Here is a 57671-nt window from a genome sequence, read left to right as displayed (position 1 = left end):
TCATTATTCTTCCAAATTGTTTCGCTAAAGTGAAATCAAGACAAAATAGACATACTCTTAGGAGTTTAAAAATGAAAATTAAATCAATTTTAATGAGTACCGTAATTGCAGCTTCAGCATTAACGATGACCACAACATATGCAGGTAATACAACCAATACCGCACTGACTTCTGCGTTGGGTGGTGTTGTCGGTGCCGCGATTGGTAACCAAATGGGTGGACAAACAGGCGCGATGATTGGTTCTGCCATTGGTGGTGGTGCAGGTGCAGCTGCTTCAGCCAACAAACGTGACCGTAATGGTGCAATCATTGGTGGAGCACTCGGTGGTGCTGGTGGTTATACCGTAGGTAAAAACATGGGCGGTACCAATGGTGGGTATATTGGTGCAGGTCTAGGTTCAGCGGGTGGCGCAGTTCTAGGTAAAAAAGTCTCTGAAGACCGTCGTTATGATGACGAATATGACCGCCGTTACGACGACCGTTATGATCGTCGTTATGACAGCCGTGGCTACCGTAATAGCAATTATAAATATAATGGTCGCAACTACCGTGGTGACAATGGCCGTCACTTGGGCTGGTACAAAAACGGGAAACGTTAAGCACCGCATAAAACATTTTCAAATAAAAGAGCACCTTCGGGTGCTTTTTATTTATTTGACAACTACACTCAAAAAAATACTACATTGTTATGCTAAATACAGTAATCCCCTTTTTTTGTTTTAAATGCATATGTGGCTAGTGCGGTTCAACGATGTTGAATAGATATTTAGTTTTATTTTTAAATCAGCATCTTATATAAAACAACCAGAATATCGAATAAAATCGATATACAAAATAACAGTTATATCGTATTATTTCGATATATAAAACAAAACTGAGAAGTAGAATGCGCACGTTGTCCGAGACTCAATTTTCTATTTTAGAATTAGCTCCTGTCCGTGAAGATCAAACTGTACAACTCACCTTACAGCATAGTTTAAAATTGGCCCAACAAGCTGAGCATTTAGGCTATAGCCGACTTTGGCTTGCAGAACATCATAATATGGATGGTATTGCCAGCTCTGCAACTGCGGTGCTACTCGGCTATTTACTCGCGAATACCTCAACTTTAAAAGTGGGCTCTGGCGGTATCATGCTCCCAAACCATGCCCCACTGATCGTAGCGGAGCAATTCGGTACACTTGCAACACTCTATCCAAACCGGATCGAATTAGGTTTAGGTCGAGCACCGGGTACAGACCAAGTGACCATGCGAGCACTTCGCCGTGGCCGTCAAGAAACTGAAGATCAGTTCCCACAAGATGTCTTAGAAATTCTGCATTACTTTAAAGACGCTGAGCCGAATCAGCGCATCATTGCAACTCCAGGGCAAGGGACACATGTGCCTGTATGGCTACTCGGTTCAAGTTTATTTAGTGCACAACTGGCTGCAAAACTCGGTCTTCCCTACTCTTTTGCATCACACTTTGCACCGCGTATGCTGAAACAAGCGATTCAGCTCTATCGTGAAAACTTTGAACCCTCCGAATACTTATCGAAACCTTATGTATCTATGGGTGTCCCGACGGTCGTTGCTGAAACCGATGCTGAAGCTGAATATCTAGCGACCAGTGCCTACCAACGTGTTTTAGGTCTCATGCGCGGTCAAAGTTTAAAGTTAAAAGCACCGATTGCCAGTATGGACGGTCTATGGTCACCTGCGGAAAAAATGTCAGTAGACAGTTTTTATGCCATGGCCCAAATCGGTTCCAATGGCACGGTGAAAGAAGGCTTAAAACAGCTTCTTTTAGAATATGATGTCGATGAATTTATTTTCACCTGTGACATCTATGACACGGACAAGCGTTTAGAAAACTTTGAACGTCTCATGCAGATCAAAAATAACTAAGTACAAATGAAGTGAATCGCCTTATGCGTATTAATGCATACCCATAAGGCGACGTGCATAAATGAATAACCAAAATCTTAGCCGATACTTAAAAAATCCTTAAAGCCCTGCAAAACTGCTGCTATGTCTAGACTAAAGTTAGCGTGACTGCTCAGACAATTTATCACTTTGCTTTTTTAGAGCAAAAGCACTAAAAATAATAAATTAAGGAAAGACGATAAAAAAAAATTAAGGATCAAGCATGGTCAATTTGCATTCAACTGACAACGTATCTGGTTTATTTCAAAACCATCCCGAATATTTTCAGCATTTTAAAGGGCAATTGATTACTGCTTCAGAAATTAAACAACATGCTTTTACTGAACAACGTGTCGCAATTATTGGTACCAACCAGCATACAGTAACTGCCCTTGAATCGATTTCTCAGGTCGCTCAATCGGTCTATGTTTTTCAAAATGCGCCACAATTTATCTTGCCAAAAACAGAGCGTGGAATTCAGCGCTTAATTCAACATCCACTGGTTATTAAGAACCGACGCCTATTTAACACACGTATCAAATGCCTACTGGCTTTACGCTTCTTAGAAACCCAAGTTCAAGACCCATGGCTTAGACACCAACTCAAACCTAACTCCGCTGCCGATAAACTTAAATTTTTTAAGTCCGATCATTATTATCATGCCTTACAGCGCGACAACTGTAAGCTAATCACTTGGCCGATCGTCAAAATTCGAGAACATGATATTCAAAGTTTAGATGGAGCTGAATATCCCGTCGATGTGATCATTACCACCTATAGCCATTAACCATATAGGGTAAGTTTCCCTACTTACCCGTTGTTTATTTCGTCACACCTGTATACCGATAGCCTGTATTTGAACGCTGATAACGTAAGTACTTTCCAGTCGGTCGACTGTTTTGATCCAATAAAGTGATATCAATCTTGTTTAAGTCTTTTGAAACACGAATATATGAACCGCGCTGCTCTTCGTCACAATGACAGTCATAATCTACTTCAATTGAACTTAACTGCTGTTTTTTGGTCTGAAAAACTGGTGTTGCTGTCAAAGCTTGGGCATGCATTTTAAAGGCTTGAATTTGATAGAGACCGTGACAACTATCGCCTTTGTAATAACTTTGAATCAGATAAATCGGCTGTGCACCCCATTTCGCTTGATCAATCTTTAAAATATAGCCTGTTTCTAAAGGCTGAAGTTTAGTGGACTTGCTCGATTTCATCTGCGCATAGGATGAAAATTTACCCATGGTACCGCCACCGCCTACATCAAAGGTATAGAATTTAAGCAGTTGGTCTGGTGAGGCATTAATCTTTAGTCTAAGATTTTCAGTCAATTTGGGGAAAGAATAAGCATAACTTTCTGCATTTTCACGGATTAAATCAACCACATCATTTTCGATCTGTTGATTCACCGCATAAAAATCTAGCGCTGCATATTTTTGATCAATGGCCTGCTCAGCCTGTTGAATTGATATATTTTGCGCATATAAAGCCATATTAAAATGAGCAAAACAAAATACACCTAATAGCCATTTTGATATTATTTTCATTTGATCTAATCTAAATTTTTATATTGATCGATATTATAAAGCATCATCAATATGACGCTTTATAATGTAATGACAATATCAACCAATACGACGTTTTAAGCCCGTCATTTGCAGTACACGGGTTGAAATTTCTTCAATCGACATTTCCGAGACATTTAAGTATTTAATCCCTTCAGAGATATAAATACCTTCAATTGCGCGAAGCTCCATTTGGCACTGGCTGAAGCTTGCATAACGGCTATTGGCTTTACGTTCAGAGCGAATAGCAACAAGACGTTCAGCATCAATCATCAAACCAAAAAGCTTCTGTTTATGCGCGCGAAGTACCGCAGGTAAACGGTTGTCATCCAAGTCTTCTTCAGTCAATGGATAGTTTGCAACACGAATACCAAACTGTAATGACAAATAAATTGACGTCGGTGTTTTACCCGAACGTGACACCCCAATCAGAATCAGATCGGCCTTGTCATAGTGGCGTGTACGTGCACCGTCATCGTTATCTAAAGCAAAATGCACCGCATCAATACGTGCTTTATAAGACTCCGAATCGGTCACCGCATGGGTCTGTCCGACTAAAGTTGTAGGCGGTGTTCCCAGCTCCTCAGACAATTTACTAATAAGCCCTTCAAATACATCAAGATTTATAGCATTTGCAGTATTAATAATGTCACGCACGTACGGGTCAACTAAAGTGTCAAAAACCAGTGGCTTTTGTCCGTCTTGTTGTGCCCTTAAATTGATCTCAGCAACCACATTTGTAGCAGCTTCTTCAGAGCTAATATAAGGAATAATATGAATGTCAAAGTCAACATTTGGAAACTGCGCCAATAGCGAGTGCCCAAGGGTTTCAGCGGTAATTGCAGTACCATCAGATACAAAAAAAACGCTCCGCTTAAATTGTTTACTTCCTGACATTAAAATTCTCCTCAAAAATTTGTCTTAGTGCTATATAATCTTTATAGTAAACCGATCTTACATGACTGTCGCTTAGTAAAATCAAAAAGCTAAGTAGATTTGTTATAATCTGATGCCAAGATAGTGATTAAATACTGCAAAAGTGGAGTAACAACTTTGGAAGCGCGCGTAATTGGTCTAGAAAAATTAGGGAAACACGACGTTGAACTTGTAGGTGGGAAAAACTCATCTTTAGGTGAAATGATCAGCCACCTATCAAATGCAGGTGTATCTGTACCAGGTGGCTTTGCTACTACAGCTCAAGCATATCGTGAATTTCTCGAGCAAAGTGGCCTAAACGCTAAAATCAATGCAGAGTTAAAAGTCCTCAATGTTGATGATGTAAATGCTCTTGCTGAAACAGGCGCGAAAATTCGCCAATGGATTGTAGATACTCCACTTACGGCAGAACTTGAACAAGAAGTTCGTAAAGCATTTGCAGAGCTTTCAAACGGCAACCCAGACATCGCGGTTGCCGTTCGTTCTTCTGCGACAGCAGAAGATTTACCAGATGCTTCTTTTGCAGGCCAACAAGAAACCTTCTTAAACATTCGCGGTATCGACAACGTATTAATCGCGATCAAAGAAGTATTTGCATCACTGTATAACGACCGTGCAATCTCTTACCGCGTACACCAAAACTTTGCGCATGATGTTGTGGCTTTATCTGCTGGTATTCAGCGTATGGTTCGCTCTGAAACTGGTGCAGCAGGTGTAATGTTTACACTCGACACTGAATCAGGTTTCCGTGACGTAGTTTTCATCACTGCATCTTATGGTTTGGGTGAAATGGTTGTTCAAGGTGCAGTAAACCCTGACGAATTCTACCTCTCTAAACCCCTTTTAAATGCAGGCAAGCACGCTGTCCTCCGTCGTAATCTGGGTTCTAAACACCAAAAAATGATTTATGGCGAAGAAGCTTCTGCAGGTAAATCAGTTGTTGTGGTTGATGTTGAAAAACAAGAGCGTCAACAATTCGCATTAAACGACCACGAACTACAAGAACTTGCAAAACAAGCGCTGATCATTGAAAACCATTATGGTTCTCCAATGGACATCGAGTGGGCAAAAGATGGCGATGACGGTCAAATTTATATCGTTCAAGCGCGCCCTGAAACAGTGAAGAGTCGTGAAAACGTCGGCACCATGGAACGCTACCTTTTAAAACAAAAAGGCACTGTGATTTGTGAAGGTCGTTCAATCGGTCAACGTATCGGTTCTGGTAAAGTACGTATTGTTACGTCTATTAAAGAAATGGACAAAGTACAAGACGGTGACGTGCTTGTATCTGACATGACTGACCCAGACTGGGAACCAGTAATGAAACGTGCGGCTGCAATTGTCACTAACCGTGGTGGTCGTACTTGTCACGCAGCGATTATTGCGCGTGAATTGGGTGTTCCAGCAATCGTCGGTTGTGGTAATGCAACTGAAGTTCTAGTAGACGGCCAAGAAGTAACTGTTTCATGTGCTGAAGGTGATACAGGTTTCATCTACGAAGGTTCTTTAGATTTCGAGATTCAAACCAATTCAATCGAATCTATGCCAGAGCTTCCGTTCAAAGTAATGATGAACGTCGGCAACCCTGACCGCGCATTTGACTTTGCACAAATTCCAAATGAAGGGATTGGCCTTGCACGTCTTGAGTTCATCATTAACCGTATGATCGGTGTTCACCCTAAAGCATTGTTGAACATTGACAGCTTGCCACGTGAAACACGTGCTGCGGTCATGGCGCGTACTGCGGGTTATGCATCTCCAATCGAATTCTATGTTGAAAAACTGGTTGAAGGTATTTCTACCCTTGCTGCAGCATTTGCAGACAAACCTGTGATCGTTCGTATGTCTGACTTTAAGTCAAATGAATATGCAAACTTGATCGGTGGTAAGTTATACGAGCCTGAAGAAGAAAACCCAATGTTGGGCTTCCGTGGTGCAAGCCGTTATGTGTCTGACAACTTCCGTGACTGCTTCGAATTAGAATGCCGCGCGTTGAAAAAAGCACGTGACGAAATGGGCTTAACCAATATTCAAATCATGATTCCTTTCGTACGTACTGTACATGAAGCAAAACGTGTAATTGAATTATTGGCGTTAAATGGTTTGAAGCGTGGTGAAAATGGTCTGAAAGTGATCATGATGTGTGAGTTACCAACAAACGCATTATTGGCTGAACAGTTCCTTGAACACTTCGATGGCTTCTCTATCGGTTCAAACGACTTAACTCAGTTAACGCTTGGTCTAGACCGTGACTCTGGTATTGTGTCTCACCTATTTGATGAGCGTGATCCAGCAGTAAAAGCGCTTCTTTCTATGGCAATTCATGCATGCCGTAAAGCAGGTAAATATGTGGGTATCTGTGGTCAAGGCCCATCAGATCACCCAGATCTTGCGCAATGGCTGATGGAACAAGGTATCGAATCTGTATCACTTAACCCTGACTCAGTATTAGACACTTGGTTCTTCCTTGCAGAAGAAAAAGTTCAAAAAGCTTAACTTTTTGATCCGATAAAAAAGACCCTTTCAAGGGTCTTTTTTATTTCCACTCTTTCAACGTATCCGCACTAAAACAAGCATATTGATACAAAAACTTAAACTAAGTTTGGCACTCATGCAGCAACATTTTGATTGAGAAGAAATCGCATTGCGATAAAGCTAGAAGAAGCAGCATAATCCTTGCTACACTGTCCTGCATTTTGTGTAGTTTTGGTTAATTTCAGCTTGAAATTCTCTAGACTATCCGCATGTTTTATCATAGATTTTTTATTTGTTTTTCATCTGAAACAAATACATTTATTATTTGAATATCCCAATTTATATTTTGAGATTAAGTTTATATGCAGATTTACTTGGCACGAAATAATCAACAAGCCGGTCCATATACCTTAGAGCAGTTGAATCAGATGCTCGCAAGCCAACAAGTTTTATTGACGGATTTAGTTTGGCATCAGGGTATGCCTGAATGGAAAGCTTTAGGTGAACTCACCCAAGGAAAACTGGCGTATGAACCTGTAGGTTATCAGCCTCAGCCCCCTATTCCTGAGCCAATGCATACGCCAAATCAATTTTCAAAACCAAACCGCACTGCGGCGAAAGTTGCTCAACCTGAATTGGCATCAATAGGCACACGCGTCTTAGCCAAAGTCATTGATTTACTTCTTTGGCTCCCTGCCGCTGCGATTCCCTCGTTCTTTTTACAAGCAGATAAATTTGGTGAACTCACTGAAATTCAGCAAAAAATGCAAGCTGCCACCACAGCAACACAGGCCAGTGAACTGCAAGCACAACTGTTCAGTTTGATTCCAACTGAAGCATGGACCACCATGGGCATTTACCTGCTGATTATGCTCGGTATACAGGCCTTTTTCTTAGCAAAAAATGGTCAAAGTATTGGTAAAAAAATCACCAAAATTAAAATTGTAGACGTTGAAACCAACGAAAAAGTCAGCCTTTTACGTGTATTCACATTACGCAGTGTTGTCTTTATTGTACTCAATATGCTGTTCATGCCGTTTATTACCATCGCCGATCACGTCTTTGGTTTAACTGCAAAGCGTCAAACTTTGCACGATAAGCTGGCGAAAACTAAGGTCATTAAGCACTAATTTGAGCATATTTAAGCTGAGGTTTGGCTCACCTCAGTTTTCTGCAGTTTATTGATATTCAAAATAAATCCCTAAATAATTTATAAAATTCCGAGTGAAAAAATCGGTTTTTATAACAGTTATTTAAAGCACCTTTACGTATAGCTTAGTTTGTCGATATGAGGCATAATGCCCTACAACGTAGCGGTGTCTTATGATTGAGAAGTGTTTTAGACTTAAAAAGAAACTTTTCAACCATGCGACACTTTAATCGCTATCCCAATTTTATTAGGGAATGGGACTCTTCACCGAGGTTGTAAAATGAGACAAACGATTTTAGCTGTATTGTCTTTATCTGCGATCGCCGCGCTCTTAACTGGGTGTGGTGGTGATATGGTACTTCTAAACTCAAAAGGTCCAGTTGCACAAGGTCAATCTGACTTAATGATGACTGCGATCTATTTAATGCTATTGGTGGTTATTCCATCAGTCGTAATGGCATTATGGTTTGGTTGGAAATATCGCGCGTCGAATAAAGATGCAGACTATAAACCTACATGGGCACACTCTACTGCAATTGAAATTGTAGTTTGGGGTATTCCTGTCATTATTATTGGTATTCTGGCTTGGTTAACTTGGTGGGGTTCACACAAGTATGACCCTTACCGCCCACTCGAATCTGATAAAGCACCTGTAAATATTCAAGTCATTGCAGAACAGTTTAAATGGATCTTCATTTACCCTGATCTTAACATTGCGACGGTTAACGAAATTCGTTTCCCTGAAAAAACTCCAGTTGCACTTAAAATTACCTCTAACTTCACGATGAACTCTTTCTTCATCCCTGCGTTAGGTGGTCAAATTTATGCAATGGCAGGCATGCAAACGCACTTGAATTTGTTAGCAGATGGAACTAGCCCAGCTGAAGGCTACCGCGGTTTCTCTTCGAACTATTCAGGTTACGGCTTCTCGCAAATGCGCTTCCGTGCTCACTCTGTAACTGACGCTCAATTCGCTGAATGGGTTGCTGCAGTTAAAGCAGGTAACGGTACAAGCATTAATCCTAAAGCTGTACAAAAAACAATTTTAGATCAAGCTGAATTTGAGTCTTTACGTGACGGTAACCGTGGTAAACACCAAATTGAAGTTTTGATTTCAAAAGCAAAAACTCCTGAAGAGAAGGCTGCTGCTGAGGCAATGAAGCCTTATCCAACTAAGCCACACCCTGTGACTTACTACTCTTCTGTAGAGGAAGGCTTGTTTAAGTCAGTCATCAGCAAATATATGAGCAACTATCACGGTGCTGATCACTCAGCGACTGCGGGTGCTCACGGGGCTGCTTCATCTGAAGCACATGCCGCTGTTGAACCTGCTTCATCAGTTGTAGGGGAATAAGACATGAGCTTCTTAGGTAAGTTAGGTCCGGACGCTATTCCGCACGATCCAATTGTACTGGTCACAGTTGCAATGATGATCTTAGGTGGTATCGCAGTTGTTGCTGGTATTACCTACTTTAAAAAGTGGGGCTACTTGTGGAACGAATGGTTCACAACAGTCGACCATAAAAAAATTGGTATCATGTATCTTTTCGTATCGATCATCATGCTTTTGCGTGGTTTCGCCGATGCGATTATGATGCGTCTTCAACTGTTCCTTGCAAAAGGTGGCGGTGAAGGTTATTTACACCCAGAACACTACGATCAGATCTTCACCGCACACGGTGTAATCATGATCTTCTTCGTAGCAATGGGTCTAGTTGTTGGTTTAATGAACATCTCTGTACCACTTCAAATTGGTGCACGTGACGTTGCCTTCCCATTATTAAACTCTCTAAGCTTCTGGTTATTTGCTGGTGCTGCAGGCTTAATGATGGCATCTCTTGCAATTGGTGAATTCGCTGCGACAGGTTGGATGGCTTATCCTCCTCTTTCAGGCATCGAATACTCTCCAGGCGTGGGTGTGGACTACTATATCTGGGCACTTCAGATTTCAGGTTTAGGTACGCTATTAACGGGTGTTAACTTCTTCGTTACCATCATTAAAATGCGCGCACCTGGTATGTCACTTATGGACATGCCGATCTTTACTTGGACATCTTTGTGTACTGCGGTATTGATCATTGCGTCATTCCCAGTGTTAACAGCAACAATTGCGATGTTAACGCTTGACCGTTACTTCGGTTTCCACTTCTTTACAAATGACATGGGTGGTAGCCCAATGTTGTATGTAAACTTGATTTGGACATGGGGTCACCCAGAAGTTTACATCTTAGTATTACCAGCATTTGGTATTTACTCTGAAGTTGTTTCAACGTTCTCTCGTAAAACGTTGTTCGGTTATAAATCAATGGTGTATGCAACAATTGCGATCACAGTACTTGCGTTCGTAGTATGGCTTCACCACTTCTTCACCATGGGTGCTGGTGCGAACGTGAATGCGTTCTTCGGTATCATGACCATGGTTATTGCGATTCCTACTGGTGTGAAAATCTTCTCTTGGTTATTCACGATGTATAAGGGTCGTATCACCTTCACTACTCCTATGTTATGGACGCTTGGCTTCCTTGTAACATTCGGTATTGGTGGTTTAACTGGTGTATTAATGGCTGTTCCACCTGCGGACTTCCTTGTACACAACTCATTGTTCTTGATTGCTCACTTCCACAATGTAATTATCGGTGGTGTGGTGTTTGGTATGTTTGCCGGCATCATTTTCTACTGGCCGAAAATGTTTGGTTGGAAGCTCAATGAAGCATGGGGTAAAGCTGCGTTCTGGTTCTGGTTCTTCGGTTTCTACTTTGCATTCATGCCACTTTATATCCTTGGTTTCATGGGTATGACTCGTCGTTTGAATACATATGACAACCCTGAATGGGATCCGTACATTGCTATTGCATTCTTCGGTTCTGTGTTAGTCGCGATTGGTATTGCATGTTTCGTTATGCAGATTGTTGTTGGTTACTTACAACGCAACGACAACCTCGACCTTACAGGCGATCCATGGGATGGTCGTACACTTGAATGGGCGACTTCGTCTCCTGCTCCGTTCTACAACTTTGCTCACCTTCCAACAATCAATGGTATTGATACGTTCTGGAATGACAAAGAGAATGGCGTAGCATATGCGAAACCTACTTCATACGAAGACATTCATATGCCAACGAATCGTGCTGCTGGTGTTGTGATTGCCATGTTCATTACTGTTATGGGCTTTGGTTTAATCTGGCATATCTGGTGGTTAGTTGTTGTAATGTTCATCGCTGCTATTATCAGCTTCATCGCGTCTTCGTTTACGAAGAAAGTGGACTACTATGTTCCTGCTGCTGAAGTTGAGCGTATTGAAAATGAACGTTACGCGATTCTTGAAAAACATTTGAAGAAGGACTAAGACAATGGCTGACGTACTTCATCACGGAAACCACGGACACGATGAGCATCATCACCACGATGATACTGACATCACCGTCTTTGGTTTTTGGACTTATTTGATGAGTGACTTGATTCTATTCGGTACACTCTTCATTGCATTCGCTGTTTTAAGTAGCCATGTGCCTATGGGCACACCAAGTGCAAAAGAATTATTCGGTGAGTCTTTAGGTTTCGTTTTAACTGAAACTTTCGCTCTCTTGATCTCTTCTGTAACTTTTGGTTTTGCGGTTCTTGCTGCATACAAAAAGAACGTCAACCAAGTTTTAACTTGGTTAGCGATCACTTGGTTATTCGGTGCTTCATTCATCGGCATGGAACTATATGAGTTTAATCACTTAGTTCATGCTGGCCACGGTCCAAGCGTAAGTGCGTTTTTATCGTCGTTCTTTACTTTAGTAGGTACGCACGGTATTCACGTAACTTCAGGTTTGGTATGGATGATCATTTTGATGATTCAGATCAAGAAAAATGGTTTGACTCTTCCAAACACACGTCGTCTTGCTTGCCTAAGCTTGTTCTGGCACTTCCTTGACATCGTTTGGATCTGTGTATTCAGCGTAGTTTACTTGATGGGAGTTCTATAATGAGTCACGATCATAACTCAGCTGGTGCTTCACACGGTAACACCAAGCAATACACGATCGGCTTTATCCTTTCAGTTATCCTAACCGTAATTCCATTCGGTATGGTAATGGCTGGTGGTTTTGGTCGCGGTATTGTTATGGCGGTTATCGCAATTACAGCGGTTGCTCAGGTTCTAGTTCAATTAGTTTACTTCTTGCACATGAACTCATCTTCAGAGCAACGTTGGAACGTGATTGCATTTATCTATACAGTACTTTGTATTGCTGTACTTCTAGTCGGCTCTGTATGGATTATGAACTACTTACACTACAACATGATGATCTAAACTGATCGTCATGTTGAAAAAGTATTTATTCCTGACTAAACCAGGAATTCTCTTTGGTAACTTCGTTACCACTCTGGGCGGCTTCTTTTTAGCCGCTCAGGGGTCTGTAGATTTCCTCCTTCTTCTCATCACTCTACTCGGTACAACACTGGTTGTTGCTTCTGGCTGTGTCGTCAATAACGTCATTGATCAAGATATTGATCAAAAGATGGAACGGACGATGAACCGTGCATTAGTTAAAAAAACCATCAGTCCTTCCGTAGCTTTGGCATTTTCTGCTGCGCTTGGAATATTAGGTTTCGCCCTACTCTGGTTCTTTGTTAATGCTTATGCCTTTGGCTTTGCTGTACTTGGTTTTGTGGTTTATGTGGTTTTTTATAGTCTATGGAGCAAACGCACATCCATTCACCAAACCGTGATTGGAAGTATTTCTGGTGCTAGTCCACCAGTGATCGGCTATACAGCTGTGACCAATGAATTTGATGTTGCCGCATTGTTGCTTTTCTTAGCATATGCACTTTGGCAAATGCCTCATTCATGGGGAATTGCGGTATACCGCTTTGATGACTATAAAAATGCAGGCATTCCAATTTTACCTGTAGCACGTTCAATTTTCCGCACGAAAGTTGAAAGCTTGATTTATGTCTTGCTGTTTGCTGCGGTGTTAAATGGTTTGTATTGTTTTGGCTATACCAACATGTTTTTTCTTATCACCTTTAACGCACTCTGTGCTTATTGGGTATATTTATCAATCATTGGTTTTAAAGCTGAAAATGATCAGGTTTGGGCAAAACGCTATTTCTTATATTCAGTGATTTTAATTACTGCATTAAGTTTTAGTTTTAGTTTTAGCTATGTCTCACCTGCTCCACATTTGCCGCTGTTTTAAAAAAGATAGAGTTCTCTCTATCTTTTTTATTTCAACTTATTCAATATTTAAGTCTAGTCTTTAAATTGTTACCATAGCAGACACAACAATAACTCATGCTCTGCAATGAAAATACCATCACAATTTTTTAAAAAATCTATTTTTATTAGTCTGTTCCCTATCACTCTTGCTTATAGCACGCACAGTTTTTCTGGTTTCGATGTTTCTTGCTACCCATCGACCAACATTCAAACCAATGTCTATACAGCCTGTGACAATTTGCCTGCGCTCACGCCCGCCAATGACAACCAAACTAATATGCTTTTACTCCTGAGCGACATGGGTTTGGCCAAATTGAATTTTAATCAGCCAAATAATCCGCTTTGGGAAACTGAATATAGCAACGTACCATTTGCGGCTAAAACATTGTTTGAAAGCGTAACCAATAAACAACCGAATGCCCGATTAAAACCAAGCAATGTAAAGACACCCTACCAAGAACATTGCAGTAGTCTAGACAATGGTGCGGATCAATTTACCCAGCAGGTGAAAGCCGACAAAAATCTCAGCAAAGCGGAAAAAGATTTACTGATTCAAGAAAGACAAAATATCTCAGCCTGTGACCGTGATCTTGCCCTCATCCAAGTCAATCCGAACTGGTCTATACAAGCACGTCAATATGCGTCTTATTTAAATGCAACCATTGCCTTTTACAAAAGTAACTTTTCCATAGCTACTAAAATTTACTCAGTATTAACTACGGTTGATCAGCCTTGGATCAAAGAAACATCGCAATATATGTTGATTCGTAGCAGCCTCAATGAAAGCTATCAGTCAGGTGTCGGTAAATATGGCGACTTAAAAATCGATAAAGTAGATCAGACTTTACTCAAAAACACCTATGAGCATATCACTACCTACTTCAAACGCTTTCCTGAGGGAAAATATGCGGCAAGTGCACGCGGCTTACTACGTCGTTGTTATTGGCTGAGTGGAAATACCGAACTCCTGACCAACGAACTCGCATGGCAAATCAATCATCCTGATTCCAAATACTATAATTTAGAGCTCGATAATCTAGCCTTCGAAATGGATCGCCATGTTTTTCAAAGCCGCTCATTCAATGCAAAAAATCTAAAAGATCCCTTCTTTCTGACCATTTCAGATTTAATGCAAATGCGTCAGGCAACCTCAGCAGAAGATAAAGTCTTAAGTTGGTCTGAACTCAACAACCAAAAAACACTATTTAAAAGTCAACCAGAACTGTTCCAATACCTACAAGCCAATCACTTATTCTTTGTGCAGAACAAACCAGCCGAAGCTTTAAAATATTTGCCAGAACATTCCTCTAATTCAATTAATAGTTACCTTCAACTCAGTCAAATATTATTAAAAGGTCGTATTTTAGAAAAACTCGGACAAACTCAAAATGCGCAGCAGTATTGGGAAGGTTGGCTGAGTCGATCAAAGTCCATCGAACAACGTGGCTTATTTGAGCTGATGTTATATCCACATTATGCCCAACAGCAAAGTGCGAACCTATTCATCGGTTCAGATGCTAAAATCAAGCAAGCTTCATTGCAAAAAAGCTTTATTGAAAATGTAGCCAATGAAAAAAGCTTAATGCAAATTGTCCAGAGCAAAGCATCAAGTACAGATCAAAAAAATTTAGCTTTATATAAAACTTTGCAAAAATCATTGGTACACCAAAACTTTAAACTGTTTAATCAAGCCTTTGTACTGCTACCACAAGACGCCGCGAAGTATAAATATGACTCAGAAACATATAAAAATTATAAAAACCAACCGCTTTTCAGTGATTTCATCTGGGCTGGAACAAAAATCACGCCACAAATTCAATGCCCTGATTTATTCAGCCTGACTCAAAAACTTGAAAATTCACCTCAAGATTTAAAGCTCCGACTTTGTTTGGGAGAATATGCACGCTCGACTCAAGGCTACAACATAAGCTATGTCACCGCTTTAGAAAAAGAAACTTCTAGCTTCCAAGGTGCAATTTTTGCCCGTGGTCAAGTGTATAAAGACATCATCAAATCCAGTTCGGTACCTGATTTAAAAGCTTATGCGCTTTATCGTTCAATCATGTGTTACTCACCAAGCGGGATGAATGACTGTCAGGATGCAGAGGTTGAAAAATCCACTCGTAAACAATGGTTCGACCACATTAAACGCGACTATCCAAGTACCTCTTGGGCACAATCTTTAAAGTATTACTGGTAAGACGTATATGTTAAAGCAGATTTTTTCAGTTGTTATGACGCTGATCTGTATGCTGAGCATCATGGCTTGTCAGCCGAGTCAGTCAGCTTCAACATCTGGTCAGGTAAATGCCGAAGACTATGATGCATTTTGGATTTGGGGCAATATTTCATCTACCCCTTACCTCAAAGCCGCTAAAGAACTTTATATTTTACAAGGTGAAATCCGTTTAGATTCCCAAACACATCACTCTAGCCTCATACCGCAAGGCATAAGAGTCTTAACAATTCCTCAGCAAAAGGTGTGGCTGGTTTTTCGTAATTATCATTTAGCCTGGCAAGGCCAAGAGCTTACACATATTTTAAAACGCGTTCAGCAATGGGAAAATGCAGGGAATCATATTCAAGGCATACAAATTGATTTCGATGCCAAAACCAAACACATTCACCAATATGCCCTATTTTTAAGTCAATTAAGAAAACAATTGCCTCAACACTATCAACTCAGTATCACGGGCTTAATGGACTGGACCAATGTCACAAATCAGGAGACTTTAAACCTCCTGAATAACACCATCGACGAGTTGGTCATTCAAACTTATCAAGGTTCAACCACCATACCCAACTATGCAGCTTATCTAAAAAAAGTTTCAGCACTGAAACTGCCTTATAAAATTGGCATCGTTCAATACGGTGAGTGGCATAGACCGCCAAAGCTTGAAAATGATACGAACTTTAAAGGCTATGTTGTCTTCCTTTTACGCTCAAAACCTCAAAATAATTAGGGCTTTTTAAGAGAAGTTCTTGAATTTGGCGAGCAAAGTCTCTAAAATTCCCCCTTCGCATCTAATGCGACACAACCTAGGTTGTGACTCCTTGCTTCTAACAACTTTTTGTTAGGGGCTGTTTAAACCGTAAGGAGCTGACAATGCGTCATTACGAAATCGTACTTTTAGTACACCCTGATCAAAGCGATCAAGTCGTTGGTATGGTAGAACGCTACCTAACTCACATCAAAGAAGCTGAAGGTCAAATTCACCGTCTTGAAGACTGGGGCCGTCGTCAATTGGCTTACCCAATCAACAAGATCCACAAAGCTCACTACATTCTTATGAATGTTGAGTGTGGTCAAACTACTCTTGATGAGTTAGAAGAATTGTTCCGTTACAACGATGCAATTATTCGTAGCCTTATCATCCGTCGTGAGAACGCTATCACTGAAGAGTCACTATTGGCTAAGAGTGCTGAAGAAAAACGTGCGCGTAAAGCTCAACGTGAAGAAGCACAACAAGCTCAAGACTCTGCTGAAGCATAAGGAGAACATCAATGGCACGTTTTTACCGTCGTCGCAAGTTCTGCCGCTTTACAGCTGAGAACGTTACGTACATCGACTACAAAGATATCGACACTTTAAAACAGTACATCACTGAAAACGGCAAGATTGTTCCTAGCCGTATTACAGGTACTAAAGCTCGTTACCAACGTCAATTAGCGCTTGCTATTAAACAAGCTCGCTACTTGTCTTTGATCCCTTACACTGACAATCATAAGTGAGGTTGAGCTGTGGATATTATCTTATTACAACGCATTAAAAACCTTGGTAAATTAGGCGATAAAGTTTCAGTTAAAGCTGGTTACGGCCGCAACTACCTTATCCCTCAAGGTCAAGCAGTAGCTGCTACTGAAGCTAACACTGCTGCTTTTGAAGCTCGTCGCGCTGAACTTGAGAAAGCTGAAGCTGATGTTTTAGCTGCTGCTCAAGCACGTGCTAGCCAATTAGACGAAGTTAACATCGTAATCACTGCGAAAGCTGGTGACGAAGGTAAACTATTCGGTTCTATCGGTACTCGTGATATCGCTGACGCGTTAACAAATGCTGGTCTTGAAGTTGACCGTGCAGAAGTTCGTTTACCGAACGGTGCACTTCGTCACACTGGCGAATTCAACATCGCAATCCAATTGCACCATGATGTTGTTGCTGAAGTTCTCGTTACTATCGTATCTGAGTAATTTCTTGCAGAAAAAAGAGCATGCTTTTGCATGCTCTTTTTTTATCTCTATGAAAAAGTAGTTTCTTCGCTCAGCTTAAAACTTCATCAGCCTGCCCCGCAAAATGCCAAATTTGAATATTATGGGTTTTATCCATAAGCCTTGAATTCAGCACACAGCAGCTGCATTTTTTGATAAAGTGCATAGAGTTAAATGACTGTAATTTTTTCCAAATTTACAGTGAAATTTATCTTAAGTTATCCCTCTTACTGTATTAAAAATCAGGGCGTTATATGTCACAGGCGAATGCCACTGCTCAAAAGAGCTCATCGAAACAAGACAATAAACCGAATGAGTCAGGGCAACTGAAAGAATTCCGTACACCTCCGCATAACTTAGCATTGGAACAAGCCGTACTTGCCGCTTTAATGACGGTTGCTGAATCCTTTGAACAAGTTGGCGATGTACTGACTGAAAATGACTTTTATGCGACGCGCCATAAATATATTTTTCGTGCGATTGCGCAACTCTCCAAAGACAGCTCACCCTATGATGCAGTTTTAGTCCATGACTGGCTCACCACACAAAACCTACTCGATGCGGTTGGTGGTGAAGAGTACCTGATGCAATTGATGGCAGACTCCCCGTCTAGTTTCTATAACATGGAAACTTATGCCACCAAGATCAAAGAATTTTCAACTTTGCGTAGCATGATTAAGGTCAGCTCTGAAATTTTACAAAATGCCTATGACACCAAAGGTCGTAACGTCAGTGAAATTTTAGATTTGGCCGAAACCAATATTTTCTCCTTGGCAGAACAACACAATAACAACGCCAAAGCTCAAGGGCCTAAAGCCATCAATACAGTTGTGGCCGATGTCTTTGATAAGCTGAATGAATTGTCACAAATGGAAGGCAGCATTACAGGCTTAACCACAGGCTTTCTTGAACTCGACAATAAAACCTCGGGCATGCAAGCAGGTGATTTGATTATTGTTGCAGCGCGCCCATCGATGGGTAAAACTACCTTTGCCATGAATTTGGTTGAAAGCGTGCTGTTTAATAATGACTTACCTGCCTTGGTTTACTCTATGGAGATGCCAGCCGACTCCATTGCCATGCGTTTGATTTCATCTTACGGGAAAGTCCATCAGGGACATTTACGTTCAGGTAAACTCGATGGTGATGAATGGTCAAAAGTTACCGGCACCATTTTGCAACTGCAAGAGAAAAAGCTCTATATCGACGACTCCTCTGCTCTTCCACCTACAGAAGTTCGTGCTCGCGCACGTCGTATTGCCAAACAGCACGATGGTAAACTCGGCTGCATCATGGTCGATTACTTACAGCTGATGAAAGTACCAGGTATGGGTGATAACCGTGTCGGTGAGATTTCAGAAATTTCACGAAGCTTAAAAGCTCTTGCCAAAGAAATGATGTGCCCTGTAATTGCACTATCGCAGCTTAACCGTTCCCTCGAGAATCGTCCCAACAAACGTCCCGTGATGTCAGACTTACGTGAATCCGGTGCGATCGAGCAGGACGCCGACTTGATCATGTTTATTTACCGTGACGAAGTCTATAACAAAGAGTCCAAAGAAGCGGGCACTGCCGAAATTATTATTGGCAAACAGCGTAACGGCCCTATTGGTACCGTTCGACTTGCTTTCGAAGGCCAATACACCCGCTTTAGTAACTTATCCCCTGAGTTTTATGCTCAGTACGATGATGAGGAATAATTAAAACCTCATCGTCGCCCTTCCATGACCCTGTAGGAGTAATTAGGGTGCGTCAAGCAACAGTTTATATTGATAGCCAAGCGCTGCAATATAATTTAAACCGTGTCAAACAACTTGCCCCAAACGCGAAAATCGTCAGCATGGTCAAAGCCAATGCTTATGGACACGGAGTCAAAGACTGTTTAGCAGCCTTAAGTGAAACCGATGCCTTTGGCGTCGCCTGTTTAGAAGAAGCACTGGAAATTCGTGCACTCGGTTTTGAGCAACCGATTACCCTAATTGAAGGGGTTTTCTCGGCCGATGAAATGTCGAGTGTCATCGAACAAAAGCTTGAATGCGTAATTCACCATCCACAGCAAGTCGATTGGTTACTCGCACATAAAACCGCGTATATCGCACAAAAGCTTAAAGTATGGGTAAAACTCAATAGCGGTATGAACCGTTTAGGCTTTAAAGTTGCTGAAATCATTAATGTCATCAACACTTTAAAAGCAGAAGGCTTTACATGTGTCCTGGCAATGCACTTTGCCAATGCCGATGCGGATCACCCACTCAATGAGCAGCAACGTGCGCAATTTCTACACATCAAAGAAGCGTGTTCACCAATTTTAGCCTCATGTTGTAACTCAGCTGCTATTTTTAAATGGCCAGAACTTAATTTTGATTTTGTTCGTCCCGGTATCATGCTTTACGGTGCATCACCTTTTGCCAATAAAAATGCACACGACTTGGACTTAAAGCCAGTTATGACCTTCACTGCGGAAATTATTGCATTAAATACCATTCAAGCAGGTGAAGGTGTCGGCTATGGTTCACATTTTGTCGCCAACCAAGAAACTGAACTGGCCATTGTTTCGATTGGTTATGGAGATGGCTATCCACGTGCATTTCCAAAGCAAAACTATGTTGCTATAAATGGTCAGGCAGTAGCTGTTGTGGGCCGAGTAGCAATGGACATGATTGCGATCGATGTGACGGGTTTAAACGCCAAACTCGGTACAAAGGTTGAGCTCTGGGGTGAAAACCGCTTAGTTGACGATGTTGCGGAAGCCAATGGAACCATTGGTTATGAGCTACTTTGCCGGTTAAGTAATCGCCCTATACGTAAGCAAATCTAACAAAAAAAGCCCAAGTTCTACTTGGGCTTTTTTCAACACAAACTCTCATCAGACTGGGCATCGTAAAGGTCTTGTAACAACTGATCAATTTGTTGTTGACTCATACTCTGCGGTTCAAATTTTGCAAAACCCATCTCACGCATTTTGGTATGTACGCTACTCATACGTTGCACATACTTCATGCCCCAAGCTCTAAAATGTGCCGCGTGAATCGTTTTCGCCTCAAAGACTTTAATATCTTTATGTCTAGGGTCTTTCAATAATTTCGACATTAATAATTCTAAAGCAGCTTCATCCCCTTCTAAGCACTGGAAATAATGCTGATCAGCATAATAAAGAACGCCTGAAATATTATGTACTGTATTAAAATCACATGCTTCGCTTAAAATGTCCCGAACATCTTGAAGAAGCTGTACATGATCCGAAGTTGAAGTACTTGCATAGCAAATTTGCCGCATAGACTTCCCCAATTGATTGATTTCATTATTTTTAGCATCTAACACGTTTATACTAAATAGTCATCCGTCGGCTTTGCCAATTCTTGCAATCCTTTTCTTAAGGTATCTGACCATTGCTTACTAATGCTTGAAAAATACGGATCTTCTTCATCAATCCGCTTACCCACTGGAATATGTAAACTATCTTTCGTATATACTAAAGCATCTAAGGGCAATCCGACAGAAACATTGGAACGTAAGGTTGAATCAAAAGAAATCAAACTACACTTCACCGCTTCATCTAAGGGCATGTCATACCGTAATGCACGATCTAGAATCGGCTTTCCATATTTACTTTCACCAATTTGAAAATACGGCGTATCTTTGGTCGCACAAATAAAATTCCCCTGCGGATAAATATTATAAAGTTGCATTTCTGCCCCTTTAATTTGCCCACCGACCAATAAGCTACAGTAGTAATTACTTTGTTCTTGCGTGTCTGGTGCCATATCCGCCAAGACTTTTTTCAAAGTATGTCCAACCAACTCAGCCGCTTCGAACATGGTATTGACACTATATAAATTCGGTTCTTGGCTTAACTCCAGATGATTTTTTAAATGTCCAATCACTGCTTGAGTTGTTGCTAAGTTTCCTGAGGTTTGAATCGCAATAAAGCGTTCACCCTCCACACCAAAGGTATATAGTTTCCTAAACACGGATATATGGTCTACACCTGCATTCGTACGCGTATCACTTATAAAAACCAAACCATCTTGCAGACGAAGTGCACAACAATAGGTCATAGAACATCCTTTTTCAGCTAAACCTTAACAACTTAAAACTTGTACCATGGAATGCATCGATTCCACCCCACCTTTTTCACGTACGCCACGAACGGGAGCCACATCCCAATAATCGCGCCCAATGGCCACATAAATATGTGACTGTGGTTTGAACAATTGATTACTGGTATCAAAACAATACCATGCATCATCAATATACACCTCGGCCCACGCGTGACTGGCGAGGTGTGAAGTTTCAGGCACATGCAAATACCCCGATACATAACGTACCGGTAAGCCAAGATGCTTACACATGGCAATAAAAACATGACTATGGTCCTGACATACGCCTTGCTGCCCATTGAATGCATCGATTGCCGAAGTGAGCACCGAGGTTTCGGCAGGTACATAAGGAATATGCGCTAAAACTGCTTCTGACAGTTTCATCAAATTTTCCCGATTCAGCTCAGGCACATACTGATGTGCAAATGCCTTCATTTCGGCATTGCACTGGGTATTGAGCGTCGGCTGTAAAAATAAATTGGGATTCAGCCGATCTTGTATGCCATGTTCTGCCAAGCTATTGATTTCAACAATGCCCTGCGCCATTATGGTCAGCTGTTGATAGGCTTCACGTTGCGAACTGGTAATCCAAATATTGTGGAAGGCATCCCGTTTTTCTTCGCGTTCCCCCGGCACACTCACATGCCAATGACATACCTTTTGGTGTGAATTATTCGTGGGTGTCATTTTGATATATTGAATGCTATTCAGCGCCAATTCACTATATTGATAATGCGTTTGGTGATTGATCATAAGTTTCATACATCAACCTCAAACAATTGTTGAATATAGTCACTAAAATGATAAAAATTCATCGCATCAGGTTGTGATTTGAGCTCTAGCCAAGCCTGTGCCAAATTTAGCCAGCCCATTTCTTTTAACAACATGACGATGTTTTCTATTTCAACTAAAGTATTTTGTGCATCTTGTTTCAGGCGGATTTGACGGTCGAGCTGCTCAATCATTTGCCCCAAACTAAAGAATAAAAAGACATCACTGGCTTCAGACTCAAGTACATCCTGACACTCTCCAACCACATCACAAATATAGGCGGTGTTTTCAGTGGCATTTTTGATAAATTGATTCAGTTCCGCATAGGCCTTTGCAGATAAAATCCCGCGCAAGTCTTGTACATTACTCTTAGCACTTTGAAATTGCTGGTTAAATGAAGCAGGATTGTTTGGGTTTAAAATCAGCTCATTCAGTGAGCACGCATCAAAAGCAGGCAAACAAAATGCATGCGCATAATCCATTGCAGGCTGATCTTGGGTAAACGGAAACTGAGCACACAAATATTGAGTACGTGTTAAATAACGCCCTAACCAAAAAATATTTTCAGCATTGGTGCTTAATAAAATCATAGTTCTACCCTCATATTTGTTTATTTTATGAATGTAAGTTTTCCACGACCCAAGTGTCTTTAATTCCTCCTCCTTGGGATGAGTTGACCACCAACGAACCTTCTTCCATCGCAACACGTGTTAAACCACCAGGGACAATTTCGGTACGATACGGTGAACTGAGCACAAACGGTCTAAGGTCAATATGACGCTCAGACACACCCGATTCAGTCATGGTTGGACTGACAGAAAGTTCTAATGTGGGCTGGGCAATATATAAATGCGGCGTCGCCATGAGCTTATCTCTAAATTGCTCAATTTGGCTTTTACAGGCTTGCGGTCCAATCAGCATACCATACCCACCCGAACCTTGCGCCTCTTTGACCACTAACTGCTCAAGGTTCTCGAGTACATAAGCCAAATCTTGCTTGTTACAGCATTGATATGTCGGAACATTTTTTAAGATAGGTTTTTCACCTAAATAAAACTGAATCATTTTATCGACATAAGGATAAATCGACTTATCATCAGCAACTCCTGTGCCTGGTGCATTCGCAATAACCACGTTATGACTCAAATAAGCCGACATCAACCCTGCAACACCTAAAGTGCTATTCGGCATAAAACACAGCGGATCAAGGTATGCATCATCCAAACGGCGGTAAATTACATCTACTCGTTGACGGCCACGAATGGTTTTGACATAGACCTTATCATGCTCTACAAACAAATCACGCGATGTCACCAAAGGCACATCCATTTCACGGGCTAAAAAAGCATGTTCATAATAGGCACTATTAAAACGTCCCGGTGTCAACACCACGATGAAAGGCTGATCGACATAAGCATTTTCAGCCAAGATTTCTTTGAGTAATTGTGGGTATTGTTCGATGCCTAAAATATGGTTCTTCTGCATCAAATCAGGCATGAGTTTTTCACTAATCTTACGACTTTCAAGCATATAAGACACGCCCGACGGCGTTCTTAAATTATCTTCGAGCACATAAAACTCACCCTGCCCATCCCGGATAATATCAATTCCACTAATTTGGCTATAAATCTGACCTTTTAAACGGTGCTCATACATATGCGGTTGATAAGCCTCATGCGTCAACACTTGCAGTTCTGGAATAATTTTCGCTTTGAGAATGTCTTGTTGATGGTAAATATCATGTAAAAATAGATTTAAAGCCCGTACACGTTGTGCAGAGCCAAGGGAGATTTTATTCCATTGTTGTTTAGCGATCACACGTGGAATTAAATCATAAGGAATGGTGCGCTCAATGCCCTCAGATTCACCATATACAGTAAACGTAATACCTTCATATAAAAAATGCTGTTTGGCAATTTGGTTTAGTTCTTCGAGTTCTTCTACACTATGCTGTGACAACCAGTGCTCAATACGCGCACAAGCCTCACCCGACATCGCTTGGTCATCTGTCATTTCATTAAAGAAATTCGAGGTCATTTGATGAAACAATCCAACAGACTGGCTCGATAGACGATCATGAGAGTGAATCGGATTTAATACAGGAGAGTTAAGCTTATATCCGTCCAACATCGTATTTACATTTGTATCTTTATCTTCTTTAAACATACAAACCTCTCAATTGTTATCGATATATAACCCATACGTAGCAATATCTATGCCATGGATTTCTAAAGATGCTTTGTTTATTAATCGATAAAAAACGCATTGCTTCAATTCTATTTCGCATTAAGTTGTGTCAAAAAATATAACTGAAAAAGTTCAAGCAAAGCTTGCTTAAACGAATGAGTTTTCTTATTGTGTTCACATTCAAGTAAGTATTTTCGACTCCTAAATTTTATTAAACTATGTCTATACAAGAAAAAGAAACGTCCAATAGTCTCTATCGCCAATGGCAAATTTTGTCTCGTCTTTCCACTGGAAAATGGATGGGCACTCGAGAGCTGCAAGAGATTTTACAACGTGAAGGAATCGACATTACTTTGCGAACTATTCAACGTGATTTAAACCAAATCTCTCAACGCTTCCCGATTGAAAACAATGGGGCTGTGCCTCAAGGTTGGCGTTGGCGTTCTGATGCTCCGATTCAAAGCTTACCGCACATGACCAGCTCTCAAGCGGTGACGTTTATGATGGTTGAAGAACACCTTAAACATCTTCTTCCTCCAAGCTTAATTGAAGAAATGAATCCATGGTTTGACTTAGCACGTCGTAGCCTCTCTACCCAAAATAATGTACGCCAATGGATTAACCGCGTACGCATTGTCCCTGCGACACAACCGCTGATTCCCCCGATTGTGGAGAAAACAGCACAGCAAGCCATCTATGAAGGACTACTCCAAGACAAACAGCTGGAATGCGTTTATCAAGGCTTAAACCAAGCGGCTGAAGCAAAAACCTATACCCTCAACCCGCTGGCACTGGTTCAAAAAGGTGCAATTATTTATCTGATTTGTACCCGCCACGACAAAACTGATATTCAAACCTTTGCACTGCACCGTTTCAAATCAGCGACGGTTTTAAACACTCGTGCATTACACCCAGTCAATTTTGATATCGATGAATATATCGAATCTGGTGCATTAGGTTTCCGTGTAGACTTTTCAAAACCTACAGAAACCGTTGCACTTACCCTGACTATGACTGAAATAGATGCGCTGTATTTGGAGGAAACCAAACTCAGTACCAATCAGGTTTTAGAACCGCTTAGAAATGGGCAAATCTTGGTTCATGCGACCGTCCCTTTTACCAATCAACTGGTGTGGTGGTTACGTAGTTTTGGGCATAAAATTAGTCACATTGAACCCAAAGAAGTTCGTGATGCAGTTAATCAGACCATCACCGACTAAAATAAAAAAAGCCCCAAGTATTCGGGGCTTTATAGTCTTTTTGGTATTAGATATTTGAATTGCTTGCGTTTGTCGTTTTCATTGCTCATCTTGGTTTAATGCCTCCCCTAAACCAAGATAAGTGCGCTGTTTTTGGTGATTGATACAAACTAGCATTGGCATGCAAGTTCTCCACTGTTAAAACGGATCGATTTCATCGTCATGGTGTTGACCTCATGTTAAGAACGTAAAATCAATTTAAAAGATGGCGATACTTTTGTGAAATAACATGATTGGCTATTTTTATCTGTTTTTATCTTAAACAACTATTTTGCTTTGTTTATCTGCCAAAACAAAAAGCCAGCCTTATGGTCAGCAGGCTTATGATTAGCCTTCTGCATTTCCAAATGCCGATCTCAAAAACCGCCCTCATCAGCAATCGTTACAAATCATCCGCGTTTATTTCTTCCAAAATTGCCACTTGCTACGTTTAGGCCGCTTTTCTTCAATACGCACCAATCCCTTGAGTGCTTCATTATTGATTCTGTCATACATTTTAAAATATTCAGGATTCAACTGTTCTCCGATATATTCAGGCGTATACGATGTACAAGGTTTTCGTAATGAGCGCTCATACCATTTTTGTGCGACGTCTAAATCTGCATTAAAATAGAGCCCTTTTTCATACAAATAACCAATTTTACATTCCGCATATTGGTCTTTCTGATCAGCCGCTTTTTGAATCCAATACACGGCTTCTTCCAAATTTTTCTCAGTGTACAAGCCATTTAAATACCAATAACCCACTTGGTACTGTGAAGATGCCTCACCTTTTTGGGCATTCAATAAAAATAGTTTGAAGAATAGTTGTTTGGATTCATCCATATGCAGAAATGAATCAATCTTTCGGATTTGTTCATTAACCTGATCAATTGAGTAGTCCCGTGCATTTTTGAGAACATGTTGAGCCTGTTGCAGTGGACTTTCTTCAGTAAAGGATGCTATTAATTGCATTGCTTCTGCCTGCATCTCATCTATCCCACTGATACGCGCATCCAGTACGACATTTAAATGTTTTCGAGCCAATTCGAAGTCTTGCTCAACACCTCGTCCTTCTAAATACATACGACCCAAACTTAAATCTGCCGCTATGACCTGACCTGCTACTTGTTGATACAGTCCAATTGCCATATCTAAATCAAGTGGTACACCTAAACCATGCTCATACTTATCCGCTAAATTATTGATCGCAACGGGATTACCCAGATCGGCAGATTTTTGATACCAATAGACACATTGTTCGTAGTCTTGTTGAGTCCCAATACCATCTTGATGCATCCAGCCTAAATGATAATAAACATTTGCCAAAACACCTTTTTCAGTTTCAGGTGCTTGTGATGCAATTCGATGATACAAATAGAATGCTCGTGCCAAGTGAATCACATGTTCGCTCACCACACCATAATTTGGATAAACTGAATTGACCAAGAAACACGTTAACCAGCCAAAACGATAATAAGCCGCCAACCCCAATGTGGCTGCCCAACACCCCTGTTCAGATGATTGTTCCAAGAGCTGCAAACTTTTTTGTAAATCTTGTTCAGTGCCTTGACCTCGTGCATAACATCCCGCCAGCTGATATAGCGCAATGCTATCCATTTTGGACGCGGCTTCTCGATACCAGTTAAAACTTCCTTCCAGACTTTTTTGTAAAATTCCGCCTATGAATAATTGCTGCGCTAACTGACACATCGCAGGGCTATAACCCGACTGAGCAGATTGACGTAGTAAATCAATATAGAGCTGAAACTCACGCTCTTGATAGGCTTTATCTGCCAAATAATATTGATAAATACCCCGATATTGCTCGGTTTTATCTCTAATTAATTGAAGGATTAACGCTCCATGTCCGGTTTCATGCTCAGAGAAATACTCAATACGTTCAATCAATCCCAAACTTTTAGATACTTGCTCAATGGGTAGAAACCATCGTGTAATGGTATAGAGTCCCGGAACATCTTTCATTTTCACAATGTCAGAAGATGGCTCAGGATCTTCGGGTCGAACCAATGCTCTCAGCATCTGCATAGGAGATTCAGCTTCTGGTGGCATTAAATTTACCCCAACAAGTTCTCCATCATTGGTTTTAGCAACCTCCCAAACTTTCATAATAGCTTGATCAAATTGATAAAACTCACCACTTTGATTGAGCCAGATAACCACATCACCCGCGCGAATATCTTCTCCACTTTTATAATGTAATGACATAATTCACCTTATTTTTTATTGTATATTACCCCTGCGCAGATTTTACCCAAAAAAAAGCCCGCATAAAGCGGACTTTTTCAATAACTTTCAAATATTAAGCAGATTTTTTCGCTTGTGCATTTTTACGGATCGTAATCATGATCAATTGCACTGCTGCAGGTGTTACCCCCGGAATACGATTTGCTTGAGCCAATGTCTCAGGACGTACATCTTTCAATTTTAAAGTAATTTCACGAGATAAACCTGAAACAACATCATAATTAAAATCGGCTGGAATTTTAGTTTCTTCCAAACGCTTCATTTGCGCAACGTCTTCATGCTGACGGTTAATATAACCTGCATATTTCACCGCGATTTCAATTTGATCGCCCACTTGTGCAGACACTTCTGAACGTGTGAGTTCCGCAATTTGAGCAAATGAAATATTCGGACGTTTTAACAAATCAATCGCAGAACACTCTTTCGATAAATCCGCACCTGTCATTTCGACAAACTTTTTACCCATCGGGTTATTTGGTGCAGCCCAAAGGTGTTGTAAGCGACCAGTTTCTTGTTCAACGGCTTCCATTTTTTCACAGTAAGCTGCCCAACGCACATCATCCACCAAGCCCATTTCACGACCCACTGGCGTTAAACGTTGATCCGCATTGTCTTCACGTAGCATCAAACGATATTCGGCACGTGAAGTAAACATACGGTACGGTTCTTTCGTACCGAGCGTAATCAAGTCATCTACCAATACACCCATATAGGCTTCATCACGTTTTGGTGTCCATTGCTCTTGATCCCACGCACGACGCGCAGCGTTTAAGCCTGCAAGCAAGCCTTGTGCACCTGCCTCTTCATAACCTGTCGTACCATTAATTTGACCAGCAAAGTACAAGTTATTAATGGCTTTGGTTTCTAAAGTAAACTTCAATGCTTGCGGGTTGAAATAATCGTACTCGATAGCATAGCCCGGACGTAAAATGTGCGCATTTTCCATCCCGCGAATTGAACGAACCAGCTCAAACTGCACATCAAACGGAAGTGAAGTTGAAATACCATTTGGATAAAGCTCATGTGTATCTAGACCTTCAGGCTCTAAGAATACTTGGTGTGAGTCTTTATCGGCAAAACGGTGAATTTTGTCTTCAATGGATGGGCAGTAACGTGGCCCCACACCTTCAATAACACCAGTGTACATCGGTGAACGGTCTAAACCGCCGCGGATGATGTCATGGGTTTTTTCATTGGTATGGGTAATATAACAATTCACTTGTTCAGGGTGCATAGATGCATCACCCATGAATGACATCGTCGGTGATGGGAAGTCACCCGGCTGTGGAATCATCACAGAAAAATCAACCGAACGCGCATCAATACGTGGTGGCGTACCTGTCTTTAAACGACCCACTGGCAAATTCAATTCACGTAAACGGTGTGCCAGTGAAATTGAAGGTGGATCACCTGCACGGCCGCCACTTGATTTTTCAAGACCAACGTGGATTACACCACCCAAGAACGTCCCTGCGGTGAGTACAACTGTTTTCGCATCAAAGCGAATACCCGTTTGAGTTACAACGCCCTTTACAGTATCACCCTCAACAATCAGGTCGTCTGCGGCTTGTTGGAAAATATCGAGATTTGCTTGGTTTTCTAAAGTGTCACGAATCGCGGCTTTATAGCGAATACGGTCTGCCTGAGCACGTGTTGCACGAACGGCTGCACCTTTACGTGAGTTTAGGATACGGAACTGAATACCACCTTTATCGGCAGCCAATGCCATTGCACCGCCCAAGGCATCAATTTCACGCACCAAATGCGATTTACCAATACCACCTATTGCTGGATTACAGCTCATCTGCCCTAAAGTCTCAATATTATGAGTTAAGAGTAAAGTCTGTCGCCCCATACGTGCCGCAGCCAATGCTGCTTCTGTACCTGCGTGACCGCCGCCGATAACAATGACATCGTAAACTTTAGGATAATGCATAGTGGTAAAGGAGATTAAAAAATGATAACGAAAGATTATAGCAAATTTTCGATTGTAAGTTCACAGATTCCGTGGAATTTATTGTATATGCGGTGCTGTGCTTACTGCACCAGCGCTAGGTTTATGTAATTTTACTTGCAGAGCAGTAGCAAAAACTCAACAAAGGATGCGTTTTGTTACCTGAAAAGCCTTGTATTAATTTGATCATTTTTTATCCTATAAGTTGATCATACAACAACCAAAGGTAAGCATTATGAATAAGAAGATTCTTTTTTCATCCATTCTCTGCGGTTTATTTTTTTCGCCTTTTGTATCAGCCAACGACAAAGTTGAAAAGGTCTATGATAGTCAACGTTATCAACAAGTCTGTAAAGGCAAGTCACAAGGAACAGCGGTTAGTTTTGCCTATCGAGGTATTATTTGGAATGGTACCTGTGAACCTCAATTTTTCCCAAGCTCAAAAAATGCCAATATTCATGGTGATGAAGCTGAGTTAGCCAGCATTTGCCAAGGCGACTCAAAAACGACATCAATCAATATCGAAGGTAAAGAAATCAAAGGCAAATGTGCCCTTGGTTTTGTAGCACCTAAACCAAGAATGTAATCAAAACAACTTAAAGCTCATGCTGTATTAAGGGTGAAAAATAGTCCATTTTTTACCCTTTTTTCTACCTTGTAAATTATTGAATTCTGTATACACTCAAAAACACAAAAGATAAAAACGAATAAAAAAGGGATTCCATGGATTCGGAATTGTTTACAGTTTTTTTGCCTTTGACTTTGGCCTTGATGATGATGGGTCTTGGTTTACACCTACGCCCAGCTGATTTTTATCGCCTCACACTGCATCCCAAAGTCATTTTCATCGCGTTATTTTCACAGTTGGTACTGCTGGTGGGCATTGCGTTCCTCATTTGCCAATTTTTAAATTTAGCGCCTATTTTCGCGATTGGTTTGATGCTCGTTGCAGCCTCACCAGGTGGGCCAACATCAAACCTATTGACCTATTTATTTAAAGGTGATGTTGCGCTCAACATTACTCTTACAGCCACGAACTCCATCATTTCAACACTGACCCTTCCTTTTATTATTAATTTTTCACTGATGTACTTTCTACAAACATCACAACCCGTTGACATGCCCGCCATGAAAATGATGAAAGTTTTTTTCATCACTTTACTTCCAGTCAGTATGGGCATGTTTTTACGTTATTACTTTCCAAAACTTGCCGACAGATTAAACCGCCCAATGCGTATTTTGTCTGCAAGCTGTCTTCTTTTTATCTTTTTTCTCGCACTGTACTTAGAGCGACATAATTTTGTTGAATATGTGTTTGAGATTGGGCCAGCCGTAGCCTTATTCTGCTTCTGTAGCATGTTTATTGGTTTTTTTGTGCCACATCTGGCCAATATTCCAGAAAAACAAGCCTTAACCTGCTCTTTTGAGATCACCATTCACAACACCGCACTTGCCATCACGGTTGCCTTGTCAGTCTTAGGCAACACCGCCATGGCCATTCCTGCCGGTATTTATTCTATTTTCATGTTTGTATTTGCTGCGTTATTAGGCTTATTAATCTCGCGAAGAAATGACAGTTTATTTTTGAAGAAAGAGACCGCAGCTGAATAATTTCACGGTCATGATTTATATAATTTTAAGGAGAATATACACCTATGGACTCAGGAATGATAACGATTATGTTACCCCTAGCTCTTGCCATCATCATGATTGGTTTGGGCTTAGAGTTAACCCCGAAGGATTTTGCACGCGTCAGCAAACATCCCAAAGCAGTATTGGTTGCTTTATTTTGTCAGTTGGTACTTCTTGTTGGGATTGCCTTTGTAATTTGCAAAGTACTCAACTTACCGCCACTGCTTGCCGTCGGCTTAATGCTCTTAGCAGCTTCTCCAGGTGGTAGTACTGCAAACTTATTTAGCTATTTGTTTAAAGGTGATATTGCGCTCAATATTACCTTAACAGCCATTAACTCCGTTATTGCAGCGTTTACCTTGCCGCTAATTGTCAACTTTGCCATTCAGTACTTTATGCAGGATGGACAACACGTCAGTATGCAGTTTAGTAAAATCTTGCAGGTATTCTCGATTATTCTTATCCCCGTCTGTATTGGTATGTTGATTCGCCACTATGCACCTTCTTTTACCAAGAAGCTGAATAAGCCATTGCGTATTTTTTCTGTTGTATTTTTGGTCTTAATCATTGTTGGAGCAATAGCCAAAGAACGCGCACATATTCTGGAGTATCTGACTCAGGTCGGTTTAGCCACCGTCATTTTCTGTATTTGTAGTTTAATGATTGGTTATTTTGTACCGAGACTACTGGGGATCAACAGTGCTCAAGCACGGGCTTGTGCCTTTGAAATTGGCATTCATAACAGCACCCTTGCCATGACCATTGCACTCACCGTGATGGCCAGTACCACCATTGCCATGCCTGCAGCGGTCTATTCTATTTTTATGTATATCTTTGCTGCCATCTTTGGGACATTACTCAACCGTTATGACCCATCGGTTCAAACCAGCACAGAACAAGCCTAGAACACATGTAGGTCTAAGGATGCTGCGGCATCCTTTTTTATTTTGAGGAATGCTGTCGAACTGCCCCCCGTTCCGCTACAATATTTATTTATACATAAATATTAGGTTATTCCTGTGAAGTGGTTACAAATTCATATTACGGTTGATCAAGCGCAAGTCGATTTTACTGAAACCCTTTTAGAATCTTTGGGTGCAGTCAGTGTCACATTAGATGATGCAGAAAACCAAGACTTACTTGAACCACTTCCAGGTGAAACGCCACTTTGGAATAAAGTCATTGTGACAGGTATCTATGCGCAAGAAGACGACGAAGAAATTGATGTCAATGCATTAGAAACGTTTATTCGCACTCAAATGCCTGATGCACCGATGCGTAGCGAATTTCTTGAAGACCAAGAATGGGAACGTACATGGATGGATGCCTACGAACCAATTCAAATTGCTGACAAATACTGGATCGTTCCTGAATGGATGGAAGCACCAGAACCAGATGCAGTCAACATTAAACTTGATCCAGGCTTAGCGTTTGGTACGGGGAACCATGCATCTACTTTTCTTTGCCTGCAGTGGTTAGGTAAAACTGATGTTAAAGATAAAATCGTGATCGACTATGGTTGCGGTTCAGGTATTTTAGGTGTTGCTGCTCTACTCCTTGGTGCAAAAAAAGTCTATGCCACAGATATTGATCCACAAGCAATTTTAGCCACTGAACAAAATGCGGCGCTCAATGGCGTGGCTGAGAACCTTTATGTCGGCTTACCAGACGAGTTCAATTTAGAGCTGGCTGACCAAAAAGCAGATGTCTTTGTTGCAAATATTTTGGCAGGCCCGCTTATGATGTTAGCGCCGGAATTCGCAACTTTGGTCAAATCTGAGGGAGAGTTCGCACTTGCAGGTGTAATTGAAGAGCAAGTTTCTGATGTTTCTAGTGTTTATTCTGAGTTTTTTGATATATTAGAGGTCGAGAAACGTGATGAAAACTGGTGCCGAATCTCGGGTAAACGCCACACCCTTTAAATGAACTCTTAATACACTATGAGCGACAAACAAACCTCTTGCCCTAAATGCCTAACCATCTACAAAGTAAGTGTTGCGCAACTCACTGTTGCGCAAGGTATGGTTTGTTGCCCAAAGTGTTCGATGACCTTTAATGCGCTCTCGCATTTAACCACGGGTCATACTTTTGACACAGGTGAGAAAAAATCAGCGAATCAGAATGACATGAGCATGTCTTCAAATTCAGCATTTTCCTCTCCTCGTGTAGACAGCATTCATTTTGATTTATCACAATCTGCTGCGCTTTCAATGTCGACATCAAATTTACTTGATATTTTCAACCTGAAAGTTGAGCACTCCAACATTGACCTCAAAACCTATTTAAACAATTTAAACTATTTTAGTACCGACCCGATTGGTAATTATCCTGCCATGAATTTGGCAGACAACAATCCAGCGAAACCGCAAAAAAGCCCGATGTACTATATGCTTTGGGGTATGATTAACTTCAGCTTATTGGCTTTATTGTGTTTCCAATACTTATGGTTTAACCCACATATCCTCAATAACAGCCCCGCATTAGGTGCAACCTATAATAAAATTTGTTTCGTACTGAACTGTAGCAGCCTACAAGAACGTTATAGTCTGATCAGCATTAATAAATTAAAAGTAAAACGTGTAGACGCACAGAAAACTCAATTTTCAGGTGAACTGATCAATTATCATGACACCAGTCTTCCCCTACCAGATCTTAAGGTCATTTTAAAAGTGGATGGTGAAGTCGATTCAACCTATCAACTACATGCAAATGAATATTTGATTGATAGTCTCGTTGGAATCAAACGAATTCCTAAAAATAGTCCGTTCAAATTCAAATTTAGCCTGCCAGTTAGCCGTAAAAGCTTCAATCATTACAGTTTAGAAATAGTCCAGCCCTAAAATTTAAAAAAAATGTAAAAAAAGTGAAAAAAAATGCAGTTTTCTTGCTCACTTTTTCTTAGACAATGGTATGATACGCGCCACAAAAGCTTAGTGCTGCAATCTCCTCAGTCTTTTAATACAAATAGAACATCAGCAAAAATGCGCGTTATCGAAATATCGCGTATTGAGCAGATTTTTTTGTTTAAAAAAGGTCGGTAACAAATATTTAACTATTGTTACGCTTATATTTCGACCAACTTAGCGATATTGTGGCATGCTAAATGTACAGTTTTAGAACTAGTCGTTTTAGGATCTAAAACGAAGTTCATTTTAATTTTAGACCACTTTATATATGTCACTTTACCCAAGTGATATTTAGATTTTTCGGATTACTTCGCATGAATAGCAAATCTCCTATTTTTACTGCACAGTCTGATGTCGCTCTTCGTATTCACGTAGATCGCGCAGTTCGCCACTATTTTGCACAACTGCAAGGCGAGCAACCATCTCAGGTCTACGACATGGTGCTGGCAGAAATGGAGAAACCTCTTCTATCTGTAGTTTTAGAATATACCCGCGGTAACCAAACACGTGCTGCGGAGATTCTAGGACTTAACCGTGGAACTTTACGTAAAAAGTTAAAAGCTCACGGTTTAATGAGTGAATAAATGATAAAATGCTTGCGGCTTCCGCGGGCATTTTTTTTACCTGCTATTTTTGACTTTTTGTTTTAATTCTTGATAACTGTGACGAAGATCATGACCATTAAACGCGCTTTAATCTCTGTTTCCGATAAAACTGGCATTGTAGAGTTCGCTCAAAACCTTGTTGCTCTAGGGGTAGAAATTTTATCTACTGGCGGTACATATAAGTTGTTAAAAGACAACAATATCGCTGTAGTTGAAGTTTCAGAGCATACGGGTTTCCCAGAAATGATGGATGGTCGTGTAAAAACGCTACACCCGAAAATTCATGGTGGTATCTTAGCTCGTCGCGGTCTAGACGAAGCTGTGATGGCTGAACACAATATTGATGCGATCGATCTTGTGGTTGTGAACCTTTATCCATTTGCTGCAACTGTCGCTAAACCGAACTGCTCACTTGCAGATGCGATTGAAAATATCGACATCGGCGGCCCAACCATGGTGCGTGCTGCTGCGAAAAACCATGCTTCTGTCGGTATTGTGGTCAATGCTACAGACTATGACACTGTTATTGCTGAGCTAAAAGCAAATGGTGCTTTGTCTTACGAAACTCGTTTTGACTTAGCCGTTAAAGCATTTGAACATACAGCACAGTATGATGGCATGATTGCTTCTTACCTAGGCGCTCGCGTAGGCAAGGAAGAGGGTCAAGCAGACAAGTTTGCACGTACCTTCAATACACAATTAAATAAAGCTCAAGACTTGCGTTATGGTGAAAACCCGCATCAATCAGCAGCATTCTATGTAGAAAGTACAGCAACTGAAGCCTCTGTTTCAACAGCGAAACAACTGCAAGGTAAAGAACTTTCTTATAACAACATTGCAGATACAGATGCCGCACTTGAATGTGTGAAATCATTTGCAAAACCTGCTTGTGTCATCGTTAAACACGCAAACCCATGTGGCGTTGCGGTGTCTTTAGATGGTATTCAAGCGGCATATGACTTGGCTTATGCAACAGATCCTGAATCAGCTTTCGGCGGCATCATTGCATTTAACCGTGAATTAGACGTTGCAACTGCACAAGCGATTGTTGACCGTCAGTTTGTGGAAGTGATCATTGCTCCAAGCATTGCTGAAGGCGTACTTGAAGTCACTGGCGTGAAGAAAAATGTTCGTGTTCTCATTTGCGGTGAATTACCTGCACTTGATGAGCGTGCGCCACAATTGGACTATAAACGCGTCAATGGCGGTTTATTGGTTCAAGATCAAGACTTAGGCATGATCACCAAAGATGATTTAAAAGTCGTGACGAAACGTGCACCGACGGATGCTGAGATTGATGACTTGATCTTTGCATGGAAAGTTGCGAAATACGTAAAATCAAATGCTATTGTTTATGCTAAAGGTCGTCAAACCATTGGTGTAGGCGCAGGTCAAATGAGCCGTGTTAACTCAGCGCGTATTGCTGCAATTAAAGCGGAACATGCAGGCTTAGTGGTTGAGGGTGCTGTAATGGCGTCTGATGCATTCTTCCCATTCCGAGATGGTATTGATAATGCAGCGAAAGCAGGCATTAAATGTATTATCCAACCAGGTGGTTCAATGCGTGATGAAGAAACCATTGCTGCTGCAGATGAAGCAGGTATTGCGATGGTCTTCACGGGCATGCGTCACTTCCGTCACTAAGTGATAGATGCAGACCGTAATGACAAAGTCATACATGTGGTTTAAAACAGATTTCTAAATCTTACATAAAGTCCTCTCCTTCTTAGGCTGAGGACTTTATGTCATTTCGATTCATGGAGTATGAACCGATGAACATTTTAGTTTTGGGTAATGGCGGTCGTGAACATGCATTGGCATGGAAAATCGCGCAAGATGAAAAAGTTGCAAAAGTTTTTGTTGCACCAGGTAATGCAGGAACTGCAACAGAAAACAAATGTGAAAATGTTGCACTCAACATTTTAGACAATGCTGCAATTATCAACTTTGCAAAAAATAATGCAGTAGATTTGATTATTGTGGGTCCAGAAGCACCGCTGGTAAATGGTGTAGTGGATGCTTGTCGCGCGGCAGAGCTTCAAATTTGGGGCCCAACTCAATTTGCTGCCCAGTTAGAAGGCTCAAAAGCCTTTGCTAAGCACTTCTTAAAACGCCACAACATTCCTACTGCGTTCTACGATGTATTTACTGAAGTCGATGCAGCGAAAGCATTTGTTGAAAAAAATTGCGCGCCAATCGTGATCAAGGCCGATGGTCTTGCTGCGGGTAAAGGCGTGATTGTAGCCATGACCAATCAAGAAGCTTTTGATGCGATTGATGACATGTTGGCGGGCAACAAGTTTGGTGATGCTGGTTCTCGTGTTGTGATCGAAGAATTCCTTGCGGGTGAAGAAGCGTCTTTCATTTGTATGATTGATGGCGACAACATCTTACCAATGGCAACATCTCAAGACCATAAGCGTATTTTTGAAGGCGACCAAGGTCCAAATACGGGCGGTATGGGTGCTTACTCTCCTGCTCCTGTGGTGACTGCAGATGTATTTGAAAAAACCATGAATGAAGTGATGCGTCCTACCGTTGAAGGTATGAAAAAAGACGGTCACGTTTATACAGGTTTCTTATACGCAGGCTTGATGATTGATGAGCAAGGTCAACCAAAAGTGATCGAGTTCAACTGTCGTTTTGGTGACCCTGAAACTCAGCCGATTATGATGCGTTTAAAATCATCATTGGTCGATCTGGTTGAAGCTGGTATTGCAGGTAATCTTCCAGCAGAAGCTGAATGGGATGAACGCAAATCAATTGGTATTGTTCTTGCAGCAGAAGGCTACCCAGAAACTGTTCGTCAAGGTGACGTAATCTCTGGTCTTGGTCAATCTCCTGAAAACACAAAAATCTTCCATGCGGGCACAACAATGAGTGCTGACGGTCACATCTTGACTGCGGGTGGTCGTGTTTTATGTGTCACAGCTCTTGGCGATACTGTACTTGAAGCGCAAATCAATGCTTTAGAAGTTTGTGGTCAAGTTACATTTACTGGTATGCAATATCGTACAGATATTGGCTACCGTGCTATTGCACGTGAAAATGCTTAAAAGCATTCATACTGTAAAAACCCGCTAAATGCGGGTTTTTTTATTGCAAACCGCTGCGAAGCTTTTTTAGCTGTCTCGGTGTTACACCAAACCAATTTTTACAAGCACGGCTTAATGCTGACTGCTCGGAAAACCCCAGTACAGAAGCGATTTGGCTCATCGATGCTTTTGAGTCAGCTAAATATTGCAACAACAACTGTTGTCTGAGTTTATCTCGAATCTGCTCAAAGCTAGTACCCTCTTCATCCAATTTACGTTGTAAGCTTCGAGGATGCATCGCAAGCATATTTGCAATATCTGTTTTCTTGGCCTTTGGACCCGATAAATGAATGCGTATCGCATGTCGAACACGATCGCTAAATAAACCTTGATGACTCCGAAAACTCCGCTCCAGATAGCTGTCTAAAATTTCACGTAAGCCATGATCAATACTATCTAAAGTAATATTCAACATATCTCTGTGGAAATACAAAGCTGCATGCTGTTGATCGATCATGACTTCGGTATGAAAAAACCGTTTATACACATTTAAGGGAGCAATTGGACTGTGCGGTAGTGCAACTCGGAGCGGCTGATAACGCTCACCACTCAAATAACGTAGAACCCGATGACACACAGCAAGCCCCATATCCATGGTTTGTCGTTTACTTAAAATATGTGTAGCGTCATGGAGCTGAATATCAAAAATAAGTTCAACAATATCCGAGTTGGATTCAAATACATCTGTGCTAACACGATCATTAATATATAAACGTAAAGCAGAACCATGTAAAAACAGTAAATCTGAACTGTATTTAATCACCTCACGAAGTGTCGATGCACTTTGCAAGATCAGCCCAAGTACGCCCAAAATGCAAATATCTTGATACTGAGAGATCCGCATACCTAAATCGGCACAGTTGGCCTGTTGCGCACTTTCTTCTAGAAGTTGAATGAGTGCTGTATGCGAAATCCATGCATTGTCATCTTGTAATTGTGCAAGTTGCATTCCATGCTTGGCCAACAACGGCATTGCGTCAGCACCCAGTTGTGCATTACCTTTAAATAGCCACGTAGCCCTGAACTATGCACCATATCCTCATGGATATTTTTCGGGTACTCAACTGCGAGTGAATCTTCCTGATTCATTTCCACAATCCCTGTCTCAATACGTCAAAAAATTGACTCATTACGTCAAGTTAGCATAAAAAAGCCACGGCAGAATAGCCCTATGAGCAATTTATTTGTTCATCAATTTTGCGCTTCAAACACATAAAATGCTGGCGCGAATAAATGTAGCACATGGATATGAACACTACATTTTTCATCAAGGATAAAACAAGGAATACAAAATGAATTTTAAGAATGTAACTGTTGCTGGCAGTGGTGTACTCGGTTATCAAATTGCGTTTCAAACTGCTTTTCATGGTTTTAAAGTGTCGGTATATGACATTAATGACGAAGTACTTGCTAAAGCCAAAGCTAAGTTCTTTGAATTAAGCGAATGCTATAAACGCGATATTAATGCGACCCAAGAACAACTCGACAATACATTTAACAATCTCAGTTACTATTCAAACCTTGCAGAAGCCGTGCAAGATGCGGATTTAGTCATTGAAGCAGTGCCTGAAGATGCGAATATTAAAACTGAGTTTTATAAACAACTCAGCCTAGTAGCTCCTGAAAAAACCGTATTTGCAACCAATACATCTACAATGCTACCAAGCCATTTCAAGGATCTTACTGGTCGTCCAGAAAAATTTTAGCACTTCATTTTTCTAATAAAATCTGGACTTTTAACATGGCAGAAATTATGGGCCATGCTGGAACTGACAAAAAAGTATTCGATGATGTAGTTGAGTTTGCTAAAGCAATTGGCATGATGGCTTTACCAATTTACAAAGAACAACCAGGTCACCTTCTGAACTCTATGTTGGTTCCATTTTTAATTTCAGCAACCGAGCTTTGGGTGAAAGAAGTTTCAGATCATGAAATGATTGATCGCGCTTGGATGAAATCTTTTGGCTCACCGTTGGGCCCATTCGCGATCTTAGACATCATTGGTATTAACACAGTTTACAACGTCGCAAAATTAAATGCAGAAACCAACCCAAATATGACTCCACTTATGGAGAAATTAGATGCTGAGTTTATTAAACCAGGCCATTTAGGTATGTTTGCTGGTAAGGGCTTCTACAGCTATCCAAACCCGACTTATGCATCTGAAGATTTTCTAAAATCATAATTAATTCATTAGCTGAGTTAAATTGGTACGATACACACTCAATCTAATGTTTTCATTCGGATCGAGTGTGTATCTTATTTTCCAGTTAAAATGCTGCGGAGAATAGTCAAACAAATTTCTTAATGCATAATGATGTAATACCTAATTCAGATAAGAAATATAAAACAAGCATATTGCCATTTACCCCTTTTATCTATTTTTTGTATTTAGTTTGGATAAAATCTTATAAAGCATAAAATTTATGCAAATTATTATTTTTAAACAAATTAATTAAAAATAATATATTGTTTTCATTATAAAATTACACACAACTTACAGAATCCTAATCTTTAAATAAGATAAGTATTGAACTTTTATGCTCTATATCAAATATTAGTTTGTTGGTATGATGTGCAAAATTTAACGATTGAGCAGAGATGTTTCTAGTGATTTGAAAAAATTAATCTTTTTCAAAGTGAACGCCTATATTCGACTGATATCGAATTGCACACTTGCAAAACTCACATTACAGTCATATGCATCAAATCAGGCATACCTGATTTAAAATCAATTAATCTCTCTATTGTTCAGCTAAGTTAAGCCTCATTTAGATGCTTACTCGGGAAGAAAAAATGAAAAAAATTCTAGGAATTGCGCTGGGTTTATCTGTTGCTTTGACCGGTTGTAGCAAACCTGAAGCACCTGCAACAGATGCGGCTAAAACGGATACTGCAGCAGCTGAGCAGACAGTAACCATCGCATCGACTGGTTCTGATGCTGATATTTGGCGCCACATTGCAACTTTGCCAGAAACTAAAGCAGCTGGCTTAAAGTTAGACATTAAGAACTTCACTGACTATGTTGCAATGAACACTGCTGTTGCAAACAATGAAGTCGATGTCAACGCATTCCAATCTTATGCTTACCTTGTAGCATATAACGAAGCAAACACAGCAAAGATTGCACCACTTTCAACGACCTACCTAGAGCCAATGGGCATCTATTCAAGCAAAGTAAAAACACTGGCTGAATTTAAAAATGGTGCAACGATTGCCATTCCAAATGATGGCGCGAACGAATCACGTGCATTGTTATTATTACAATCTGCGGGTCTAGTGAAGTTAAAAAATGACTTCGACTTCGTGAAGGGCACTTCGAAAGACATCGTTGAAAACAACAAAGCTCTCGTCATCAAGCCTATTCAAATGGCAACAGCTGTACGTGTGAAAGACGAAGTTGATGCAATTGTTTTGGGTAATACCCTTGCAATGGAAGGTGGTCTAAACGTATTGAAAGATGCGATTTACTATGAACCAATCGATCAAACCACAAAAATGAATGTGAACGTACTTGCGGTGGCTGAAGCGCGTCAAAATGACCCTGTACTGAAAAAAGTCGGTGAGCTTTACCATGTCGCTGCAGTAGGCAAATATGTTCAAGAACATTTTGGCGGCACAAAAATTGATGTGAACAAGCCAGTAAGCTACCTTACTCAAGCTAAATAGTAATATAATCAAATCAACGAAACAGGCAAAGTCTCTTTGCCTGTTTTTTCATTTTTGTGTAGTTTTTGACGATATGATTCAATTTAAAAACATTTCAAAGCACTATCAGCTGAAAGGCCAAATCATTCCTGCACTGGACCAAATCAATTTGGACATTCCAGAAGGTAGTATTTTTGGCGTTATTGGCTATAGTGGTGCAGGTAAAAGTACCCTCATTCGTTTGATCAATTTACTTGAACGCCCAACTCAAGGCCAAGTGATTATCAATCAGAAAGACTTTACTGCATTAGATGCAAAAGCATTACGTCAAGAACGTGCAAATATTGGCATGATTTTCCAGCATTTTAATTTACTGCAAACCAAAACCGTTGCAGCCAATATTGAAATGCCAATGAAACTTTTAGGTTATAGCAAAGCTGAACGTGAAAAACGTTTGAATGAGCTACTTGAGTTTATTGATCTCAAACACAAAAAAGAAGCTTATCCAGACGAGCTTTCGGGTGGTCAAAAACAACGTGTCGGTATTGCACGTGCGCTTGCCAACCATCCTAAAATATTACTTTGTGACGAAGCGACTTCTGCACTAGACCCACAAACCACCAAGTCAGTTTTAGACTTGCTCAAAAAAATCAATCAAGAGCAAGGCATTACCATCGTCATGGTGACACATGAAATGGATGTGATTCAAAGCATCTGCTCACATGTGGCCGTGATGGAACTCGGCAAAGTAGTTGAAACTGGGAAAACGGTGGACTTATTTAGTCGCCCACAACATGCAACGACACAGAATTTTATTCAAACGATTTTGCATCAACAGCTACCTATTAAGCTTCTGAATAACCTCGAACATAAGCATCATCATAGTATTTATCGCTTACAATTTCTGGGTAACTCTGCCCACGAAACCGTAATTCAAAACTTAATTAAGCAGTTTGATATTAGTCTCAATATCCTGTTTGCCAACATGATTGAAATTGATGGCAATGTGATTGGGCAAATGTTTGTTCAGCTCTTGGGCGATGAAAGCCTGATCGCTGAAGCGGTTGAGTTTTTAAAACAACATGGTGTGGCTGTTGAACAATCAGGAGAGCTGGCATGAGAGATTTAATTGTCCAGTGGTTAACTCAAATCACAGCACCTTTTTGGAAAAGCTCTTTATCAATTGATCAGTTTATTACTGCTTTGCAAGAAACATTTCATATGGTGTTTTTTGCAATGCTATTTGGCTGTATTTGGGGCTTTATTCAGGCCATCATTTTATTGGTCACACGTCCTGATGGTATTTTGCCAAACAAAGCGATTTATCACAGCCTGAACCCGATTGTGAATGCTCTGCGCTCTCTACCCTTTATTATTTTGCTGATTGCGGTTTTACCTTTAACCAAACTCATCGTCGGAACATCGATTGGCACGTGGGCTGCAATTGTTCCGCTCACCATCTATGTCGGACCATACATTGGTCGTTTGGTGGAAACTTCATTACTGGAAGTGAATGAAGGCATTATCGAATCTGCACAAGCCATGGGTGCAACTCCGCTACAAATCATCTTTAAGTTTATTTTACCTGAAGCACGCAGTTCACTGATTTTAAACTTAACCACAGCCACCATCAGCTTAATTGGTGCAACCGCGATGGCCGGTGCAGTGGGTGCAGGCGGTATTGGCGACCTTGCTATTTCTTATGGTTATCAACGTTTTGACACCAGTGTCGTGATACTCACAGTAATTGTGCTGTTGATCATGGTGCAAATTGTACAGTCCGTTGGCGATTGGCTATCTAAACTGCGCTAACAAAATCAAGCTCTCAATATTGGGAGCTTTTTTTCAGGTCTAAGTTTTATATAATCTGGCAAACAAAATTTTTAAAAGCTATAACGATGAAAATAACAACTCTATTGATCAGTCTAAGTCTTTTGCCGATGCTCAGCCATGCAGCTTCAAATCCCTATAACTACGTCACCAGTGTGAAAGTGAATCAGGTTGAACTCAATGCACCTGTGACAGCACATCAAGTCAGTCAATTACTCGCTCCTCCGAATGGAAAAACCAGTAAACAATATGCCGAATGTACAGGCAACTATGAATACAGTATTACAAGTGCTCAACCCAAAACCCTAAAATTTGAGATTTTTAACGAAGATAATCCCAAGACTCAGGCTGAAAAATTCTATAAGGACAAAGCGAGTTTCAAACAACTCGGTCAAATCAAAGGCCGTGTTTGGCTTGACTGGAAAAGCACCCAAGCGATGAGCGAAAATATACGCGTGCAAAATATTCAGATCACACCGAATTATACTTTGCAGCAGTTTAAACAAGACTTTAAATACAGTGCACAAGGCATGGTAGCATCAGGTGAAGCCCAAGTTTTGCTCTTGCAGCCCAATGAAATCAAAACCTTTCTAAAAGAACCGCAAGACTTTGCCCCACCCTACACGGCTTATCTCAACTTTGGTTTTAAAAATGGACGGTTAAGCAGCTTTGCCATTCAGCAAGCAGTGGCCTGCTAAAGGCTTTTATGCCAAGAAACAATGCGACTGACATTGCCTTTTTTAAGTCGTTTAGAACTTACTGACAATAAAATAAACAGTCCAAACACTGTAGCCTATTAAATTTTGCCAATTCATTTGAATCGCACTCAGAATGAAGGCAGAGCATGTTAAACTATTCAGCGGTTTTTGCAGGGACTCAATTATGCACTTTGTACATCTTGGTATTCATACAGAATTTTCAATCACAGAATCAATTGTACGTATACCTGATTTAGTCAAAGCTGCTAAGGCAGAAGGTATGCCAGCCCTTGCCATTACTGACTTATCTAACTTACACGCTGCTGTAAAATTTTATGGTAAATGCTTAGATAATGGCATCAAACCGATTATGGGTTCAGAAGTTCGTTTGAACGATGCTGACCATCGCGTGACATTATTGGCGATGAGCAATGTTGGCTGGCGTAATCTAACCGAACTGGTTTCAGAAGGTTTTATCCGTGGTCAACAGCTTGATATTCCTTGCGTTGCAAAAGACTGGATTTTAGAACAAAACCATGACCTGATTGCGCTACTTGGCATGCGATCTGATGTCGGCAAAATGCTCTGTACATCGAATCCGCAAAAAGCCGAACCTTTACTCGAAGAATGGATTGCAAAATTTGGCAATCGGGTTTATTTGGCTCTATGTCGAACAGAACGCTCAGGTGAAGATGACTTCAACTATGAAGCCTTAAAACTGGCTAAAAAATACAATATTGGTGTAGTTGCGCACAACGATGTGCACTTCATGAAAGAAATCGACTTTGAAGCACACGAAGCTCGGGTCTGTATTGCCGATGGTTATGTATTAGGGGATAACCGCCGACCAAAAAATTACTCTCCAGAGCAATATTTTAAATCTGGCCAACAAATGGCGGAGTTATTTGCAGACATTCCCTCTGCAATTGAAAATACTTATCAGATCGCGAAGCGTTGTAACGTCACTCTGCAATTAGGTAAATACTTCCTGCCTGACTACCCTATTCCTGAAGGCCATACCATTGACACCTACTTTGCACATTTATCCAAAGAAGGTTTAGAAGAGCGTTTAGACTTTTTATATCCACCAGAAACGCGTGATGAATACTGGCCTCAAAAACGTAAAGAATACGATGATCGTTTAGAGTATGAAATCGGGACCATTCTTAAAATGGGTTTCCCAGGCTACTTCTTGATTGTCATGGACTTCATCCAATGGTCCAAAGGTAATGGCGTTCCAGTTGGTCCAGGTCGTGGTTCAGGTGCAGGTTCACTTGTTGCATACAGCTTAAAAATTACGGATCTTGATCCTCTCCCATACGGACTACTGTTCGAACGCTTCTTAAACCCAGAACGTGTTTCAATGCCCGATTTCGACGTCGATTTCTGTATTGCTGGTCGTGATCGTGTGATTGACTATGTGGCGCGTACATACGGACGCGATGCAGTATCACAAATTGCCACCTTCGGCACCATGGCAGCCAAAGGTGCCATTCGTGACGTGGCACGTGTCTTGGGTAAATCTTATGGTTTGGCAGACCGAATCTCAAAAATGATTCCGACCAAGCCTTTAGGTCTAAGCCTTGAAGAGTCCATTGAAGCAGAGCCACAGCTTAAAGATATTGTCACCAACCCATCCAACCCAGACAATGACGATGCGGCTGAAATTTGGGAAATGGCATTAAAACTCGAAGGCATTACCCGTAACACAGGTAAACACGCAGGTGGCGTGGTCATTTCCCCAACTAAAATTACCGACTTTTCTGCCGTCCTATGTGACGCAGATGGTACAGGTCGTGTTGCGCAGTACGATAAAGACGATGTTGAATCTGCAGGTCTAGTAAAGTTCGACTTCTTGGGTCTGCGTAACTTAACGGTCATTGAAGATGCCGTGAAGAATATCAATAAGCGCATTCAGCTAGATGTGCCTTTAGACATTGCGTTCATTCCGCTTGATGACAAAGATGCATACCTTATCTTTGCCAATGCCAACACCACAGCGGTCTTCCAGTTTGAATCCGTGGGCATGAAAAAAATGCTTAAGGAAGCACGTCCAAGTAAATTTGAAGAAATTATCGCCTTCGTATCCCTTTACCGTCCGGGTCCGATGGACCTGATTCCAGACTTTATCCACCGTATGCATGGTGGCGAGTTTGAATATCTTCACCCCCTACTTGAAGGTGTACTTGAGCCGACTTACGGCATTATGGTTTACCAAGAACAGGTGATGCAGGCAGCACAGTATTGTGCGGGCTATAGCTTGGGCGGTGCGGACTTACTACGTCGTGCGATGGGTAAGAAAAAGCCTGAAGAAATGGTCAAACAGCGCCAAATTTTCACGGAAGGTGCAGCCAAAAAAGACATTGATGAAGCCACTGCCAACCATATTTTTGACTATATGGAAAAGTTTGCAGGTTATGGCTTTAACAAATCGCATGCTGCAGCTTATGCCTTAGTGGCCTATCAAACGGCATGGCTCAAAGCGCATTATCCAGCTGAATTCTTAGCAGCGGTAATGTCATCGGAAATGCAAAACACCGATAACGTGGTGTTCTTGATTGATGACTGTCGACACAACGATATAGAGGTATTGCCGCCTTCGGTCAATATGTCTATCTATCAATTCCATGCTTCGGACGATAAAACAATCGTCTATGGGCTCGGTGCGATTAAAGGCGTCGGTGAAGCGGCGATGCAGTCAGTCATTGACTCACGTATTCAAGATGGGCCATATCGTGATTTGTTTGATTTCTGCCACCGTATTGATCTGAAAAAAATTAATAAACGGACTTTAGAAGCGTTGATTCGATCAGGTGCTTTAGACTGCCTCGGCATTGAACGCTCAAGTCTAATGGCGCAGCTACCTGAAGCGGTACAAGCAGCGGATCAAGCTCGCTCAAACCGTGAAACAGGCATCATGGACTTGTTTGGTGAGGTTGAAGAAGTACAACGTAAACCAGCCAAACCTGTTAAGCCATGGTCAGACGAAGTCCGTCTCAAAGGTGAAAAAGACACTCTAGGGTTGTATTTAACCGGCCACCCAATTGATGTCTATCGCACTGAGTTGAAAGCGTTTATTCCGAACAAAATTAATGAACTTACCCCAACCCGTCGTGGTGTCACTACAGTTTTTGCAGGTCTCGTGGTCGATGTAGCCAACTTCCCGAACCGAATGATGGTGACCTTAGATGATGGTACCTCACGGATCGAAGTCTCTGCGAATCATGAACGCTTTATGCGTTTTAAAGACATCATTCAAAATGAAAAAGTCGTGGTAATTGAAGGCGAAATTTACGAGCGTGAAGGTTTTGACCGCCCGATGGGACGCTTAACCAAAGCATTTACGCTGAATGAAATTCGCCAAAAACGTGCCAACTGTATTCAAATTCGTCTCGACCCAGCACATAGCACAAAAACACTGAGCCAAGATTTAAAAAATATTCTTGCACCCTTTTGTAATGTCGATATGTGTAATCACATTCCGCTGCAATTGCTGTTGGACTACCCGTATGCCACGGCTGAATTGCACTTAGGGATCAATTGGAAAGTGGCGCCACTGGATGAACTACTGTCTAAACTCCGTGACTATTTTGGCAAAGAAAATCTTCATGTGGAATATCAAGTCAAATCCAAAGCAGCCAAAGCGGTGAGCTATGAAGAAGCCAAACCTGTAGATGTACCACCGCCCCCTGCGGATATGAGCATGGATGATGCCATGGACTTATATCAAGCTGAAGTCGGTCAGTTCTCTTAATTATTTAAATTTTAAAGATTCATTGGAAAAATCATGAGCCAATTTGACAATGCCGCTGTTTCAGCGCATCTCTCCCATGTGCGTATTGTCATGGTCAATACCACACTCCCTGCGAACATTGGTAGCGCACTGCGTGCCATGAAAACGATGGGACTCTCAAAACTGGTTTTGGTTGCGCCAAAAACCTATCCACATCCCGATATCGATGCTTTGGCTGCGGGTGCAACGGATTTAATTGAGCAGATTGAAATCGTTGAAACCCTTGCCGATGCCATCAAAGACTGCCATTTAGTGTTTGGTACCAGTGCGCGTAGTCGTACCATTCCTTGGCCTTTGCTTGACGCACGTCCTGCGGCTGAAAAATCAATTTCAGCAGTGGTGAATGATCAGCAAGACGTTGCTGTTGTATTTGGTCGTGAAGACCGCGGACTGACCAACGAAGAACTGGCCATGGCCAACTATCATGTCACCATTCCTGTAAATACAGACTATGGTGTACTGAATGTGGCTCAAGCCATTCAAGTGATTTGTTATGAAATGCGTATGGCAACTCTTGCTGCTGTAGAAAGCGCTGAAGATGAAGCTGCAACCATGCCTGTCACAGATACTGAGTCTATGCAATGGGATGAGCCTTTGGTCACCCATGAGCAAATGGAACAGTTCTACCCGCACATTGAAAAAATGTTGGCCGAGATTGAATTTTTAGATCCCAAAAATCCACGATTACTGCCTTTACGCTTGCGTCGTCTTTTTGGACGTATACAATTAGATCGTATGGAATATCATTTACTTCGTGGTATTTTTAGTCGTGTACAAGCTTTAAATAACGGCACATGGAAAAAGTCAAATACGGATCAAACAGAGGATCAATCTAATGCTTAAACAGCTCAAAGAAGATATACAAGCTGTATTCGCGCGCGATCCTGCGGCACGAAACACTTTAGAAGTTCTAACCACATATCCAGGCATTCATGCCTTGATCATGCACCGTATGGCGCATGAGTTATGGAAAAAAGAATGTAAAGGCTCAGCACGTTTATTGTCTTCTTTTAGCCGTTTTGCAACAGGTATTGAAATTCACCCGGGTGCTAAAATTGGTCGTCGTTTTTTTATTGACCATGGCATGGGCGTCGTGATTGGTGAAACCGCTGAAATTGGCGACGATGTGACCCTATATCATGGTGTCACTTTAGGTGGAACTACATGGAATAAAGGCAAACGTCACCCGACCTTAGAAGACGGCGTGGTGGTTGGTGCTGGTGCTAAAATTTTAGGCCCTTTTACTGTCGGTAAAAATGCGAAAGTCGGCTCAAATGCAGTCGTCACCAAAGCAGTTCCAGCCGACACGACCGCAGTTGGTAACCCTGCACGCTTTATTTCTAAAGATAAACCGAAAGATGAAGCAGAAACACGTCGTCGCGATTATGCAGAAAGTATTGGTTTCCAACCTTATGCTGCAACGCAAGACCAGTCTGATCCAATTCTTGAAGGTATGCGTGTTCTACTTGACCGCATTCAGCTGAATGAGAAACGGATGAACACTCTATGCCAACGTTTGTCTTTGCTTGATCCAACTTTTAAAAAGCAACAACAAAATGAACAACCCTTTAGTGCTGAAGAATTGAAAATTTTGGAAGATGTACGCCGCGAATGTGAAGCTCAAAGCCTGCCATCCAACGACTAAACATGAAAAGTGTTAGTTTTTGAAAACCTGCCTATAGCAAACCTTGCATGTTCATCAGAGTTTTTTTAGACTGACGAACATGCCTTTTATACCACTTCTTAAAATAATGAATGGATGAACCTTATGATGCTTAAACCCTTAGCGGTTGCTGTTCTTGCTGTCTCGTTTTTAACAGCGTGTAGCTCAAACCCAACGAAGAACAATAGCGATACCATCGTTTTTACAGAGCCTGAATTAACTGCACCATTTTATGCACTCAATCCATTTAATTATGATGCGCCACCTCCATTTGAAATTAACTTAAAAAAAGCAGCGGCTCAACCAGTAACTAAAATGGAAGTGACTCGCTCTGACGATCCATCTAAAAAACTGGTTTTAGACACCAATAAACTGATTATTCCAACCGTAAACAGCAAAGACCGTCAGTTGAAGTTTGCCGTACTGGCAGGCGACAATGAAGTCGACATTACTGAAATTGATGACTTCTTACAGTTGGTTGAAGGCAAAGCCCGTCACTACCCACCACGTTTTACAGAACGCCAAGAACGTAAAGGTTTTGAGTTAAAACTAAAAGAAGTGACACAACAGCTTGATACGTTAGCATCGAAAGACAATGCTTCATTTGATGTACTGGTCCGTGCATTCAAAGCCAGCGTTATGGCACGTAATTTAGACCTTGGTTCAGTCTATACCACCAAGTCTTTGGCTTATGCACAGCGTATTTTAAAAATTAACAAAGAAGACCCTGAAGCAAACTTCTGGTTCGGTTTTGCTTTGTCTGAAGGTGGTGGTCAACGCGAAGCAATGCCATACCTCGATAAAGCAATGAAAGCTGGTGTTCAAGAAGCCTATTTAGCGACAGCAAATAACTACATCGCGATGGAACAAAAGAAAAATGCGGTGCAAACCTTGAAAAACTACAAGCTGAAATATCCACAAGAAGCCGAAGTTGCGGATCGCTTGATTAATGAAATTGAAAAACAAGGTCGTTGGAATGTTTGGCAAGTTCTAAATACTGCAAAATAATTCCATCACTTCTGATGTACCTAAAAATAGACCGAATTTTCGGTCTATTTTTATTTTAGGCGAATTGATAAATCCGAGAATTATCGTATGATTTAAAAAATTCAAAAGAATAAACGGTAGTCGACGCTTTTTATGCCTAAATACATCCGTAGCACCTTGATGATGACCACTCTCGTTTCGCTTTTGAGTGGTTGCCAAGTGGTCAGTGTGAAAAATCAATCACTGAACGTCACGATTACCAATGAGCGTGAGAGTATTTTAACGCGGGATAAGCTCAGTGAAGCGAGTCTAAACGTGCTGTCTATGACGGGTAGAGAAGCCAAAATCTGTTCAGAGCAACCTGAAGAATGTGTCAGCGAACTCAAACAGATTCCACAAATTCAGGATGAACAGCTCCTCTCTACTGCCAGCGAACTGTATCTCGCTAAAGCACTTTCCTTAGAAAAATCATCTGCCTGTAAAGTGAGTATTTTAGCCAAGACCCAGTCTGAAGAAAAAAAAGCGCTACAAAAACAAAACTACCAAAACTGCTTAGATCAACAACTCGGTATGCTGGATAAAAGCATTCGCTACAGTTATGCCTACATGTTTAACACCAAACGTGGCCCGCAAGACCGTATTTTTGATAACCGACAAGTCCAACTCCGTGACTTTTATAACCAAGCTATCGCTAAGCTTGTAAATAGTTATGGCTTACGCCATGGGCCATCTGAAGTCGGCAATCAAATCAAAGTGGGGCAAAGTATTTACCGTATTAATTATGACAATTACCCACTTTTAAAAAACCGTCAAGTTGAACAACTGATGTCAACTTACAATATGAACTTTTCAGGCCTACGCTCTATCACACGTCGCGATGGTTTTGGTTCAGAATTTCTGATTGTCCTCCCACCTGAGCACAACGATACCTCACCCGAAAAAGCCAAATATATTGTCGATCCACTGCATTATCAGTATACCAATGGTCGTAATCCTAACATTCACAATGCCCGTTATTTGGCGGCAACTATTACCGCACAGCCACGCTCTGCATCCAATATCGATGAGATCTTAAACAACCCTGAGTTTGAAATCTCAGCTTATGATCCCTATAAGTTTGAATCTGCGAAAATTGCAGGTAAAAGTTACCCTCTTGCTGCAAACTTTTCTGCACCTTATGGCTTATGGTTGGCACAAAACAATTTAGGTAAAGCCGCGTATTTATCACTGATTGATCGTGATGCACGCCTCACTATGCCGCACCTATACATGCTTGAGCCGTACAACCCAAATAAAAAAGTGGTGGTGCTCGTTCACGGACTAGCCAGTAGTCCAGAGGCATGGATTCGTTTGACGAATGATGTCATGGGCGATCCCGTGCTACGTGAACACTATCAAGTCTGGCAAGTGTTCTACTCGACCAATATGCCAATTTTGGAAAGTCGTTTCCAAATCTATGCAATCATTCAACAAAGTTTTAATTTGGTCGATAGCAAAGCGCCTGCCAAAAAGGATGCCGTGCTAGTGGGTCATAGTATGGGCGGTATTATTGCGCGGCTTTTGGTAAGCGATGCTGACTTAACCCCTGCGGCAATGAAACTGCTACCCAATCGACGTGCGCAACAATTTAAAAATGACCCTCTGTTTAAATCGCGCCTCGACATTCAACCGATTCCAAACTTTAGTCGGGCCATTTTCTTGGCAGCACCACATCGTGGGACAGAGTTTGCTGACCGCTGGTTTACCCTTGCGGCACGTAAAGTCATTCGTCTACCAGGTGCATTTTTGGGGGCACTGACCGATGTTATACAAAGTAGTGACCCTGACCTACAAGCCTTCATTAAAGATGTCGATAATGGACTCATTCAAAATGGACCAAGTGATCTCAGCAAAAACTCTAATTTTACTCGGTTAACTAAAAACGTCGTTCCATACAAAGGCATGAAATTCCACAGCATCATGGGGAATGCGACCAAAAGTGATGACCTCAATATCATTACAGACGATGTCGTGCCTTATACGAGTGCCCATCTAGATGGTGCATTGTCTGAGAAGATTATTAAAGGGGGACATTCTATTCAAGAAACGCCTGAAGCCGTTCTTGAGTTACGTCGTATCCTGCGGTTGCACCTGACTGAACTTGGTCTGTATAAGCCTTAAATCTTTAAAAGCCTAAACAGATGTTTAGGCTTTTTTATTTTTGCTTTACACCTAACGCCTACAACAATAATCACTTGGCTGTTTAACAACTGTTCGCTTTATAGATGATTTATTGTTTAGTCGTTTTCAATTTTGCTAAGATATTGCCATTCATACAATAGCTGTTCATAGCGCATAAATACACACGGTAAGCGGTGTCGCTCGGTCTATTTTTATATTGTGCATTTTCAAAGATTTAAGGATTTCACCTACATGAGCAATTCGGGAATCATAACTGATTTGTCCACCCTCACCCCTATGATGCAACAGTACATGGGCGTCAAAATGCAACATCCGCACTCTTTGATGTTCTATCGTATGGGTGACTTCTACGAGCTATTCTTTGAAGATGCACACAAGGCCGCTAAACTTCTCGGGATTACCCTGACCCATCGTGGCAAAGCCAATGGTGAACCCATCCCTATGGCAGGTGTTCCTTACCATGCAGCTGAAGGCTACCTTGCTCGCTTGGTGAAAAAAGGAGAAACCGTCGTCATCTGTGAGCAAATTGGTGAAGTTACAGGTAAGGCACCTGTTGAACGTGGCGTTGTCCGGATTATTACCCCAGGTACACTGACTGACGATGCCTTACTGACGGCACATCAAAGTTCAAACCTTGTGGCGCTTTGCGTACAACAAAATGAAATTGGTATTGCGCTGTTAGATTTAAGTGCAGGTTTATTCAAAGTTCAGCAACAAGAGTTTCAGCTTGAGCAACTCGGTATTGAACTGTCTCGCCTCATGCCAAGTGAAATTTTGGTCGATGAAAATATTGTCGACCCCAATATCATTGAACACATTAAAAAACTGCTCGACTGCTCTGTGACACGCCGTCCAAATGTCGACTTTAACCTAAACAATGCACAAAAAACTTTATGTGATCAGTTTGCAGTATCGACTTTAGCCGGTTTCGGTATTGACCATTTGCCACTTGCCAAAGCAGCAGCAGCATCCCTGATTCATTATGCCAAAGAAACGCAAAAAACAGCCTTACCGCATATTCGCTCTATTCAGCTTGAACAAAGCAGTGATTTCATTGCGCTTGACCCTGTGACACGTAGAAACTTAGAGCTAGTTGAGCCTCTGTTTGAACACGGCACGTCATTATTCCAACTCATCAATGACTGTCAAACGGCAATGGGTGGACGTTTACTTAGTCGTACACTGATGCAACCGTTACGTGATACCAAGCTCTTAGACGCACGTTTAGATGCCACCAAGAGTCTTGTGGATGGTTACCATGAATCACCAGTCCGTTTAGTATTAAAAGAGATTGGAGACATCGAACGTGTCCTCAGTCGGGTGGCTTTAGGTAGCGCCCGTCCGCGTGACTTAGTGCAACTGCGCCAAGCCTGTGCGCAAGTCCCTTATTTACGTCATGCCATTCAACCCGTGATTCAAAGTAAACAGTCCGCACTCATTACCCAATTGAATGAGGAATTGGGTGATTTCCATGGCTTACATCAACGTTTAATGTCTGCCATCGTTGAACATCCACCTGTGCTTTTACGAGATGGAAATGTGATAGCGGAAGGTTTTGATCATGAACTCGATGAACTACGTAAAATCCGCGATCATGCAGGACAGTACTTGATCGACCTTGAAATTCAAGAACGTCAAAATACTGGCATTTCGACCTTAAAAATTGGCTATAACCGTGTCAGCGGGTATTACATTGAATTGACCCGTGCGCAAGCCGAGCAAGCACCTGATCACTACATTCGTCGTCAGACCTTAAAAAATGCTGAGCGTTATATCACGCCTGAGCTAAAAACCTTTGAAGACAAAGTGCTTTCGAGTGAATCCCGTGCATTAGCTCGCGAAAAAATGCTGTTCGAAATGCTTTTAGATGAACTCCGCGCCGACATTGGTCATTTACAAATGATGAGCAGCGCTATTGCGCAGATCGACCTCTTAGCGAACTTTGCACATCAGGCTCGCTTACGCAATTGGTCACGTCCTGAGTATAGTCCAGAAATTGGGGTTAAAATTATTGCAGGACGTCATCCAGTGGTTGAGGCGTTGAACAAAGCTACATTTACACCGAATGACACGACACTTGACTTCAACCACCGTATGGCCATTATTACGGGTCCTAACATGGGCGGTAAATCAACCTTTATGCGTCAAACTGCTTTAATTAGCCTATTGGCCTATTGTGGTTCATATGTACCAGCTCAATCGGCAGTATTAGGTCCTATTGATCGAATCTTTACCCGCATTGGTTCTGCAGATGACCTATCTACAGGCAAATCGACCTTTATGGTGGAAATGACTGAGACCTCGCAAATCCTACATCATGCAACCAATCAGTCGCTGGTTCTGATGGATGAAGTTGGTCGTGGCACCAGTACCTATGATGGTTTATCTTTGGCATGGGCTTGCGTACTTGACTTAACCAAACGCATTAAATGCTTATGTTTATTTGCCACACACTACTTTGAACTGACCGAGCTGGCCAAAGAAACTGCTATTGATAACTACCATGTCACTGCAAAAGAACTCAATGGCAACCTCATTTTGTTACATAAAGTCCAACATGGGCCAGCGAGTCAAAGTCACGGCTTACAGGTAGCAAAATTGGCGGGAATTCCTGCCAGTGTGATCAAAGAAGCACAAAATCGTCTGAAAATTTTAGAGAAGCAACAACTGCAAAAACCTAAAGTCGTTCAAAATGATTTGTTTGCCGTGATAGAAACACCTGAACTTGAAATCATTGAACGTGTGGTCGAAATTGAGAAACCTTCTGCCGCACTTGAACTACTTAAGAGTATTGATGTTGATAACTTAAGTCCACGTGAAGCTTTACAGCAGCTTTATGCATTGAAAGATCAGTTACATTCATAATCGCTTTCGATTTTAGCAACTCATTTAGACCGTCAAAATGACGGTCTTTTTTATTGTTAAAAGCAGTTTTCACCAGAATGTTCAGTTTTTATCAAATTTAACAGCAAGGAACTCAATCATACTTAATTTTTATACAGGACAATCAGTTCACCAATGGATTAGTAATACCAACTCATAAATGACTAAGTTCTATGCATTCAGATCAAAAATTACATGGAATGATTTTGATATTGGAATCTCTTTACCATTTGCAGATGTGACATAAGTTGCACCTAAAAAACTATTATTTAAGTTATTGTTTTCTATAATTTCTTAAAGCTCGATTTCTCCCATAAAACCCCCTTTAAAATCAATACACATTCTAATAAAAATCATAAACATAGTCTTATTTCACGCATATAAATAACAAATATCAATAAAAGCAATTGTTAGTTGATGCTGTTTTTGCCTAAAATACACATTAGTTATTAGAACCATATTTTTAGGTAGCCTTCGCCATGACCTTTGTTGTCACTGAAAATTGTATTAAATGTAAATATCAAGACTGCGTAGAAGTCTGTCCAGTAGACTGTTTCTATGAAGGTCCAAACTTTCTAGTGATCAATCCGGATGAATGTATCGATTGCGCACTGTGTGAACCTGAATGTCCAGCAAATGCAATTTTCTCTGAAGATGAACTGCCAGAAGGTCAAGAAGTATTTATTGAACTAAATGCTGAGTTATCACAAACTTGGCCGAACATTACCCAGATTGGTGACCAACCTGCTGACCGTGAAGAATGGAATGGTAAAGCAGATAAGTTACAATACTTAGAAAAGTAAGCCAGAAAAAGATCAGCATAAGCTGATCTTTTTTTATACCTAAAACACACATTTGATTGCAATATTTCCAATTTTTCCTCACAAATTTGGATTAAAATAATAGCCGTATTTTTTAAATATTTGATTTCTATAATGAAGAAATTTTTAAAGGGATTATTTGCGGTTAGCATAATCCCCTTGGTGATGATTGGCTGTACGACTTCATCCCACAAAGGTCAGACCATCACAACGCCTGATGGAAAACGTATTTTTATCCCGCAAGAGAAAATTAGTTTTGACCGCCCTGCTCCACCTAAAATTATTCCTTATACCTACAATGCTTGGATGTCTGTCGGTGACACGCTAGCACGCGTACGTGAGTATGAAGTTTTTCTTGAACGCAATGGTGTGGGAAACATCATCCCAAGCTTTGAACTGCTCAGAACAGCACGTGACTGGCAAAAATGTGGTCGTTCACAATATATGATCCCAAACCGTGAACTTTGGAAAAACCAAATTGCGACCTTAAAAATATTTAAATATTTAGTTGCAGCCAAAGTACTGACCGATTTTGAAGTCACTTCGGTTTATCGTGATCTGCCTTTAAACCAATGTGCTGGCGGTGCAAACTCGTCCCGCCACTTATTCAATTCTGCCATCGATTTTCGAATTGGGTCTGAAAACCCGCAACCCGAAGATTATGCTTATATTGAAAATACAAAATATCGTCTATGCCAATTTTGGACCCAACATGGTCAGAGCTTGAACATGGGCTTAGGTTTATATGCTTCTGGTCAGATTCACATTGATACCCAAGGATATCGTACATGGGGCCCAGACCTCAGTCGCAATTCTTCGATGTGTAGTTACTAGGGGGTGTTGACACTTTTAGCTTAAAAAAATAGCGAAGTAGTAAAATCAAATCGCCAAACCCAATTTTACTATTCGCTATGCCTCGTACCATGCTGACAGATCAACACTGGCAAAAGTTGAAAGTTATTCT

General features: G+C 41.1%; 49 protein-coding genes and 1 pseudogene. 40 read left to right on the top strand and 10 right to left on the bottom strand.

Annotated features, from left to right (window positions below; genetic code table 11):
• Nucleotides 1-71: 71 nt before the first annotated feature.
• From HYI04_RS03780 to HYI04_RS03770, 3 genes are all read left to right on the top strand, one after another.
• Nucleotides 72-599 carry a hypothetical protein gene (locus tag HYI04_RS03780; RefSeq protein WP_010327030.1) on the top strand — a complete coding sequence of 176 codons (528 nt, stop codon included), beginning with the start codon at nt 72-74 and terminating at the stop codon, nt 597-599.
• A 287-nt stretch (nt 600-886) separates the two neighbouring features.
• On the top strand, nt 887-1888 hold the full coding sequence (locus HYI04_RS03775) for an LLM class flavin-dependent oxidoreductase (protein ID WP_010327031.1): 1002 nt from the start codon (nt 887-889) through the stop codon (nt 1886-1888).
• 241 nt (nt 1889-2129) lie between these two features.
• Nucleotides 2130-2693, top strand: coding sequence for a hypothetical protein (locus HYI04_RS03770; RefSeq protein WP_005400689.1), 564 nt, complete (start codon nt 2130-2132; stop codon nt 2691-2693).
• 34 nt (nt 2694-2727) lie between these two features.
• Here the strand turns inward: HYI04_RS03770 and HYI04_RS03765 are convergent, their stop codons facing one another.
• Together HYI04_RS03765 and HYI04_RS03760 are read right to left on the bottom strand one after the other, a co-directional pair.
• Nucleotides 2728-3456, bottom strand: a complete 729-nt coding sequence (locus HYI04_RS03765) for a hypothetical protein (protein WP_178895850.1) — start codon at nt 3454-3456, stop codon at nt 2728-2730.
• Between the two features lie 78 nt (nt 3457-3534).
• Nucleotides 3535-4371: a pyruvate, water dikinase regulatory protein gene (locus HYI04_RS03760; protein ID WP_005400687.1), complete on the bottom strand. Its 837-nt coding sequence runs from the start codon at nt 4369-4371 to the stop codon at nt 3535-3537.
• A 156-nt stretch (nt 4372-4527) separates the two neighbouring features.
• On the opposite strand from HYI04_RS03760, the gene ppsA reads away from it, so the two are divergent.
• From ppsA to alr, 14 genes are all read left to right on the top strand, one after another.
• Complete coding sequence (gene ppsA / locus HYI04_RS03755; protein ID WP_004982030.1) at nt 4528-6906, top strand: phosphoenolpyruvate synthase; 2379 nt, start codon at nt 4528-4530, stop codon at nt 6904-6906.
• A gap of 341 nt (nt 6907-7247) precedes the next feature.
• The gene (locus HYI04_RS03750) at nt 7248-8015 is read left to right on the top strand and encodes an RDD family protein (protein ID WP_005400686.1); all 768 of its coding nucleotides are present in this window, start codon (nt 7248-7250) and stop codon (nt 8013-8015) included.
• A gap of 300 nt (nt 8016-8315) precedes the next feature.
• Nucleotides 8316-9389: a ubiquinol oxidase subunit II gene (gene cyoA / locus HYI04_RS03745; protein ID WP_004696450.1), complete on the top strand. Its 1074-nt coding sequence runs from the start codon at nt 8316-8318 to the stop codon at nt 9387-9389.
• Nucleotides 9390-9392: 3 nt separating this feature from the next.
• Nucleotides 9393-11381, top strand: coding sequence for a cytochrome o ubiquinol oxidase subunit I (cyoB, locus tag HYI04_RS03740; RefSeq protein WP_005400685.1), 1989 nt, complete (start codon nt 9393-9395; stop codon nt 11379-11381).
• A gap of 4 nt (nt 11382-11385) precedes the next feature.
• The gene (gene cyoC / locus HYI04_RS03735; protein ID WP_159152830.1) at nt 11386-12006 is read left to right on the top strand and encodes a cytochrome o ubiquinol oxidase subunit III; all 621 of its coding nucleotides are present in this window, start codon (nt 11386-11388) and stop codon (nt 12004-12006) included.
• On the top strand, nt 12003-12332 hold the full coding sequence (locus tag HYI04_RS03730; protein WP_026056475.1) for a cytochrome o ubiquinol oxidase subunit IV: 330 nt from the start codon (nt 12003-12005) through the stop codon (nt 12330-12332). The genes cyoC and HYI04_RS03730 overlap by 4 nt, the downstream gene beginning before the upstream one ends.
• A gap of 10 nt (nt 12333-12342) precedes the next feature.
• The gene (gene cyoE, locus HYI04_RS03725; protein ID WP_005400682.1) at nt 12343-13221 is read left to right on the top strand and encodes a heme o synthase; all 879 of its coding nucleotides are present in this window, start codon (nt 12343-12345) and stop codon (nt 13219-13221) included.
• Nucleotides 13222-13326: 105 nt separating this feature from the next.
• On the top strand, nt 13327-15441 hold the full coding sequence (locus HYI04_RS03720) for a hypothetical protein (protein ID WP_171519346.1): 2115 nt from the start codon (nt 13327-13329) through the stop codon (nt 15439-15441).
• A gap of 7 nt (nt 15442-15448) precedes the next feature.
• A complete protein-coding gene (locus HYI04_RS03715) occupies nt 15449-16204 on the top strand; it encodes a DUF3142 domain-containing protein (RefSeq protein ID WP_005400680.1) in 756 nt (251 codons plus the stop codon).
• A 143-nt stretch (nt 16205-16347) separates the two neighbouring features.
• Nucleotides 16348-16734 (top strand): 30S ribosomal protein S6, encoded by a 387-nt coding sequence (gene rpsF / locus HYI04_RS03710; RefSeq protein ID WP_004696436.1) that lies wholly within the window; start codon nt 16348-16350, stop codon nt 16732-16734.
• Between the two features lie 11 nt (nt 16735-16745).
• A complete protein-coding gene (gene rpsR, locus HYI04_RS03705) occupies nt 16746-16973 on the top strand; it encodes a 30S ribosomal protein S18 (RefSeq protein ID WP_004278792.1) in 228 nt (75 codons plus the stop codon).
• A 9-nt stretch (nt 16974-16982) separates the two neighbouring features.
• Complete coding sequence (gene rplI, locus HYI04_RS03700) at nt 16983-17429, top strand: 50S ribosomal protein L9 (RefSeq protein ID WP_004696433.1); 447 nt, start codon at nt 16983-16985, stop codon at nt 17427-17429.
• 272 nt (nt 17430-17701) lie between these two features.
• Complete coding sequence (dnaB, locus tag HYI04_RS03695) at nt 17702-19147, top strand: replicative DNA helicase (protein WP_004696432.1); 1446 nt, start codon at nt 17702-17704, stop codon at nt 19145-19147.
• A gap of 47 nt (nt 19148-19194) precedes the next feature.
• Nucleotides 19195-20265, top strand: a complete 1071-nt coding sequence (alr, locus tag HYI04_RS03690) for an alanine racemase (protein WP_159152831.1) — start codon at nt 19195-19197, stop codon at nt 20263-20265.
• A gap of 32 nt (nt 20266-20297) precedes the next feature.
• Here the strand turns inward: alr and HYI04_RS03685 are convergent, their stop codons facing one another.
• From HYI04_RS03685 to HYI04_RS03665, 5 genes are read right to left on the bottom strand one after another with little or no spacing between them, the layout of a single operon-like run.
• Nucleotides 20298-20723, bottom strand: a complete 426-nt coding sequence (locus HYI04_RS03685; protein ID WP_039890155.1) for a BLUF domain-containing protein — start codon at nt 20721-20723, stop codon at nt 20298-20300.
• A gap of 47 nt (nt 20724-20770) precedes the next feature.
• Nucleotides 20771-21505, bottom strand: coding sequence for a proteasome-type protease (locus tag HYI04_RS03680; RefSeq protein ID WP_005400677.1), 735 nt, complete (start codon nt 21503-21505; stop codon nt 20771-20773).
• Nucleotides 21506-21529: 24 nt separating this feature from the next.
• A complete protein-coding gene (locus HYI04_RS03675) occupies nt 21530-22309 on the bottom strand; it encodes a transglutaminase family protein (protein ID WP_178895849.1) in 780 nt (259 codons plus the stop codon).
• Nucleotides 22306-22908, bottom strand: a complete 603-nt coding sequence (locus HYI04_RS03670) for an alpha-E domain-containing protein (RefSeq protein WP_004982053.1) — start codon at nt 22906-22908, stop codon at nt 22306-22308. The genes HYI04_RS03675 and HYI04_RS03670 overlap by 4 nt, the downstream gene beginning before the upstream one ends.
• Nucleotides 22909-22933: 25 nt before the next feature.
• Nucleotides 22934-24484: a circularly permuted type 2 ATP-grasp protein gene (locus HYI04_RS03665; RefSeq protein ID WP_178895848.1), complete on the bottom strand. Its 1551-nt coding sequence runs from the start codon at nt 24482-24484 to the stop codon at nt 22934-22936.
• A 239-nt stretch (nt 24485-24723) separates the two neighbouring features.
• Between HYI04_RS03665 and HYI04_RS03660 the strand changes: the two genes are divergently transcribed.
• Nucleotides 24724-25725: a YafY family protein gene (locus tag HYI04_RS03660; protein WP_005400673.1), complete on the top strand. Its 1002-nt coding sequence runs from the start codon at nt 24724-24726 to the stop codon at nt 25723-25725.
• A gap of 438 nt (nt 25726-26163) precedes the next feature.
• On the opposite strand, the gene HYI04_RS03655 is transcribed toward HYI04_RS03660, so the two are convergent.
• Entirely contained in the window at nt 26164-27972 is a 1809-nt protein-coding gene (locus tag HYI04_RS03655; RefSeq protein ID WP_005400672.1) for an SEL1-like repeat protein, read from the bottom strand.
• Nucleotides 27973-28066: 94 nt separating this feature from the next.
• Nucleotides 28067-29947, bottom strand: coding sequence for a tRNA uridine-5-carboxymethylaminomethyl(34) synthesis enzyme MnmG (gene mnmG / locus HYI04_RS03650; protein ID WP_005400671.1), 1881 nt, complete (start codon nt 29945-29947; stop codon nt 28067-28069).
• 253 nt (nt 29948-30200) lie between these two features.
• Between mnmG and HYI04_RS03645 the strand changes: the two genes are divergently transcribed.
• The 8 genes from HYI04_RS03645 (at nt 30201) to purD (ending at nt 38164) form a co-directional block, all read left to right on the top strand.
• Entirely contained in the window at nt 30201-30551 is a 351-nt protein-coding gene (locus HYI04_RS03645) for a hypothetical protein (protein WP_058869877.1), read from the top strand.
• A 137-nt stretch (nt 30552-30688) separates the two neighbouring features.
• Nucleotides 30689-31576, top strand: a complete 888-nt coding sequence (locus HYI04_RS03640; RefSeq protein WP_148825809.1) for a bile acid:sodium symporter family protein — start codon at nt 30689-30691, stop codon at nt 31574-31576.
• A 44-nt stretch (nt 31577-31620) separates the two neighbouring features.
• On the top strand, nt 31621-32502 hold the full coding sequence (locus tag HYI04_RS03635) for a bile acid:sodium symporter family protein (RefSeq protein ID WP_159152833.1): 882 nt from the start codon (nt 31621-31623) through the stop codon (nt 32500-32502).
• A 114-nt stretch (nt 32503-32616) separates the two neighbouring features.
• Nucleotides 32617-33519, top strand: a complete 903-nt coding sequence (gene prmA / locus HYI04_RS03630) for a 50S ribosomal protein L11 methyltransferase (protein WP_004696394.1) — start codon at nt 32617-32619, stop codon at nt 33517-33519.
• 18 nt (nt 33520-33537) lie between these two features.
• Complete coding sequence (locus HYI04_RS03625) at nt 33538-34437, top strand: DUF3426 domain-containing protein (protein WP_159152834.1); 900 nt, start codon at nt 33538-33540, stop codon at nt 34435-34437.
• A gap of 380 nt (nt 34438-34817) precedes the next feature.
• Nucleotides 34818-35087 (top strand): DNA-binding transcriptional regulator Fis, encoded by a 270-nt coding sequence (fis, locus tag HYI04_RS03620; RefSeq protein WP_001086304.1) that lies wholly within the window; start codon nt 34818-34820, stop codon nt 35085-35087.
• 90 nt (nt 35088-35177) lie between these two features.
• Complete coding sequence (purH, locus tag HYI04_RS03615) at nt 35178-36752, top strand: bifunctional phosphoribosylaminoimidazolecarboxamide formyltransferase/IMP cyclohydrolase (RefSeq protein WP_159152835.1); 1575 nt, start codon at nt 35178-35180, stop codon at nt 36750-36752.
• Nucleotides 36753-36880: 128 nt separating this feature from the next.
• Nucleotides 36881-38164, top strand: a complete 1284-nt coding sequence (purD, locus tag HYI04_RS03610; protein WP_159152836.1) for a phosphoribosylamine--glycine ligase — start codon at nt 36881-36883, stop codon at nt 38162-38164.
• Between the two features lie 40 nt (nt 38165-38204).
• On the opposite strand, the gene HYI04_RS03605 is transcribed toward purD, so the two are convergent.
• Nucleotides 38205-39176, bottom strand: a complete 972-nt coding sequence (locus HYI04_RS03605) for an AraC family transcriptional regulator ligand-binding domain-containing protein (protein WP_228276865.1) — start codon at nt 39174-39176, stop codon at nt 38205-38207.
• 319 nt (nt 39177-39495) lie between these two features.
• Between HYI04_RS03605 and HYI04_RS16875 the strand changes: the two are divergent.
• The 14 genes and pseudogenes from HYI04_RS16875 to HYI04_RS03540 form a co-directional block, all read left to right on the top strand.
• Nucleotides 39496-39980, top strand: a pseudogene (locus tag HYI04_RS16875) (3-hydroxyacyl-CoA dehydrogenase NAD-binding domain-containing protein); the annotation flags it as partial.
• Nucleotides 39957-40388, top strand: coding sequence for a 3-hydroxyacyl-CoA dehydrogenase family protein (locus tag HYI04_RS16870; protein WP_372239159.1), 432 nt, complete (start codon nt 39957-39959; stop codon nt 40386-40388). The pseudogene HYI04_RS16875 and the gene HYI04_RS16870, both read left to right, overlap by 24 nt.
• A 611-nt stretch (nt 40389-40999) precedes the next feature.
• Nucleotides 41000-41872: a MetQ/NlpA family ABC transporter substrate-binding protein gene (locus HYI04_RS03595; RefSeq protein ID WP_159152837.1), complete on the top strand. Its 873-nt coding sequence runs from the start codon at nt 41000-41002 to the stop codon at nt 41870-41872.
• A 73-nt stretch (nt 41873-41945) separates the two neighbouring features.
• A complete protein-coding gene (locus HYI04_RS03590) occupies nt 41946-42971 on the top strand; it encodes a methionine ABC transporter ATP-binding protein (protein ID WP_159152838.1) in 1026 nt (341 codons plus the stop codon).
• Nucleotides 42968-43663, top strand: coding sequence for a methionine ABC transporter permease (locus HYI04_RS03585; RefSeq protein WP_004696373.1), 696 nt, complete (start codon nt 42968-42970; stop codon nt 43661-43663). Before HYI04_RS03590 ends, HYI04_RS03585 begins: the two co-directional genes overlap by 4 nt.
• 86 nt (nt 43664-43749) lie before the next feature.
• A complete protein-coding gene (locus tag HYI04_RS03580; RefSeq protein ID WP_159152839.1) occupies nt 43750-44379 on the top strand; it encodes a hypothetical protein in 630 nt (209 codons plus the stop codon).
• Nucleotides 44380-44563: 184 nt separating this feature from the next.
• Entirely contained in the window at nt 44564-48133 is a 3570-nt protein-coding gene (gene dnaE, locus HYI04_RS03575) for a DNA polymerase III subunit alpha (RefSeq protein ID WP_178895847.1), read from the top strand.
• A gap of 33 nt (nt 48134-48166) precedes the next feature.
• Complete coding sequence (locus HYI04_RS03570) at nt 48167-49015, top strand: RNA methyltransferase (protein ID WP_004696367.1); 849 nt, start codon at nt 48167-48169, stop codon at nt 49013-49015.
• On the top strand, nt 49008-49817 hold the full coding sequence (gene cysE / locus HYI04_RS03565) for a serine O-acetyltransferase (RefSeq protein WP_004696365.1): 810 nt from the start codon (nt 49008-49010) through the stop codon (nt 49815-49817). Before HYI04_RS03570 ends, cysE begins: the two co-directional genes overlap by 8 nt.
• Nucleotides 49818-49940: 123 nt before the next feature.
• The gene (locus tag HYI04_RS03560; protein WP_178895846.1) at nt 49941-50843 is read left to right on the top strand and encodes an ABUW_2363 family tetratricopeptide repeat lipoprotein; all 903 of its coding nucleotides are present in this window, start codon (nt 49941-49943) and stop codon (nt 50841-50843) included.
• Between the two features lie 132 nt (nt 50844-50975).
• The gene (locus HYI04_RS03555; protein WP_178895845.1) at nt 50976-52982 is read left to right on the top strand and encodes a triacylglycerol lipase; all 2007 of its coding nucleotides are present in this window, start codon (nt 50976-50978) and stop codon (nt 52980-52982) included.
• A 252-nt stretch (nt 52983-53234) separates the two neighbouring features.
• Nucleotides 53235-55868 carry a DNA mismatch repair protein MutS gene (gene mutS / locus HYI04_RS03550; RefSeq protein ID WP_178895844.1) on the top strand — a complete coding sequence of 878 codons (2634 nt, stop codon included), beginning with the start codon at nt 53235-53237 and terminating at the stop codon, nt 55866-55868.
• A 497-nt stretch (nt 55869-56365) separates the two neighbouring features.
• Nucleotides 56366-56689: a ferredoxin FdxA gene (gene fdxA, locus HYI04_RS03545; RefSeq protein WP_004696359.1), complete on the top strand. Its 324-nt coding sequence runs from the start codon at nt 56366-56368 to the stop codon at nt 56687-56689.
• A gap of 132 nt (nt 56690-56821) precedes the next feature.
• The gene (locus HYI04_RS03540; RefSeq protein WP_178895843.1) at nt 56822-57541 is read left to right on the top strand and encodes a D-Ala-D-Ala carboxypeptidase family metallohydrolase; all 720 of its coding nucleotides are present in this window, start codon (nt 56822-56824) and stop codon (nt 57539-57541) included.
• The last annotated feature ends 130 nt before the right edge of the window (nt 57542-57671 follow it).

Origin of the sequence: Acinetobacter sp. SwsAc2 (genome assembly GCF_013391465.1) — a bacterium.
In the GTDB taxonomy this organism is placed as follows: Bacteria; Pseudomonadota; Gammaproteobacteria; order Pseudomonadales; family Moraxellaceae; genus Acinetobacter; species Acinetobacter johnsonii.
Note: the sequence above shows the minus strand (reverse complement) of the source record. Positions and strands in the feature narration are given on the sequence as shown.

Excerpts from the sequence above, each read along its gene's own strand:
- HYI04_RS03780 (WP_010327030.1), top strand. The coding sequence starts at position 72 with ATGAAAATTAAATCAATTTTAATGAGTACCGTAATTGCAGCTTCAGCA.
- HYI04_RS03775 (WP_010327031.1), top strand. The coding sequence starts at position 887 with ATGCGCACGTTGTCCGAGACTCAATTTTCTATTTTAGAATTAGCTCCT.
- HYI04_RS03770 (WP_005400689.1), top strand. The coding sequence starts at position 2,130 with ATGGTCAATTTGCATTCAACTGACAACGTATCTGGTTTATTTCAAAAC.
- HYI04_RS03765 (WP_178895850.1), bottom strand. The coding sequence starts at position 3,456 with ATGAAAATAATATCAAAATGGCTATTAGGTGTATTTTGTTTTGCTCAT.
- HYI04_RS03760 (WP_005400687.1), bottom strand. The coding sequence starts at position 4,371 with ATGTCAGGAAGTAAACAATTTAAGCGGAGCGTTTTTTTTGTATCTGAT.
- HYI04_RS03750 (WP_005400686.1), top strand. The coding sequence starts at position 7,248 with ATGCAGATTTACTTGGCACGAAATAATCAACAAGCCGGTCCATATACC.
- cyoA (WP_004696450.1), top strand. The coding sequence starts at position 8,316 with ATGAGACAAACGATTTTAGCTGTATTGTCTTTATCTGCGATCGCCGCG.
- cyoB (WP_005400685.1), top strand. The coding sequence starts at position 9,393 with ATGAGCTTCTTAGGTAAGTTAGGTCCGGACGCTATTCCGCACGATCCA.
- cyoC (WP_159152830.1), top strand. The coding sequence starts at position 11,386 with ATGGCTGACGTACTTCATCACGGAAACCACGGACACGATGAGCATCAT.
- cyoE (WP_005400682.1), top strand. The coding sequence starts at position 12,343 with ATGTTGAAAAAGTATTTATTCCTGACTAAACCAGGAATTCTCTTTGGT.
- HYI04_RS03720 (WP_171519346.1), top strand. The coding sequence starts at position 13,327 with ATGAAAATACCATCACAATTTTTTAAAAAATCTATTTTTATTAGTCTG.
- HYI04_RS03715 (WP_005400680.1), top strand. The coding sequence starts at position 15,449 with ATGTTAAAGCAGATTTTTTCAGTTGTTATGACGCTGATCTGTATGCTG.
- rpsF (WP_004696436.1), top strand. The coding sequence starts at position 16,348 with ATGCGTCATTACGAAATCGTACTTTTAGTACACCCTGATCAAAGCGAT.
- rpsR (WP_004278792.1), top strand. The coding sequence starts at position 16,746 with ATGGCACGTTTTTACCGTCGTCGCAAGTTCTGCCGCTTTACAGCTGAG.
- dnaB (WP_004696432.1), top strand. The coding sequence starts at position 17,702 with ATGTCACAGGCGAATGCCACTGCTCAAAAGAGCTCATCGAAACAAGAC.
- HYI04_RS03685 (WP_039890155.1), bottom strand. The coding sequence starts at position 20,723 with ATGCGGCAAATTTGCTATGCAAGTACTTCAACTTCGGATCATGTACAG.
- HYI04_RS03680 (WP_005400677.1), bottom strand. The coding sequence starts at position 21,505 with ATGACCTATTGTTGTGCACTTCGTCTGCAAGATGGTTTGGTTTTTATA.
- HYI04_RS03675 (WP_178895849.1), bottom strand. The coding sequence starts at position 22,309 with ATGAAACTTATGATCAATCACCAAACGCATTATCAATATAGTGAATTG.
- HYI04_RS03670 (WP_004982053.1), bottom strand. The coding sequence starts at position 22,908 with ATGATTTTATTAAGCACCAATGCTGAAAATATTTTTTGGTTAGGGCGT.
- HYI04_RS03665 (WP_178895848.1), bottom strand. The coding sequence starts at position 24,484 with ATGTTTAAAGAAGATAAAGATACAAATGTAAATACGATGTTGGACGGA.
- HYI04_RS03660 (WP_005400673.1), top strand. The coding sequence starts at position 24,724 with ATGTCTATACAAGAAAAAGAAACGTCCAATAGTCTCTATCGCCAATGG.
- HYI04_RS03655 (WP_005400672.1), bottom strand. The coding sequence starts at position 27,972 with ATGTCATTACATTATAAAAGTGGAGAAGATATTCGCGCGGGTGATGTG.
- mnmG (WP_005400671.1), bottom strand. The coding sequence starts at position 29,947 with ATGCATTATCCTAAAGTTTACGATGTCATTGTTATCGGCGGCGGTCAC.
- HYI04_RS03645 (WP_058869877.1), top strand. The coding sequence starts at position 30,201 with ATGAATAAGAAGATTCTTTTTTCATCCATTCTCTGCGGTTTATTTTTT.
- HYI04_RS03640 (WP_148825809.1), top strand. The coding sequence starts at position 30,689 with ATGGATTCGGAATTGTTTACAGTTTTTTTGCCTTTGACTTTGGCCTTG.
- HYI04_RS03635 (WP_159152833.1), top strand. The coding sequence starts at position 31,621 with ATGGACTCAGGAATGATAACGATTATGTTACCCCTAGCTCTTGCCATC.
- HYI04_RS03625 (WP_159152834.1), top strand. The coding sequence starts at position 33,538 with ATGAGCGACAAACAAACCTCTTGCCCTAAATGCCTAACCATCTACAAA.
- fis (WP_001086304.1), top strand. The coding sequence starts at position 34,818 with ATGAATAGCAAATCTCCTATTTTTACTGCACAGTCTGATGTCGCTCTT.
- purH (WP_159152835.1), top strand. The coding sequence starts at position 35,178 with ATGACCATTAAACGCGCTTTAATCTCTGTTTCCGATAAAACTGGCATT.
- purD (WP_159152836.1), top strand. The coding sequence starts at position 36,881 with ATGAACATTTTAGTTTTGGGTAATGGCGGTCGTGAACATGCATTGGCA.
- HYI04_RS03605 (WP_228276865.1), bottom strand. The coding sequence starts at position 39,176 with ATGCCGTTGTTGGCCAAGCATGGAATGCAACTTGCACAATTACAAGAT.
- HYI04_RS16870 (WP_372239159.1), top strand. The coding sequence starts at position 39,957 with ATGGGCCATGCTGGAACTGACAAAAAAGTATTCGATGATGTAGTTGAG.
- HYI04_RS03595 (WP_159152837.1), top strand. The coding sequence starts at position 41,000 with ATGAAAAAAATTCTAGGAATTGCGCTGGGTTTATCTGTTGCTTTGACC.
- HYI04_RS03590 (WP_159152838.1), top strand. The coding sequence starts at position 41,946 with ATGATTCAATTTAAAAACATTTCAAAGCACTATCAGCTGAAAGGCCAA.
- HYI04_RS03585 (WP_004696373.1), top strand. The coding sequence starts at position 42,968 with ATGAGAGATTTAATTGTCCAGTGGTTAACTCAAATCACAGCACCTTTT.
- HYI04_RS03580 (WP_159152839.1), top strand. The coding sequence starts at position 43,750 with ATGAAAATAACAACTCTATTGATCAGTCTAAGTCTTTTGCCGATGCTC.
- dnaE (WP_178895847.1), top strand. The coding sequence starts at position 44,564 with ATGCACTTTGTACATCTTGGTATTCATACAGAATTTTCAATCACAGAA.
- HYI04_RS03570 (WP_004696367.1), top strand. The coding sequence starts at position 48,167 with ATGAGCCAATTTGACAATGCCGCTGTTTCAGCGCATCTCTCCCATGTG.
- cysE (WP_004696365.1), top strand. The coding sequence starts at position 49,008 with ATGCTTAAACAGCTCAAAGAAGATATACAAGCTGTATTCGCGCGCGAT.
- HYI04_RS03560 (WP_178895846.1), top strand. The coding sequence starts at position 49,941 with ATGATGCTTAAACCCTTAGCGGTTGCTGTTCTTGCTGTCTCGTTTTTA.
- HYI04_RS03555 (WP_178895845.1), top strand. The coding sequence starts at position 50,976 with ATGCCTAAATACATCCGTAGCACCTTGATGATGACCACTCTCGTTTCG.
- mutS (WP_178895844.1), top strand. The coding sequence starts at position 53,235 with ATGAGCAATTCGGGAATCATAACTGATTTGTCCACCCTCACCCCTATG.
- fdxA (WP_004696359.1), top strand. The coding sequence starts at position 56,366 with ATGACCTTTGTTGTCACTGAAAATTGTATTAAATGTAAATATCAAGAC.
- HYI04_RS03540 (WP_178895843.1), top strand. The coding sequence starts at position 56,822 with ATGAAGAAATTTTTAAAGGGATTATTTGCGGTTAGCATAATCCCCTTG.